56 protein-coding genes and 1 pseudogene (1 of these 57 cut by a window edge) are annotated in these 54958 nt (G+C 63.2%); 27 read left to right on the plus strand and 30 right to left on the minus strand.

Annotated elements, in window-relative coordinates; translation table 11 throughout:
• Both istA and istB read left to right on the plus strand, forming a co-directional pair.
• Window positions 1–1548, plus strand: a complete 1548-nt coding sequence (istA, locus tag F7R26_RS40345; protein ID WP_102776363.1) for an IS21-like element IS1600 family transposase — start codon at window positions 1–3, stop codon at window positions 1546–1548.
• Window positions 1538–2332: an IS21-like element IS1600 family helper ATPase IstB gene (gene istB / locus F7R26_RS40350; protein ID WP_011255145.1), complete on the plus strand. Its 795-nt coding sequence runs from the start codon at window positions 1538–1540 to the stop codon at window positions 2330–2332. The genes istA and istB overlap by 11 nt, the downstream gene beginning before the upstream one ends.
• 74 nt (window positions 2333–2406) lie before the next feature.
• Here the strand turns inward: istB and F7R26_RS40355 are convergent.
• The 9 genes and pseudogenes from F7R26_RS40355 to F7R26_RS40395 form a co-directional block, all read right to left on the minus strand.
• Window positions 2407–2799, minus strand: a pseudogene (locus tag F7R26_RS40355) (DUF4158 domain-containing protein); the annotation flags it as partial.
• A 390-nt stretch (window positions 2800–3189) separates the two neighbouring features.
• Complete coding sequence (locus tag F7R26_RS40360) at window positions 3190–7926, minus strand: zincin-like metallopeptidase domain-containing protein (protein WP_012478234.1); 4737 nt, start codon at window positions 7924–7926, stop codon at window positions 3190–3192.
• A 3-nt stretch (window positions 7927–7929) separates the two neighbouring features.
• Window positions 7930–8322, minus strand: coding sequence for a hypothetical protein (locus tag F7R26_RS40365; protein WP_012478235.1), 393 nt, complete (start codon window positions 8320–8322; stop codon window positions 7930–7932).
• Window positions 8323–8346: 24 nt separating this feature from the next.
• On the minus strand, window positions 8347–10407 hold the full coding sequence (locus F7R26_RS40370; protein WP_011255183.1) for a DNA topoisomerase III: 2061 nt from the start codon (window positions 10405–10407) through the stop codon (window positions 8347–8349).
• 14 nt (window positions 10408–10421) lie between these two features.
• Entirely contained in the window at window positions 10422–10958 is a 537-nt protein-coding gene (gene traF, locus F7R26_RS40375; RefSeq protein WP_012478236.1) for a conjugative transfer signal peptidase TraF, read from the minus strand.
• Window positions 10955–12859: a type IV secretory system conjugative DNA transfer family protein gene (locus tag F7R26_RS40380; protein WP_012478237.1), complete on the minus strand. Its 1905-nt coding sequence runs from the start codon at window positions 12857–12859 to the stop codon at window positions 10955–10957. Before F7R26_RS40380 ends, traF begins: the two co-directional genes overlap by 4 nt.
• Entirely contained in the window at window positions 12856–15114 is a 2259-nt protein-coding gene (traI, locus tag F7R26_RS40385; protein WP_012478238.1) for a TraI/MobA(P) family conjugative relaxase, read from the minus strand. Before traI ends, F7R26_RS40380 begins: the two co-directional genes overlap by 4 nt.
• Window positions 15115–15148: 34 nt before the next feature.
• Window positions 15149–15520, minus strand: coding sequence for a conjugal transfer transcriptional regulator TraJ (traJ, locus tag F7R26_RS40390; RefSeq protein WP_011255188.1), 372 nt, complete (start codon window positions 15518–15520; stop codon window positions 15149–15151).
• Window positions 15521–15524: 4 nt separating this feature from the next.
• Window positions 15525–15746 (minus strand): hypothetical protein, encoded by a 222-nt coding sequence (locus tag F7R26_RS40395; RefSeq protein ID WP_011798730.1) that lies wholly within the window; start codon window positions 15744–15746, stop codon window positions 15525–15527.
• A gap of 363 nt (window positions 15747–16109) precedes the next feature.
• Here F7R26_RS40395 and F7R26_RS40400 point away from each other — a divergent pair, with 363 nt between their 5' ends.
• Genes F7R26_RS40400 through F7R26_RS40410 form a run of 3 tightly spaced genes read left to right on the plus strand, consistent with a single transcriptional unit; the run spans window position 16110 to window position 17694 of the window.
• Window positions 16110–16529, plus strand: coding sequence for a TraK family protein (locus F7R26_RS40400; RefSeq protein WP_012478175.1), 420 nt, complete (start codon window positions 16110–16112; stop codon window positions 16527–16529).
• Window positions 16529–17254, plus strand: coding sequence for a nucleotide-binding protein (locus tag F7R26_RS40405; RefSeq protein ID WP_012478176.1), 726 nt, complete (start codon window positions 16529–16531; stop codon window positions 17252–17254). The genes F7R26_RS40400 and F7R26_RS40405 overlap by 1 nt, the downstream gene beginning before the upstream one ends.
• The gene (locus F7R26_RS40410; protein ID WP_012478177.1) at window positions 17254–17694 is read left to right on the plus strand and encodes a conjugal transfer protein TraM; all 441 of its coding nucleotides are present in this window, start codon (window positions 17254–17256) and stop codon (window positions 17692–17694) included. The genes F7R26_RS40405 and F7R26_RS40410 overlap by 1 nt, the downstream gene beginning before the upstream one ends.
• A 193-nt stretch (window positions 17695–17887) precedes the next feature.
• Here the strand turns inward: F7R26_RS40410 and F7R26_RS40415 are convergent, their stop codons facing one another.
• The 13 genes from F7R26_RS40415 to F7R26_RS40475 all read right to left on the minus strand — a co-directional run bounded on the left by F7R26_RS40415 (window position 17888) and on the right by F7R26_RS40475 (window position 26065).
• Window positions 17888–18523 (minus strand): IncP plasmid survival protein KfrC family protein, encoded by a 636-nt coding sequence (locus F7R26_RS40415; protein ID WP_012478178.1) that lies wholly within the window; start codon window positions 18521–18523, stop codon window positions 17888–17890.
• A 29-nt stretch (window positions 18524–18552) separates the two neighbouring features.
• Window positions 18553–18900: an IncP plasmid survival protein KfrB gene (gene kfrB / locus F7R26_RS40420; RefSeq protein WP_011255193.1), complete on the minus strand. Its 348-nt coding sequence runs from the start codon at window positions 18898–18900 to the stop codon at window positions 18553–18555.
• 173 nt (window positions 18901–19073) lie between these two features.
• Complete coding sequence (locus tag F7R26_RS40425; RefSeq protein WP_012478179.1) at window positions 19074–20096, minus strand: DNA-binding protein; 1023 nt, start codon at window positions 20094–20096, stop codon at window positions 19074–19076.
• A 196-nt stretch (window positions 20097–20292) separates the two neighbouring features.
• Window positions 20293–21351 carry a transcriptional repressor gene korB gene (locus F7R26_RS40430; RefSeq protein WP_012478180.1) on the minus strand — a complete coding sequence of 353 codons (1059 nt, stop codon included), beginning with the start codon at window positions 21349–21351 and terminating at the stop codon, window positions 20293–20295.
• Window positions 21348–22112, minus strand: a complete 765-nt coding sequence (locus F7R26_RS40435; RefSeq protein ID WP_013397098.1) for a ParA family protein — start codon at window positions 22110–22112, stop codon at window positions 21348–21350. The genes F7R26_RS40430 and F7R26_RS40435 overlap by 4 nt, the downstream gene beginning before the upstream one ends.
• Window positions 22109–22417: a transcriptional regulator KorA gene (locus F7R26_RS40440; RefSeq protein WP_011255197.1), complete on the minus strand. Its 309-nt coding sequence runs from the start codon at window positions 22415–22417 to the stop codon at window positions 22109–22111. The genes F7R26_RS40435 and F7R26_RS40440 overlap by 4 nt, the downstream gene beginning before the upstream one ends.
• Window positions 22418–22537: 120 nt before the next feature.
• The gene (locus tag F7R26_RS40445; protein ID WP_011255198.1) at window positions 22538–22948 is read right to left on the minus strand and encodes a DUF2761 domain-containing protein; all 411 of its coding nucleotides are present in this window, start codon (window positions 22946–22948) and stop codon (window positions 22538–22540) included.
• 1 nt (window position 22949) lies between these two features.
• Window positions 22950–23276 (minus strand): KleE stable inheritance protein, encoded by a 327-nt coding sequence (gene kleE / locus F7R26_RS40450; protein ID WP_012478184.1) that lies wholly within the window; start codon window positions 23274–23276, stop codon window positions 22950–22952.
• Window positions 23277–23485: 209 nt separating this feature from the next.
• A complete protein-coding gene (gene kleA, locus F7R26_RS40455; RefSeq protein ID WP_011255200.1) occupies window positions 23486–23722 on the minus strand; it encodes a stable inheritance protein KleA in 237 nt (78 codons plus the stop codon).
• Between the two features lie 157 nt (window positions 23723–23879).
• Window positions 23880–24137 carry a transcriptional repressor KorC gene (gene korC / locus F7R26_RS40460; protein WP_012478185.1) on the minus strand — a complete coding sequence of 86 codons (258 nt, stop codon included), beginning with the start codon at window positions 24135–24137 and terminating at the stop codon, window positions 23880–23882.
• Between the two features lie 16 nt (window positions 24138–24153).
• On the minus strand, window positions 24154–25362 hold the full coding sequence (locus tag F7R26_RS40465; protein WP_012478186.1) for a hypothetical protein: 1209 nt from the start codon (window positions 25360–25362) through the stop codon (window positions 24154–24156).
• Between the two features lie 11 nt (window positions 25363–25373).
• Window positions 25374–25592 (minus strand): hypothetical protein, encoded by a 219-nt coding sequence (locus F7R26_RS40470; protein ID WP_012478187.1) that lies wholly within the window; start codon window positions 25590–25592, stop codon window positions 25374–25376.
• A 44-nt stretch (window positions 25593–25636) separates the two neighbouring features.
• Window positions 25637–26065, minus strand: a complete 429-nt coding sequence (locus tag F7R26_RS40475) for an antirestriction protein (protein ID WP_011114069.1) — start codon at window positions 26063–26065, stop codon at window positions 25637–25639.
• A 172-nt stretch (window positions 26066–26237) separates the two neighbouring features.
• Between F7R26_RS40475 and F7R26_RS40480 the strand changes: the two genes are divergently transcribed.
• Window positions 26238–26501 carry a type II toxin-antitoxin system RelB/DinJ family antitoxin gene (locus tag F7R26_RS40480; RefSeq protein WP_011114070.1) on the plus strand — a complete coding sequence of 88 codons (264 nt, stop codon included), beginning with the start codon at window positions 26238–26240 and terminating at the stop codon, window positions 26499–26501.
• On the plus strand, window positions 26488–26769 hold the full coding sequence (locus F7R26_RS40485; RefSeq protein ID WP_011114071.1) for a type II toxin-antitoxin system YafQ family toxin: 282 nt from the start codon (window positions 26488–26490) through the stop codon (window positions 26767–26769). The genes F7R26_RS40480 and F7R26_RS40485 overlap by 14 nt, the downstream gene beginning before the upstream one ends.
• 1385 nt (window positions 26770–28154) lie before the next feature.
• Here F7R26_RS40485 and trfA read toward each other — a convergent pair.
• Both trfA and F7R26_RS40495 read right to left on the minus strand, forming a co-directional pair.
• Window positions 28155–29378 (minus strand): plasmid replication initiator TrfA, encoded by a 1224-nt coding sequence (trfA, locus tag F7R26_RS40490; protein WP_011013257.1) that lies wholly within the window; start codon window positions 29376–29378, stop codon window positions 28155–28157.
• Between the two features lie 48 nt (window positions 29379–29426).
• On the minus strand, window positions 29427–29765 hold the full coding sequence (locus F7R26_RS40495; RefSeq protein WP_011013259.1) for a single-stranded DNA-binding protein: 339 nt from the start codon (window positions 29763–29765) through the stop codon (window positions 29427–29429).
• A 109-nt stretch (window positions 29766–29874) separates the two neighbouring features.
• On the opposite strand from F7R26_RS40495, the gene F7R26_RS40500 reads away from it, so the two are divergent.
• The 19 genes from F7R26_RS40500 (at window position 29875) to F7R26_RS40590 (ending at window position 47512) form a co-directional block, all read left to right on the plus strand.
• Window positions 29875–30234: a transcriptional regulator gene (locus F7R26_RS40500; protein WP_011013260.1), complete on the plus strand. Its 360-nt coding sequence runs from the start codon at window positions 29875–29877 to the stop codon at window positions 30232–30234.
• A 314-nt stretch (window positions 30235–30548) separates the two neighbouring features.
• Complete coding sequence (gene trbB / locus F7R26_RS40505; RefSeq protein WP_011013261.1) at window positions 30549–31514, plus strand: P-type conjugative transfer ATPase TrbB; 966 nt, start codon at window positions 30549–30551, stop codon at window positions 31512–31514.
• A gap of 29 nt (window positions 31515–31543) precedes the next feature.
• Window positions 31544–32008, plus strand: coding sequence for a conjugal transfer system pilin TrbC (trbC, locus tag F7R26_RS40510; protein WP_011013262.1), 465 nt, complete (start codon window positions 31544–31546; stop codon window positions 32006–32008).
• Window positions 32009–32011: 3 nt separating this feature from the next.
• Window positions 32012–32323, plus strand: coding sequence for a conjugal transfer protein TrbD (locus tag F7R26_RS40515; protein ID WP_011013263.1), 312 nt, complete (start codon window positions 32012–32014; stop codon window positions 32321–32323).
• Entirely contained in the window at window positions 32320–34878 is a 2559-nt protein-coding gene (locus F7R26_RS40520) for a VirB4 family type IV secretion/conjugal transfer ATPase (RefSeq protein ID WP_011013264.1), read from the plus strand. Before F7R26_RS40515 ends, F7R26_RS40520 begins: the two co-directional genes overlap by 4 nt.
• Window positions 34875–35663 carry a conjugal transfer protein TrbF gene (locus F7R26_RS40525; RefSeq protein WP_011013265.1) on the plus strand — a complete coding sequence of 263 codons (789 nt, stop codon included), beginning with the start codon at window positions 34875–34877 and terminating at the stop codon, window positions 35661–35663. The genes F7R26_RS40520 and F7R26_RS40525 overlap by 4 nt, the downstream gene beginning before the upstream one ends.
• 17 nt (window positions 35664–35680) lie before the next feature.
• Window positions 35681–36574: a P-type conjugative transfer protein TrbG gene (gene trbG, locus F7R26_RS40530; RefSeq protein WP_014386236.1), complete on the plus strand. Its 894-nt coding sequence runs from the start codon at window positions 35681–35683 to the stop codon at window positions 36572–36574.
• Between the two features lie 2 nt (window positions 36575–36576).
• Window positions 36577–37038 (plus strand): lipoprotein, encoded by a 462-nt coding sequence (locus tag F7R26_RS40535; RefSeq protein ID WP_011013267.1) that lies wholly within the window; start codon window positions 36577–36579, stop codon window positions 37036–37038.
• A gap of 3 nt (window positions 37039–37041) precedes the next feature.
• A complete protein-coding gene (locus F7R26_RS40540; protein ID WP_012478192.1) occupies window positions 37042–38421 on the plus strand; it encodes a TrbI/VirB10 family protein in 1380 nt (459 codons plus the stop codon).
• Between the two features lie 16 nt (window positions 38422–38437).
• Window positions 38438–39211 (plus strand): P-type conjugative transfer protein TrbJ, encoded by a 774-nt coding sequence (trbJ, locus tag F7R26_RS40545; protein ID WP_011255135.1) that lies wholly within the window; start codon window positions 38438–38440, stop codon window positions 39209–39211.
• 9 nt (window positions 39212–39220) lie between these two features.
• Window positions 39221–39442: an entry exclusion lipoprotein TrbK gene (trbK, locus tag F7R26_RS40550; RefSeq protein WP_011255136.1), complete on the plus strand. Its 222-nt coding sequence runs from the start codon at window positions 39221–39223 to the stop codon at window positions 39440–39442.
• An 11-nt stretch (window positions 39443–39453) separates the two neighbouring features.
• Window positions 39454–41172: a P-type conjugative transfer protein TrbL gene (trbL, locus tag F7R26_RS40555; RefSeq protein ID WP_012478193.1), complete on the plus strand. Its 1719-nt coding sequence runs from the start codon at window positions 39454–39456 to the stop codon at window positions 41170–41172.
• Window positions 41173–41190: 18 nt separating this feature from the next.
• Window positions 41191–41769 (plus strand): TrbM/KikA/MpfK family conjugal transfer protein, encoded by a 579-nt coding sequence (locus F7R26_RS40560; RefSeq protein WP_011255138.1) that lies wholly within the window; start codon window positions 41191–41193, stop codon window positions 41767–41769.
• Between the two features lies 1 nt (window position 41770).
• Window positions 41771–42406: a transglycosylase SLT domain-containing protein gene (locus F7R26_RS40565; protein WP_011255139.1), complete on the plus strand. Its 636-nt coding sequence runs from the start codon at window positions 41771–41773 to the stop codon at window positions 42404–42406.
• 29 nt (window positions 42407–42435) lie between these two features.
• Entirely contained in the window at window positions 42436–42705 is a 270-nt protein-coding gene (locus F7R26_RS40570; RefSeq protein WP_011255140.1) for a hypothetical protein, read from the plus strand.
• Entirely contained in the window at window positions 42702–43400 is a 699-nt protein-coding gene (locus F7R26_RS40575; protein WP_012478194.1) for a TraX family protein, read from the plus strand. The genes F7R26_RS40570 and F7R26_RS40575 overlap by 4 nt, the downstream gene beginning before the upstream one ends.
• A gap of 15 nt (window positions 43401–43415) precedes the next feature.
• Window positions 43416–43859, plus strand: a complete 444-nt coding sequence (locus F7R26_RS40580) for an OmpA family protein (protein ID WP_011255142.1) — start codon at window positions 43416–43418, stop codon at window positions 43857–43859.
• A gap of 102 nt (window positions 43860–43961) precedes the next feature.
• Entirely contained in the window at window positions 43962–44378 is a 417-nt protein-coding gene (locus tag F7R26_RS40585; protein ID WP_012478195.1) for a hypothetical protein, read from the plus strand.
• 218 nt (window positions 44379–44596) lie between these two features.
• Window positions 44597–47512 carry a Tn3 family transposase gene (locus tag F7R26_RS40590; protein WP_193692295.1) on the plus strand — a complete coding sequence of 972 codons (2916 nt, stop codon included), beginning with the start codon at window positions 44597–44599 and terminating at the stop codon, window positions 47510–47512.
• A 96-nt stretch (window positions 47513–47608) separates the two neighbouring features.
• Here the strand turns inward: F7R26_RS40590 and F7R26_RS40595 are convergent, their stop codons facing one another.
• Entirely contained in the window at window positions 47609–48766 is a 1158-nt protein-coding gene (locus F7R26_RS40595; protein WP_193692296.1) for a pyridoxal phosphate-dependent aminotransferase, read from the minus strand.
• A 78-nt stretch (window positions 48767–48844) separates the two neighbouring features.
• On the opposite strand from F7R26_RS40595, the gene F7R26_RS40600 reads away from it, so the two are divergent.
• Complete coding sequence (locus tag F7R26_RS40600) at window positions 48845–49747, plus strand: LysR family transcriptional regulator (protein ID WP_338404738.1); 903 nt, start codon at window positions 48845–48847, stop codon at window positions 49745–49747.
• A gap of 46 nt (window positions 49748–49793) precedes the next feature.
• On the opposite strand, the gene F7R26_RS40605 is transcribed toward F7R26_RS40600, so the two are convergent.
• The 5 genes from F7R26_RS40605 to F7R26_RS40625 all read right to left on the minus strand — a co-directional run.
• A complete protein-coding gene (locus tag F7R26_RS40605; protein WP_193692297.1) occupies window positions 49794–50858 on the minus strand; it encodes a maleylacetate reductase in 1065 nt (354 codons plus the stop codon).
• A gap of 38 nt (window positions 50859–50896) precedes the next feature.
• Entirely contained in the window at window positions 50897–51658 is a 762-nt protein-coding gene (locus F7R26_RS40610) for an alpha/beta fold hydrolase (RefSeq protein ID WP_193692298.1), read from the minus strand.
• A gap of 32 nt (window positions 51659–51690) precedes the next feature.
• Window positions 51691–52653 (minus strand): VOC family protein, encoded by a 963-nt coding sequence (locus F7R26_RS40615; RefSeq protein ID WP_193692299.1) that lies wholly within the window; start codon window positions 52651–52653, stop codon window positions 51691–51693.
• A 34-nt stretch (window positions 52654–52687) separates the two neighbouring features.
• Window positions 52688–54364, minus strand: a complete 1677-nt coding sequence (locus tag F7R26_RS40620; protein WP_193692300.1) for an FAD-dependent monooxygenase — start codon at window positions 54362–54364, stop codon at window positions 52688–52690.
• A 475-nt stretch (window positions 54365–54839) separates the two neighbouring features.
• Window positions 54840–54958, minus strand: the end of a protein-coding gene (locus F7R26_RS40625; protein ID WP_193692301.1) for an IS481 family transposase. The gene runs 820 nt beyond the window's last position; 119 of the gene's 939 nt are visible here — the last part of the coding sequence; its start codon lies off the right edge, out of view — the gene reads right to left on this strand; its stop codon occupies window positions 54840–54842.

Genomic DNA, 54958 nt, shown 5'->3' on the forward strand with positions numbered 1-54958 from the left:
GTGGCAACATTAAGTGTCATCAGACGCTGGGCCCTGCGCGAGCAGTTGTCCATCCGAGAGATCGCCCGGCGCACCGGCCTGTCTCGCAACACCATCAAGAAGTACCTGCGCGCGGGTGTGGCGGAGCCGCACTACCCTCGGCGCATCAGTCCGAGCCAGCTCGATCCCTACGCCGAGAAGCTCTCAGGCTGGCTCAAGAGCGAAGCGGGCAAGTCGCGCAAGCAGCGGCGCACCGTGAAGCAACTCCACGCCGACCTGTCCGCCCTGGGCTACCCAGGCTCATACGGCCGGGTAGCCGCCTTCGCCCGAGTCTGGCAGCAGCAACGTCAGGAAGCGCAGCAGACCACCGGCCGAGGCACCTTCGTGCCGCTGGCCTTCGGTCCTGGCGAAGCGTTCCAATTCGACTGGAGCGAAGACTGGGCCGTCATCGGCGGCGAGCGCACCAAGCTGCAGGTAGCCCACTTCAAGCTCAGCCACAGTCGCGCCTTCACCGTGCGGGCTTATCCGCTGCAAACCCACGAGATGCTGTTCGATGCGCACAACCATGCCTTCGCGGTGTTGGGTGGCATTCCCCGGCGCGGTATCTACGACAACATGCGCACCGCCGTGGACAAGGTGCGCCGGGGCAAGGAGCGCGACGTCAACGCCCGTTTCAGCGCCATGGTCAGCCACTACCTGTTCGAGGCCGAGTTCTGCAATCCGGCCTCGGGCTGGGAGAAAGGGCAGGTGGAGAAGAACGTGCGTGATGCGCGTCACCGGCTGTGGCAACCCGTGCCGGCGTTTCCAACCCTGGCCGAACTCAACGAGTGGCTGGAGAACCGCTGCAAGACCTTGTGGCGCGAGATCGTCCACGGCAAGCTGCCAGGCACGGTGGCCGATGTCTGGGAGCAGGAGCGGCCCACCCTGATGCCGATGCCGCGCCCCTTCGACGGCTTCGTCGAACACACCAAGCGGGTCTCGCCCACCTGCCTGGTGCACTTCGAGCGCAACCGCTACAGCGTGCCGGCCTCCTACGCCAACCGGCCGGTGAGTCTGCGGGTCTACGCCGAGCGGCTGGTGGTCGCCGCCGAAGGTCAGATCTTGTGCGAGCACACGCGCCTCATCGACCGGCGCCACGACGTCGGTGGTCGGACCGTCTACGACTGGCGTCACTACCTGGCGGTGCTGCAGCGCAAGCCCGGTGCCTTGCGCAACGGTGCTCCGTTCGCCGAACTGCCGCCAGCCTTCAAACGGCTGCAGGCCATGTTGCTGCGCCAATCGGGTGGCGACCGGGAGATGGTGGAGATCCTGGCCCTGGTTCTGCACCACGATGAACAGGCCGTGCTGGCCGCCGTGGAGCTGGCCTTGGAAGCTGGCGTGCCGACCAAGACCCATGTGCTGAACGTGCTGCATCGTTTGCTGGAAGGGGAGCCGGCGCCTGCGGCGCCGGTGACGGCACCACAGGCCCTGCGCTTGGTCAACGAACCTCAAGCCAACGTGCTGCGCTACGACCAGTTGCGCCGCCCCGCGGCTGCCCGCACAGCCCAGGAGGTGCGTCATGCGTCATGACCCTGCCAGCGGCGCCATCGTGATCATGCTGCGAGAGCTCAAGATGTATGGCATGGCCCAGGCCGTGGCCGAGCTGACCGCACAAGGGGCACCGGCGTTCGAGGCGGCACAACCCATCCTGGCCCAACTGCTCAAGGCGGAAACCGCCGAGCGCGAGGTGCGCTCCGTGGCCTACCAATTGAAGGTGGCCCGTTTCCCTGTGTACCGGGACTTGGCCGGTTTCGACTTCGCCCACAGCGAAGTCAATGAGGCGCTGGCGCGGCAGTTGCACCGTTGCGAGTTTCTGGAGGAGGCCAACAATGTGGTGTTGGTCGGGGGCCCGGGCACTGGTAAGACCCACCTGGCCACGGCGCTCGGTGTGCAGGCCATCGAGCATCATCACCGGCGAGTCCGGTTCTTCTCCACGGTCGAACTGGTCAATGCGCTGGAGGTCGAGAAGGCGCAGGGCAAGTCGGGACAGATCGCCACCCGGCTCATGTACGCCGATCTGGTGATCCTCGACGAACTGGGTTATCTGCCATTCAGCGCGTCCGGTGGGGCCTTGCTGTTCCACCTGCTGTCCAAGCTTTACGAACGCACCAGCGTCGTGATCACGACCAACCTGAGCTTCAGCGAATGGGCGTCGGTGTTCGGTGATGCGAAGATGACGACGGCGCTGTTGGACCGGCTTACGCACCACTGCCATATCCTGGAAACTGGCAACGACAGCTTCCGATTCAAGAACAGCTCGGCGCTGCCGGCACAATCCAAGAAGGAGAAAACCAAGAACTTATCCACACCGTGAGCCTTCCAGGCTTGCAAAAAGGGTGGATCAAGATTCGATGGAAATGCCGGCTCAGGGTTGCATGGAAATTAACAGTCGCGCAGTTCACGTACCAGTGAGCGGCGCTGGTGCTCGCTCATCCACTGGAATCCAAGGACCGTGCAGGCTACTTGTTGGTGATCGAATAGCGTGCGCCCGCGTTCATACATGGCTCTCAGCGAGGCGACTTCTGGTGCTGCAATGCCAAGCTCGTTGCCAAGGTGGCGCCACAAGGCTACTGGAATTACCCGAAAGGCACCGAGCAAACGCCCACTCATGCGCAGGAAACCAATATGGAGCGCCAGACCAAGCTTGTGGGAATCACCTCGGCGTGCATTGATTGCGTCGCGCTCGGCACCATCGAAGGTGAAAAATGCCTTCATCTCGAAGTCGCTGATATCGCGGGGGAGCCCACGCATCCCCAAAAACGTTGTGTGCCAACCCTGCATCGTGAACCTCAAAAGTGGGAGGCCACCATACCCGTTTACAAAGCGAACAGGAAAGTCAATGAAATCAACGGTCTACCCAGACCACCCCCGCGCCAGTGCTAGCTTTGCGTACCGTCACTTATTGCACTGAAAACGAGGAGACCCCGAAATGGCGATGCGAGATCCAGGCGGGCAGGGCGGCCGCCATCGTCGGAACTGGCGATGGTCGACCGCGCCGGCGTGCATCGCCGGAAATGGCGATGCTGCAGCTCGACGTGCGCGGGCCTGGTGGCATCGTCGGATGCGGCGATGCTCGAGCAAAAAAAAGCCGCCTCGGGGTGCGAGGCGGCGATGACTGCCGGCGGCCAGGGAGGGAGGAAACCGCGCGTGTGGTTGCAGCCCTCCGGGACTTTAGCCGATGCGTGCCGCGCGGCGCGGGCGTTCCGGCTGCTGCTGTTGCTTCTCCGCACGCTCCTGGCGCTGCTCCTGCTGCTGTCGGCGGCCTTCCTCGATCAGCACCTGGCCCACGGCTGCGCCGACCTGGCGCTTGAGGCCGTCGCGGCCCAGCTCGCTCTTGTTCGCCAGGTCGTTGAAGTCGGTGAAGCCCTTGGGGTTCGCCTGCTGCTCGCCCGGCGCGAAGATCGGGAAGATGGCCTTGCCGCCTACGGCCTTCGCGGCTTCCTCGGCCTTGGCGCGGCCGGGGTTGTGGCCGCGCTCGATCTCCTGGGCCTTGTCGTCGTCGCCGGCGATCACGATGGGCTTGTCGGGGAACTTCTCGCGCAGGGCGCGGGCCACGTGCGGCAGGTTGCCCGAGTCGAACGCGGCCACGGTGGCATGCCCCAGCCCTTCGGCCAGGCTCGCGGCCGTGGCATAGCCCTCGGCGATCACCAGCGCCGGCGCTGCGGCCAGCGCATCCATGCCGCCGACCGGGTGGAAGCATCCTTCCTTCTTGCTGTCCTTGGCGAACCGCTTGGTGCCGTCCTCCTGGATGTACTGCATCGTCCACTGCTTGCCGTCCACGTCGAAGGCGGGGATGTAGGTTTTCTGGCCCTCGCGGTCGGTGAACACGCCGGCGTGGGCCTCGATGCCCTTGGCTTGCAGGTAGGGCGTCGGCTGCTCGACCGGCACCAGGTCGGGCATCTGGCGGCCGACGCGCTGCGCGGTGGCTTCCTGGAGCTTGTCTTGCTCGGCGGCACGCTGGGCCAGCTTCTCGGCCGCCTCGGCCTGGAGCTTGGCCTTCTCCTGGTCGCTCAAGGCGTAGCCCTTGCTCTTCCAGGTAATGTCCGTGCCGGTCTTGTTGTTGATGATCCGGCCGGCCGGGTGGCCGTCCAGGTGGCCGACATAGAAGCCATCGAGCGTGCCCTTCTTGCCGCCCTCGACCGGCACGCGATGCCGCTTGCCGTCCATGATCGGGTGATCGCCCTGGGCGTTGCTGCCGGTGAACAGGCCGGCGCTGCGCATGGCCTCGGCGAACTCTTCCCTTGGCGTCATCGCTGGCCCCTGCTGGGCCTGCACGTTCTCGGGCTTCCACTGTTCCAGCTTCGCCATGTCGGCGCGAGGGCCGGCATACCAGGACTTCGCGGCCTTGTCCCAAAGCGCGCCGGCGGCCTTGGCGGCGTTGCGCTGCTCGTAGGGCACGGCAAGGTACTGCCGGGCCTGCTGGACGGCCTGTGCGGCCTTCTGGCCGCCGTCCTGGGCCTCGGGTGCCTGCTGGGTCGGCTTGGCCTCTACGGCCGGCGTAGCGGCTCCCTGCGACCATTTGGCGAAGGGGGCCGCATCCACTCCCGCCGGCACGTACCAGGACTGTTCCTTGCGATCCCAGCGCGCTCCGAGCTGCTTGGCCTCGTCCTTCTCTTTGAACGGCACGCTGATGTACTGCCGTTCGGTTGCCTGGCTGGCCTGGGCCGGCTGCTGGTCGGCCGCAGCCACGCGCTGTTCCTGCGGTGCCTGGTGCTCCACGGAGTCGCCGCGCTCGTCATCGACCCGCTGGGAGTTCTTGGCTTCCTCGGCCGCGACGAACGCTTTGGCCTCCAGCGCCTTCCGGGCTTCTTTAGCCGCTGAAATGTCCTCGTCGGTGCTGTTCGGGTCGCGGCGGACGCGATCCTCTTGCACGCGGGCAAGCCGGGTCGCCTTCTCGTACTCGTCCGTCTGCGAATTGGCGTCGATCAGCGCCAGGCGGTCGGCCAGCTCGTCGGCCTCGCCCAGCGTGCGGGTGGCGGTGAGGTAGGCAAAGGCATCCTCGCCGAACTGCGCTTCGCCCTTCCGGGCGTACAGGTGGTACGCCTCCGGCGTCTCCGTGGCCAGGTCGGCGGCCCGCGTCTCGCCGTCACGCTCGACCACGCCGACAACCCGCACTTCACCCGTCCAGTCGTGGGGCAGGGGGAAGCCCAGCGCATCGTCGGCCGCCAGGTGGAAGGCTTGGCGGTCGCGCTCGCGTGAATTGGTGTTGCCGGTTGCCAGGTCAAGCCGCGTTGCAGCGACTACGGCATCCGGCCGGCGCTCTTCGACCAGGTGATCTATTGCGTCGTTGATCTTCGCTTCCAGCGGCTCCAGGTCGTAGGGCAGCTCGTGCCGCGTCCAGAACTCGTTTTGCGTGTTCATCGGCTGCATGCGATCCAGCACGTCCAGGGCGCGGTCGATCTGCTCCAGGGTCGCGCCTTCGAGCGCACGGCCCACCGTGCCCAGCTCGACGTGCTTCAACATCCAGGCTTCGGCCTGGTCGGTCTGCTGGGGTACTTGCATCGTGGCCTCCTGACTCGCAACGGTTTGACGGGCATCGCGCACGGCCTCACGCCAGGCGTTCGACGCGGCCACGAAGGCATCGCCGGCCTTCTGCACGGCCTCATCGTCGTGCTGGGTCTTGTAGCGGGCATCGCCGGCGTTGTTCTCGCCATAGGCGCGCACCAGCTCGCGCTGGAAAGCATCGTCGGCAGCCTTCATGGCCTCGTGCTGCTCGGCCGTGCGTTCGGCCACGGACAAGGGCTTTGCCTCTTGCTCCTGGGCCAGCGCCGGCAGGGCCAGCAGTTGATCGGGCGCGTAGCTCTCCAGCTCGGCCAGGCTTCTGACCTGGTGCGGTTGTTCGTCTTGTTCGTGGAAGGCAAAGATGCGCTCGCCATCCGCCCACCGCGATTGCGCGTCCAGGTGAGAAACGATCTCCTGGCCGTGCTCGCGCAGCTCATCATTGAGCTGCTGGGCCTCGGCCTGCTGCGAGGCGATGCTGTAGATCGGCTCCAGGCCGTTCTTGACGCGCCGCTCGTCGGCGTACTGCTCGGCCTTGGCGTTGATCTGGCGGGCGATCTCTTCCGGCTTCTGGTCGCGGCCATCGGCATCGCCGATCACCTGGTCGCCCAGCTTCAACGTGACGTAGCGCCGGCGCTCGGCGTCGTCGTGGTAGCCGGCCGACAAGCGCCGCTCGCCGTTCGGGGTGGTCATGGTGCCCAGCGGCCCGACACCTTCAAAGGTGCGATGGACGGAATCCACACGGCCAGGCTCTTGCAAGCCGCTGTAGGCAACCTCCCAGCCGTGTTTTTCGACCAGGGCCTGGAGCGTCAAATCGGAGTAGTGCTGCTCGGGCTGCTGCACCTGGGCCTGCTCTTGTTCCTGAACCTGCTTCTGCTCGAAGGCCAGCACGTAGTCGTGAATCTTCTCGGCGTCGGCAGCGGCGCGGAACACTTCCAGCGGCTCGTCTTGCAGGGCCTTGATCCAGGAACCGACATAGGCGGCGTGCTGGCCCGGATCGTGGCCGATGCCCAGCTCGTCGCCGACGATCATGGAAGCGATCTCGGCGCGCAGCTCTTCCTTGGCGTACCCCTCGGAACCGAAGGGATGGGCCAGGTCGCGGTCAAGGCGGGACGGGTGGCCCGTCCAGTGGCCCAGCTCATGCAGGGCGGTCGCGTAGTAGTTGTCGGCGGTGGGGAACTGGCCCCGGTCGGGAAGGTGGATGCTGTCGGTCGCGGGCCGGTAGAACGCGCGATCACCAGGCGCGTGCGTGATCGACGCACCGGACGCTTTCAGGATGTGCTCGGCGCGCTCGACGGCGCTCCAGGTCTGTTCCTTCTTCTGGATCGGCGGCAGGCCGTCGATCTGCTCGGCGTTGAACACCGTGGCGAAGAACACGCGCGGGCGTTCGAGCTGCACGGTTTCCTTGACCGGCTCGCCCTTCGCGTTGAGAACGGGCCGGCCGCTCTCATCGACCTTGTTCTGTTCCTCGCTGAACTTCCAGTATTGGACAGGCGTTCCCTTCTCGCCCTTGCGAACCTGCGCGCCCACGGCGGCGGCCTGCTTGTAGGTCATCCAACGGCCATCGCTGCGGCCCTGGGCCATCAAGTGAATGGCGTTGATGCCCTTGTACCGCTTGCCGGTGGTCGGGTTCATCGGCAGGTAGGCGTTCGGCTCGCCAGGCTCCCACGGCCGTTGCCACGGCGCGGTGCCTGCCTTGAGCTGCTCGATCAGTTTTTCGGCAACGACTTCATGAAATGGCTTCTTGGGTTCCATTGCTTCATCCCTTCGGAATAGTTCGTTGATCTGCGGAAAGGTCTGCTGCGTCCTGGAACGGTCGTGAAGGCCATCCGCGACCATGCACACGATGTTGTGCAGGTCGGCGACTTGCATGGGCCGCACGCGGGCGATGCAGGTTTCCATGAATGACTGCTGGCCGCGCTCCAGCACCTGGGCCTGGCCCGCGTGCTGGCCGGGCGCGATGCTTTCGCAATGCAGCGCCCAAACCTCTTCCGCGCGCACGTCCATCGAAGCGCCGGCATAGCGGCGGTTGATGTCCTCCCAGCGTGGTTTCAGGCTCGGTTCCTCGCGGGCGGCGATCAGGCCGTCCAGCAGGGCGCGTTTCTCGGCCGGCTTGAAGGTGTTGGCCCCGTAGTGGCCCAGCACTTCATGCCGCAGCGTCAGCACCAGGTCGGCGGCGTCGTCCATGTTCGCCAGGGGCACGTCCACGCGGCCACGGTAGGCCCGGCCGTTGTGGATCGTCTCCTTCGGGACATAGCCGCCCTTGAGGTCTGCCGGGACTTCTGCTGCCCGGTGGCCGTACAGCTCGCCGGTGTTGTCGCGGAACCGATAGGCCAGCTCCAGCGCGCCGGGATAGTCTCGGACGAACGCCAGGGTGACGGCTTGCGCCTCGGCCTGGTTGATCGGCATGGGTTAGCCCTCCTGCGCCTTCTTGCGCGCGATGGCCTCGTCCAGCGATTCGCCCGGCTTCCAGTCGTACAGCTCGCGGATGTTGGTCGTATTGACGAAGGGCGGAAGGTCGTCGCTCGGGCCGCCTTCGGTGATGAAGGCCGGGGCCTGGTCGTCGCCCTGCGAGGCCAGGGCCGCCAGGTCGTCGCCGCTCTCTGCGGCGTCCTGCTCGCTCAATGCGTCCTCCACGAACGCGCCGGCGCGCTCGGCTTCCTCGGGGTCGAACTCGGCCTGGTAGCCGGGCGTCGCCGCGTCGGCCAGCTTCTCGCGCAGCGCGCCGGCGGCGGCCGCGTTGTCGTCAATGGCGGGCAGCTCGGGCAGCACGTCATCGGCCTGGGTGGTGTTTTGCTGGTTCATGGTCATGCTCCTTCGTCTTGGTGGTTACTCGGCTGGGCCATTGCGGCCCTTGCTGTAGTCGGGCCGGCCTTTCAGGTCGGGATAGGTCTGCTTGCACGTGGGGAAGTTGCTGCATCCCCACCAGAATTGCCCCTTGCGCTTGGCCGGCCTGCGCGACAAGCCATTGCCGCAAGCCATGCACTTGTGCAGGGACGAAACCGGCGTGGCTTCCTTGCCGCCGGCGATGCTCACGGCTCCGCTGTTGGCCTTCGCCACCTGGTCGCGGATGAACGCCTCTTGCTTCGTAATGAAGGCGTCCAGGGCCGCCGTGCCCAGCTCGACGCCCTTCAACATGCGTTCGTAAAGGGCGGTCAGCACCGGGCTTCGCACCACCTCGGGCAGCGCGTCGATGACGCTGCGGCCCAGCGTCGTGCTGACGATCTGCTTGCCCTTGGTTTCCAGGAACTCGCGGCGTTTCAGCTCGGAAATGATGGATGCGCGCGTGGCGGACGTGCCGATGCCATCGCCTTCGCGCAGCATCTTCTTGTGCTCCGGGTCGCTCACGAACTTGTGGATGTTCTCCATCGCGCGAATCAGCGTGCCCTCGGTGAAGCGCGCCGGCGGCTTGGTTTTCGCATCGCGTCGGGTGGCCTCGGTGCAGGTCACACCGTCGCCTTGCTTCATCGGTGGCAGGGTCTGCGCGCCGTTCTCGTCGTCGCCTTCCTTGGCGTCCTCTTCGTCGGCCTGCTCGAACACGTCACGCCAGCCGTTGCGCGTGACCACCTTGCCGGACGCGGCGAAGTTCTCGCCGGCGATCTCCACGCCGACCGTGGTTTGCATGTACTCGTGCAGCGGGTAGAACTGCGCCAGGTAGGCGCGGACGATCAGCTCGTAGATGTTGCGCTCGCGCTCGCTCAAGCCGGCCTTGCTGCCTTTCTGCATGGTCGGCACGATGCCGTGGTGGGCGGTGATCTTCGAGTCGTCCCACGTCTTGGACTTGATGCGCGGGTCGGCAGCATCGACCAGGCCGGCCAGCTCGGGGTTCACGTGCTTGACGGCCTCCAGGACGCGCGGCGCGTCGGCGTGCTGCGACTCCGGCAGGTAGGCGCAGTCGGTGCGCGGGTAGCTGGTCAGCTTGTGCGTCTCGTAGAGCGCCTGGCAGGTGTTCAGCACGTCCTCGGCGCTGTACCCGTAGCGCGCGGACGCCAGCGCGGTAATGTCGGACAGCGCGAAGGCCAGCGGCTGGTTCTTCTTCTTGGCTTCCTGCTTGTAGGTGGCGATGGTGCCCGGCTGGCCCTTGACGGCGGCCACCAGGGCATCCGCGACGGCGGTATCAACAAGGCGGCCTTCGCTGTCCAGGCCGGCTTGATCTTCCTTCGCTTTCCAGGCGGCGGCGAAGCTGCCGCCGGCGTGCTCGACCACGGCCTTGATGGTGTGGTACGGCACCGGCTTGAACGCCTCGATCTCGCGGTCGCGGCCGACAACAAGCGCGAGCGTCGGGGTCTGCACGCGGCCCACGGTCAGCAGGGCGCGCGAACCGCCGCGCTGCGCCCGCAGGGTGTAGGCGCGACTTAGGTTCATGCCGATCAGCCAGTCGGCCCGCTGCCGCCCGCGTGCGGCATCGGCCCAGCCCTTGTACGTGGTGTTTTCCTTCAAGGCGGCCAGGCCGCGCTTGACGGAAACCGAATCCTGGGCAGACACCCAAAAGCGGCGCGCCGGCTTGCTGCTCTTGAAGTGCTCCAGCACTTCATCGACCAGCAACTGGCCTTCACGGTCGGGGTCGCCGGCGTTGACGATCTCCTTGGCTTCTTTCAGCAGCTTGCCGATCACGGCGAGCTGCTTCTTGGCATCGTCCTTCGGGTGAAGAACCCACGTCTGCGGGATGATGGGCAGCTCATCGACGCGCCATAGCTTCTTGCCTGATTTGCCGGTCGGCACGTCATCGGGCGTGTACTCGTCCGGGTCGGCCTGCTCCAGCATGTGCCCAAAGCACCAGGTCACTTTGTCGCCGCCGCACTCGATGAAGCCGTCGCCCTTGCCGGTGATGCCCAGCTCGCCGGCGATGGCTTTTGCGACGGATGGTTTTTCCGCGATGAACAGTCGCATGGTGGTTTCCTCCCCTACCAGGTGATGACCGGACGGATCACGGTCTGAACTTGAGAACGATTGATCGGGCCGAAGTAGCGGCCGTCGAAAGACGTGTCGCTCACGTCCGACATAAGCAGCAGCTCGGCATTGCCCAGCGTGTAGGTGCTGGCCTGGAAGCGCGGCAAGGGCCGACCGGACTTGTCGGCCTGGATGGGCTTGCTATGTGGCAGCAGCTCGCCATTGACGCGCACGCCGTCATCGGCCACCGATACGGCATCGTCTTTAGCGGCTAAAACGCGCTTCATCATGTAGCCGTAGTCGCCTGGGCAGAACCCGGCCCCGATGTAGCCCCTTTCCTTGGCGTCATCGAACACGCCGACCTTCGGCGGGCACCAAAGCACGTAAGCGCCCCGCTCCACCGGCGCGCTGCTCGTCCAGTACAGGCCGACCGGAATGCTCTTGGTGGTGTTGATGCGGGCACCGGCGGCATAGCTGCCGGCGGCCAGCACCAGGGCGGCCAGGCCGGCGACGGCTACGCCTTTCGTGATGCGTTTCAGGATGCGGCTCATATCGTGATGCCCTCCCCTGCCTCGACAACCTGGCGCAGCCGGTCGGTGGCCTTCGGCGCGGGGATCGAGGCCCGCGCCTGAAACACCGGGTCTTTGAAGTACAGCGGCTGCTTGCCGTAGATGGCGGGGTAGCCCGCGACGTAGATCACCATGTCGCCGGCTTCCTCGATCTCGCCCTTGTCGTTCTTCTTCGGCCCCGGCATCCGCAGGCATTCATCGGGCGTCAGCAAGGGGCGCTGCACTTCCTGGTAGGTGCGCGACACCTGGCCCAGCATCGCCGCCGTGCGGCGGCCGCTGGTCGTGATCTGCTCCTTCACCACGGTGGTCTGCCCGGTCAGTCGGGACAGGTGTTCGGCTGTCTCGACGCGGTTGGGCGGGTAGGCGTTCTGCACGTGGCAGTTCGACGTGATGCTTTCGTCGTGGCCGTAGCCCGTCTCGCGGCTTCGGAGCTGGTTAATGTCCTGGCAAATCAGGTAGCACTTGATGCCGTAGCCGGCGACGAAGGCCAGCGACTCTTGCATGATTTCGAGCTTCCCGAGGCTCGGGAACTCGTCCAGCATCATCAGCAGCCGGTGCTTGTAGTGGGCCACCGGCCGGCCGTTCTCGAAGTCCATCTTGTCGGCCAGCAGGCGCACGATCATGTTCACCATGACGCGCACCAGCGGCCGCAGGCGGGCCTTGTCGTTGGGCTGCGTGACGATGTACAGGCTCACCGGGTCGTCGGAGTGCATCAGGTCTTTGATGCGGAAGTCCGACCGGCTCACGCTGCGCGCCACCACTGGATCGCGGTACAGGGCCAAATAGGATTTGGCCGTGGACAGCACCGATCCGGCTTCTTCCTCTGGCCGATCCATCATGTCGCGGGCGGCCGATCCGATGGCGTGGTGGTTCTGACCGTCCACGTGCCCGTAGGTGGTCATTTCCATCCATAGCTCGCCAATGTCCCGGTTCGGGTCGGCCAGCATGGCATCGACCGATGGCAGCGTGGCCGTGCCGCCGTCGTTCCTGGCCTTGTAGAGCGCGTGCAGGATGACGCCGACCAGGAGCGCGAAGGCGGTCTTTTGCCAGTGGGAATCCAGGCCCTTGCCGTCCGGGTCAACTATCAAAGTTGCTAGGTTCTGCACGTCGCCGACTTCGGCCTCGGTGCCGACGCGGATTTCGTCCAGCGGGTTCCAGCACACGCCGCCCGAGCTGCTGGCCGGCTCGAAGCGCAGCACCTTGTTCTTCGCGTGCTTCTGCCGCCAGCCGGCGGTCAGCGCCCACAACTCGCCCTTCAAGTCGGTGATGACGCTGCTTGCGCCCCACGAAAGCAGCGTCGGCACCACCAGGCCGACGCCCTTGCCGCTTCGCGTCGGCGCGTAGGTCAGCACGTGCTCGGGGCCGCTGTGCCGCAGGTAGTAGAAATTGCCGTCCTTGTCCTGCCAGCCGCCGACATAGACGCCGGTGGCGGTGGGTGCGTCCTTGCCGGTCACGATCTCCAGGACGTTCCGCTCGCGCGGCAGCAGGCCGGCCGCCTGAATGTCCTTCTTTTCGGCCCAGCGGGCCGAACCGTGCAGGTATTCGTTCGCCTTCGAGCTGTTGGACGTGACGACTTTCGCCACGGCCACACCCAGCAGGCCCACGGTGGCAGTCACCATGCCGATGCTGCCGGCCCGCATGATCTCGTCGGGGTACTGGCTGTACCACTTCGCCGACCAGTTCAGGATCGACCAGGGCGCGTACACGTGCCCGAGGTTGGCCCCGAGGCTCGCGTGATACTGGAACGTGTAGGCGAAGAACTGTGTCGCGGCCTGGAGGCCGCCGACCAGGGACACCCCGCCGAGGATCGGCAGCAACTTGCTGGGCTTCGGCTTCGCGCTGCGAACCTGCGGCCCCACGGCGTTGTTCATCTTTATTTTCATCTACTCCTACCTTTCGACGTTTTGATGGAGCCTTTTGGCGTGATCGTCACGGCATCGCCGACCGCGATGCGCGACATGCGCCGGGCCGTGGCCTGGTCAATGGGCATCACCATGACCTCATCGCCTCGTTTCAACAGGGCCAGCGCCTGGCCCTCGATGTTGCGGACACCCTCGAAAGCAAGGCCACCTTCACCGGCAGTATATCGCGCGTGCTTCGGTATATCGAAACCTTTCGAGCGTTTCGACTCGCGTTCGGCGATGTATTTATCCGCCGCCGCGAGGCCCGGCGGGGCCGCTGCTACTCCTGATCCTGGCCGAGAAATATCCCGTCGCAGTTGGTGATCTGGTTGGGTTCCTTGCTGCTCCAGGTGACGAGGAACATCACGCGGCAATAGCACTTCACTTCCGCCGGCGATGCGAACCACACCGAGTTGGGACAGTGTTCGCAAACGGTGCTGGCTTTGGGGCGGCGGGACTCGTCCAATGCGTCCAATGTCGGGCTTCCGGTGGACGGCTCCGGCGTGAACGCCGGCGGTGCCGGCTCGCCCGCCACCTGGTCGCCCGAAGCCTGCTCGGGCGACGGCGATGGGTCGGGCAGCGTCGTCGTGGGTAGCGGCGCGCTGTCCAGGGCCGCCAGGGCCGCGTCCAGCTCGTCCTCGATGCTCTGCGGGTCGCTGGTCGGCTCGCTCGGTTCGGTCGGGTCGCTCATGGGTGTTCTCCTTCTTCAATAGCGCAAGCCGCCGGCTCTCCAGGGCCGGATCGGCGAACGTGATGGGTAGCTGGGAATCAACGGCCGCGCGAATGATCTGCGCCTGAAACTGCGTGGTGCCGTTGACGGTGATGCGGCTGCCGTAGCGTTCCATCGCCAGCCGTAGAGCTTCTTGCAAGCCCTCGCGCGTGGCCTCGCGCGAGACTTGCAGCTTGTCGCCATCGTCCCGAACGGCCGTCAGGCCGGCGCGGAAGATGATGGTGCCCTTCTTGGTGATGTTGTCCGTCACCGGGGCATGGCCGGGGCGCGGATCGCCCCGGCCCTGGATGGTGTTGCCTTTCAAGCCCTGCGCCGCCTCGCGGGCGCGCAGGGCGGTCAACGCCTCCGCGTTGCCGTGGGTCGCTTCCTTCTTGAGCCAGTCGGCCCACGTGCGGCGGCTGTGGCTGTCGTAGAGGGCCTGGCGGTCTTGCTGGTACTGCTTGTTGATCGCCTGGATTTCGTCGCGCAGGGCCTTGCTGGCCTGGGCATACAGCAGCTTCTTGTTCGGGCCGCTCTCGCCGATCACCTTGATCGTCGCGCGGCGCAGGCGGCCGGAACGCTTCGCGGCCTCGACCAGCCGATCCTTGCGCCGGCGGGCCTGCTCCAGCGCCTGCCCACGTGTCGCGGTCAAGGTCTGCTGCTCGGCCTTGTACCGGGCGTACAGCTCGACCGTGTTCACGCGCAAGCGGATCGGGTCTTTCTGGTACTGCCGCTTCGCTTTGGTTCGTGTCTGCCGTTCGGGCGAAGCCTCGAACGGGCCAAGCCGCGCCTCCAGCTTCGGCTTGGAAAGGTCGCGGGCTAGGGTGCTCGCCTTGACCATCGTTCCGTCGCCGGCCTCGATCACCAGGCCGTTCGCACGCTCGCGCAGTTCCAGGCCGTTGTCGCGCATGACCTGGTGCAGCTCCTGCCAGGACTGCGCGCCCTTGATCTCGTCCAGGCATTCCCGCTTGATCCAGCCGACCAGGCTTTCCACGCCCGCGTGCTGCTCCATGTCGGCCGCCCTGCCCTCGGCACCGCGCTGGCGTGGTTCGTGGTTGTCCCGCTCCAGCCCGTAGTCGCGCTCCAGGGCCGTGCAAAGCTCGGCCAGCGCCCGATGCGAGTAGTACGGCTCGTGCATCGTGTTCCGGGTCGGGTGAATCTTGTTGATGGCGATGTGGATGTGCAGGTTGTCGGTGTCGTTGTGAACGGCACTGACGCGCTGGTGTTCGCCGTAACCCAGCCCGGCGCAGATACGTTCCTCAATCGCCCGCAGGGTGTCGGCGCTGGGCTGCTCGCCGGCCCGGAAGCTGACGATCAGGTGATAGGTCTTGTCGCCCTTGGCCCGCGTGTTCGTGTGCTGGGTCGCCAGAACCTCGGTGATGGCGTCCTGCACGGACACGGCATCGCAGTTCGTGATCTGCACCTGGCCCAGCCGGTGATCCTTGCTCTGCGCGTCGGTGACGTAGTTCACCAGGCCGGCGAAGTCGGACTTGCCCAGCGAGCGCATGGGTACGTGCTTGGCGATCATCGGCCAGCCCCTGGCTTTTTAGCCGCTAAAAAGCTCAAGGCTCGGCCCTCGGCTGCACCACGGACTTCATGAGTCGGCTCATTTCGTCCTGGGTGGCTTCGATCCGGCCCAGCAGGGCAAGGATCGTGGCGTCTCCGAAGCGGGCCGTGCGCGGGTCGTCGGTGAGCCATAGCTTGAGCAAACCGCCCAGCCGGCCGAGGTCGCCATTCACCCGCACCAGCTCGCGCACGTACTCGTAATCCATGACGCCCCTGATCTGGTAGCCCTGGCCCACGTCGCGCAGGTAGCGCGCCACGCTGACCCCGGCCCTCTTGGCGTTCGCCTCGATCTGTTCCTTCTCGTCGGGGAACACCGGCACCCGTAGGTGCTGCCGCCGCTTCGCGGTCGGCTGTTCGTCGGCTTCCATGTCGCTACCCCTTGAGCGCGTGCGCCGTGTGTCGCGCGTAGGTCGCCACGGCTCGCCAGTAGGCGGCCATCGGCCCCTTGCGGCGTGCCCATGCCTTTTCCGCCTCGTCGTTGGCCTGCGTGCGCAGCTCGCGCAGCACGCGGGCAAGGCGCTGCCGGTCGGCAACCGGAAGCGCCTGGAGTTCGCGGCCTGCTGGAAGCTCCAGCAGCGGATTGATGTAGCCCATGTCGTTCGTCTCTCGCTTCTTGGCCGGCGGTAGCCGGCAGCCTCGCAGAGCAGGATGCCCGTTGAGTGCCGCAGGCGCGAATAAGGGACAGCGAAGATAGATAACCGGCCCGCCGGTTAGCTAACTTCGCACATCCTGCCCGCCTTACGGCGTTGATAACACCAAGGAAAGTCTATACCGAAACCTTCGCATCTGTCTGCATTTAGCGCGAAAAGATGGCGGATATATCGAATGAAGGCGTACAATGCCCGGAAAGCGCGCTAGATGCAGCGGTGTCAAGCTGCTATCCACGCGCTTTACATAGACTTTCCACGGGTCGATACATGAAAATGACGGCTATTTACAAACCACGGAAGCGAGGCGATGGCAGAAAGCAGCTACCCCCAAGAGCTGGCCGCGCGGATCGAGAAACGGGCCGCCAAGAAGCGCCGACAGGACGCGACGGCCGTTGCATTCCTGGCCGTGCGCGTGGACGTGAAAGCCGCGATGGATGCTGGCTATGCAGTGACGACGATCTACGAGGACATGCGCGAGATCGGCCGGGTCAAGTGCAGCTACGAGACGTTCCGCAAGCACGTCCAGCGGTACATCAAGGCCGCACCAGCAGCACCCGCGCCGGTGCCTCCCCCGGCGGCCAACCAGGCCAAAGGGGAGAAGCCGGCGCAACAGGAAGGGGGGTCGAAGGCGAGGAAGCCGAAGGCACCCGAGCCGAAGAAACCCGAGTCGGCAGGGATCGCCGGCTTCAACTACAACCCGAAACCGAATAAAGAGGATTTACTGTAATGGCGAAAATTCACATGGTCTTGCAGGGCAAGGGCGGCGTCGGCAAGTCGATGATCGCGGCCACCATTGCGCAGTACAAAGCGAGCAAGGGGCAGACGCCGCTTTGCATCGACACCGATCCGGTCAACAGCACGTTTGAGGGTTACAAGGCCCTGAACGTGCAGCGCCTGAACATCATGGACGGCGACGAGATCAACACCCGGAACTTCGATGCCCTGGTGGAGCAAATCGCCTCGACCAAGGGCGACGTCATCATCGACAACGGGGCCAGCTCGTTCGTGCCGCTGTCCAGCTACTTGATCGGCAACCAGGTTCCGGCGCTGCTCCAGGACATGGGGCACGAACTGGTGGTGCATACGGTCGTCACCGGCGGGCAAGCCTTCCTGGACACCCTGAACGGCTTTAGCACGCTGGCCCGGCAATTCCCGGCCGAATGCGTGTTCGTGGTGTGGCTGAACCCGTATTGGGGGCCAATCGAGCACGAAGGCAAGGGCTTCGAGAAGATGAAGGCGTACACCGACAACAAGGCGCGGGTGTCGGCCATCATCCAGATTCCGGCGCTCAAGGAAGAAACCTACGGCCGCGACTTCTCGGAAATGCTCCAGGAGCGCCGGACGTTCGATGAGGCCCTGGCCGACTCGGCGCTCACGATCATGACGCGGCAGCGGCTCAAGATCGTGAAGTCGCAACTCTTCCAGCAGCTCGACAACGCGGCGGTGCTCTGATGGCGAGCGATGACAAGATCGAAGAGCTGATACGGGAAATCGCGGTCAAGCACGGCATCGCCGTTGGCCGCGACGATCCGATCTTGATCCTCCAGACGATCAACACCCGACTGATGCAGGACAGCCAGGCCGCGCAGCAAGAAATCCTGGATCGCTTCAAGGAAGAGCTGGAAGCCATCGCACACCGTTGGGGGGATGACGCCAAGGGGAAGGCCGAAAGGACGCTCAACGCGGCCCTGGCGGCCTCCAAAGAGGCGATGGCGAAGGGGATGCAGGACGGCGGCAAGGCCGCCGCCGAGGCGGTGCGGCGCGAGCTGGAAGCGGCCGCCGCGCAGCTCGCCGCGCCGATCCGCGAAGCGCGGCGCGTGTCGTACATGAACATCGTGGCGGCCGGCATGGCGGTTTTCGCGGCCGCCCTCGCGTTGTGGGCATCGCTGTAGATGGCGATGCGGGATCTCATCGTCAGAAATGGCGATGGTCGACCGCGCCGGCGGCATCGCCGGAACTGGCGAGGCTGGCCAGCCCCTTGCATCGTCGGGAATGACGGTGCTGCAGGATGCCGCCAGCGGCGGGCCTGCATCGCCGGAAACGGCGAGGCTCGAGGAAAAAGCCCGGCAGTGCCGGGCTTTCGTTTTAGACGGGCCGCGTGAGGCCCAAGCTCTGCGACCGGCCTGGTCGCTCCAGGGCCTGCGCCTGCTTTCGCTCCTGCTCTTCGCGGCGTTGCAGCGCCTGGTGCCGGCGTGCCGCCTCGCGCATGGCATCCCAATCGGCCGCCAGCTCGGGTTTCTCGGCGCGCATCTTGCGGGTCGCCAGCTCTTCGACCTTCGGTGAGTGCAGGCCCATGCCTTCCTTGATCTCGCGGACGGCTTCCAGGCGCACGTGCAGGGACTGCAAGCGCGCCTGCTGCTGCATCTGCTGGTTCTGCCAAGCGCGTTTCGCGCCAGGCCGGGACAGTAGGCCCGGCTGGTTGGCCTGGGTCTGCTGCAAGCGCGCCTGCTGACGGTCGATCAGGTTTTCAAGCCGATCCTCGATGCGCTCCACCTGGTCGTGCTTGGCCTGAACGTACAGGGCAAGGGCTTCCTGGTAGGTCTGGTCGAGCGGGGCGGCCTCCAGGGCCGCTTGCTGCTCGGCCTCTGTGGCTTCGGCAGCGGCCAGCAGGCCGTCGCCGGCGGCGTCGGTTCTGCTGGTCGTGCTTGTTGCGAAGCCGGCGGATGCCGGCTGGATGCGGCGGGCGTCTGCCCGGCCGGCGGTGGGTGTGAGTCGTCTCAAGGCGTGGCCCTCCTTTTAGCCGCTAAAAGCTATCGGGACCGGCCTCGCGTGAGTTTCGGGGCCTCGGCGGCAACGGTTGCTTTGCCTTGCGCGCTGTAGCTGATGCTCTTTGCGCTCCCGATTTCAGGTACTTTATCGAAATCTGACCGGGCGTGCATGACAAAGTTCTTGCCTACCTGCTGGTACACCTGGTTGTTGTCGGCGTGAACGATCACGCCGTCATGGGTCTGCTTCTTGTCGGCCTGCTGGGCCATGTACAGGTTGTAGATGCCGGGCTTCAATGCGCCAGCCTTGTCAACCTTCTGGTTGGCCCATGCCCCTTCTTGCTCGGTCTGAACGATGCGTTGGCCGTTCATGACCAAGAGGCGCTGTTTCATCGGGCGCTCCTTATCGTCGGTGTGGTCATTTCAAAATGTGGAATAGATGGGCCTCCTTGCCAGTCCAGCAAGAAAAAAGCCGACCTCGGCATGCGCGAGGCCGGCTTTCCTCTCGTGGCCGGATGTGTAGTTCCAGGTTACACCCTCGATTTTATTGAAAACCGACCGAAATATCAGGTCTTTTTCGCGCCGCCCGTCTTGCCCTTCTCCTGGGCCATGACGGTTTCCAGGGCTTCGAGCCGGCCGCGCAGGGTCGCGGCGTCCTCGCGGGCCTGGCTGGCCTCCTTGCGCGCGGCATCGCGCTCGGCCTGGGTGGCCGTCAAGCGTTCGGCCTGGCGGTGCGCTTCGGCCGCTGCTGCCTTGCGCTGCTCCTGGTGCGCCTCGCGCTCGGCTTCGGCCTTGGCCTGCACCTTTGCCAGCTCGCCCCGCACCTGGTCAAGCTGCCCGGCCGCCGCCTCGGTGGCCTTCTGCTGCTCGGCCAGCGCCGCCCGCGCCTGGTCGGTGGCCTGGTTGGCTCGCTCCAGGTCGGCGCGCAGCTCGCCGGCCCGGCGCTCGATCTCCGTTGCCCGGCTGTTCGCGGCCGCCAGGTCGGCCCGCAGGGCCTCCGCCTGGTCGGCGCTCGCGGCGGCCTTCTCCTGGGCTTTGTCGCGCTCCGCTCGGGCTTGGCGGGCCTCCTGGTGGGCGTGATCCAGTTCCGTGCGCAGCTCGCCGGCTCTGGCCTCGGCCGTGGCCGCCCGCTCGCTGGCCGCTGCCAGCTTCTCGCGTAGCGCCCCAGCTTCCCCCTTGGCGTCGGTCTCTGCGGCCTCCAGGGCCTCGATACGGCCCTTGGCCTCGTCCAGCTCGCCGGTGAGCTGGTCGGCCAGCTCTGCGGCCTCCTGGCGCGCTGCCTCCATTTCCTGCCGGACGGCCTCCAGCGCCTCGCGCTCGGCGGCCAGCCGGTTGTTCGCCATTTCCAAGGCCACGGCCCACAAGTCGCCGCCCAGCTCGGCCAGCTTCTCGGTGATCGCCGCCGGTGCCGGCTCGCGGATCGGGGCCGCCTGGCTGGCCTTGCGTGCCCGCCATTCGTTCATCGCCTCGGAAATGGTCGTGAAGCTCCCGCCGCCGAGCTGCTTGCGCACGCTCGCCAGGGTCGGGTTCTGGCCGGCGGCGTCCAGCTCGTCGGCGACCGCAAATATCTGCTCTTTCGTGATTGCCATGATCGGGCCTCCTTTCGGCCGGTGTTGTATGTTGTAGCGTGTAGCATACTACAACATACAACATAGCGCAAGTGTTTAGCTGAACTTTTTTAGCGGCTAAAACGGGCCAGCCCGGCGCTGGGCGCGCAGGCAAAAAAAAGCCCCGCTCGATGGCGGGGCGCAGGGGTGCGGGGCGGCGGGGTCTGGTGCAGGGGGTCTAGCCCTCCAGCAGCGCGACAAGCTGCACTTTGCCAAGGTCGGCCTCGAACTCCTGGCCGTCATCCTCGTACTTGAGCCAGGCCCAGCCCTCGGCCGGCGGCCGGCGGTTGAGGATCAGGCGGGCCGGGCGGTCGTCGTGCGTGACCTGGATGATCGCTTTCTTGAGCTTGTCCGGGTCGGGTTCCTTCGGCTCCTTCTTCTTGGCGTCATCCTCCGGGCCTTGCCCGTCGCCCTCGGCCTCGCCATCCGTCTTGCCGCTGAACGCATCGACGGTGTTGGGGTCGCGGTCGCCTTCCTGGTGGCGCTTGTCCTCCAGGTACTCGCGCAGCAGCTTGACCGATCCGCGCGTCAGCTCCTGGCTGTCGTCGGCCAGCCACGCACCCACTTCCTCGGGGTTCTTCTTGAACGCCGTCACCAACTCGTTGATGACGGTCACATCCTTGGCGCGGCCAGTGTTGAACGCCTCGGCAATCGGTTCGGGCAAGTCCAGCAGCGTGACGTGCTGTGTGACGAACGCCGGCGACTTGCCGATCTCCTTGGCGATCTCCGACTTCTTCTTGCCCTTCGCCAGCTCGCGGCCGATGAAGTCCGCGATCTCGCGGGCCGTCAGTTCGTTGCGTTGCAGGTTCTCGATTACCTGGTCGGCCTCGTTGTAGTCGTTGTCGATGAAAGCCGGGATGGTGGTCTTGTCGGCCCATTTCGAGCCACGGTAGCGCCGCGCACCGTGGTTGATGAGGTAGCGGCCCGGCGCGTCCGGGTTCTCGCGCACGCTGATGGGCGACTTCACGCCGCGCAGCTTGATCGTCTCGCCGATCTCGGCGATGGACTCCGGCGAGAAGCCGGGGTTGTCCGCCGTGCGCGGCTGGTGCGGGTCTTCGTCGATGAGGTCAAGCGGCAGCTCCTGCGGGCCGCCAGGGGCCGCATTCGCGGCCTGTGGCTCGTCCAGCAAGCTCGACAGGTCGCCGAGGCCATCCAGGCCCAGCCCGCCGCCCTTGGGCTTCTCTGCGGCCGCTTGCGGGGCCTTCTTCTTGGCGTTGGTCTTTACGGCGCTGGTCATTGCGCGATCTCCATCTTCGTGAACACGTAATCCGCCAGGGCGCGCACTTCCTGGGTGGCCTTGCGCGCAGCGGTTTTCTTGATCTTCCACACTGGCATCTGCTCGCCCAGCGCCTCCGCGATACTGTCTCGCGCGCCGACACTGAACGGCAAGATCAGTTGCGGATATGCCTGCTGCAAGGTCGCCAGGTTGCTGACGTGGCGCGGCTTCCGCGCGTCCACCTTGTTCGGCACCATGCCGAGAAAGCGCAGCTTCGGGTTTTGCTTGCGCAGGTTGCCGATGACGGCAACCATCTTCTTCATGCCTTGCAAGCTGTACGCCTCCATTTCGACCGGCGAAAGCATGTAGTCGGCGGCCAGCACGGCCGCCGTCATGGCAACGCCAAGGGAAGGGGCGGTGTCGATCAGGCACACGTCGAAGAACTCGCCTAGCGCCGCGATGCTGGCCCGCAGCGCGCCGGCGGCCTGGGCCAAGTCCATCTTGTCCAGGTTGGCCAGGCTGGCATCGGCCGCGATCAGCGCCAGGCCGTCATCCTCCCGGCCAGCGAACCAGGCGCGCAGCTCGTCGCCGCCGGCGGTGAACATGCGACTGGCGGGATAGCCCGAGTCGTGGCCGGCCAGCGTCCAGCTTGCATTGCCCTGGGTGTCCAGGTCGATCACTGCAACCCGAAGGCCGCGCTCCTGGAAGTCGAACGCCAGGTGGCAGGTTGCGAAGGTCTTGCCCTGTCCGCCTTTCTGAATTGCCGTGACCAGTGTTTTCATGAGTTGGGTTCCTGTTTCCTCTTTCCCTTGGCGTCGGCTTCCCAACGCTTGACGATGAACGCTTGATGCTCCGGCAGTACCGCCGTCACCCGCGCGAAGCCCTGCGGGAGCACTTCCCCCGCCGCTGCCCACACGCGACTGACCGCTTGCGATACCGCCCCCTTGGTCAGCCCCAGCGAGGCCACAAACTCGGCCTGGGGCCTTCCATCGACCAGCACGCCGCGCGCTATGTCGATGGTCTGTTGCCCGATCTCCAGGCCCTTGATCGCCGCCTGGAATTGGGCTTCGGTTAGCCGTTTCTTCATGGAGAACACCCATATAAACTCCACACCCGGTTGTTGAACAAAAGGCGGTGCCAGCCGCCGACCATGTGCAGAAGTTTAGCTAAACTCGCCGGGCGCGTCAAGCCTTTTAGCGGCTAAAAATCACCCCTTCTTGGCGTCATCCGAATACAGCGCGGCTAGGCGCTTGAGGTCGTCGGGGCCTTGCTGAACCTCGACCACCCGCATTCCGTAGCGCCCCATCTGCGACGCGGCGCGCGAAACTGCGAGCTGCTGCGCGTGGTCGGCGCTCACGAAGAACGTCATCAACGGCCCCACGGTGCGCGTGCCGCCGCTCGCAAAGCACACGTCGAACGAACCGCCATGCACATGCGGATCGACGCCTTCAACGAGCCGCCAGGGGTCAAGGCCCCATTCCTCGGATTGCGCGCTGTACCAATAGGCCGGCGCATCGCCGTTCAAATCGCTGGCCGCGTACTCGCGCACCAGGACGGCCACGCGGCCCGTGGTTGGCTCCACGAATCCCGGCGGGTAGGGCAGGGTCTGTTTTTTCATGTCAAAGCCCCTTCGGCTTGTAGATCGAAACGAAGTAGGTGATCGCGGTCAGCACCGCGAAGTACACCAGGAACGACCAGCCGGCATACACGCCAGGCGTGTTCCAGTGGTAGAGCATCCGCACGAACTGAAAGAAGGTGGCAATCGACAGCACCCACTTGAGGATCGGCCAGACCAACACGGTCGCCACCCATACGAACTTGACCAGGCCGGCCAGCAGGCCAGCACCGGGGGCCTTGTTGGGGGCAGCAGGCGCGGCGGCAGGCTCCACCGGCGCGGGCGCGGCGGGCTGCTCGATCTCCTTGGGGAACTTGATGATGTTGGACATAGCTTGACCCTCCACGCGCTTACGTGTTGAATGCTGGGTGCTCCCACTCGGAAGCATGGTTACGGTGTGCCAGCACCAGGCCAAGCGCCCCGGATCACTCCGGGGCGTTCCTCCACCTGGGGCCGCCCTTGATCTTGCCTCGGCTCACGCAATACTCCCTTCTTGGCGTCCTCGATAGGCCCGGCCGTTGCCGACCGGGCCATGTGCTCTTACCAGCCGGCCCGGCGCTTGGCCTGCTCGACGGCTTCCATCGACCAATGGCCCTTGGCCTGCCCCTCCAGGGAGCATCCGGCGAAGTACGCCTTGCCGCGCAGTTCCTCGGCTTTGCGCACCAGCTCGGCCGCCTCGGCCATCATGGCCGCGATCTCGTCACGGCGGGCCGGGAAGTCGGTCGCTGCCGCGCCCTCCAGCTCGTCAATCCAGGGCATGATCTTGTTGTCGCTCATCGGACTTTCTCCGGTAGTTGACCTGGGCGATGTGCCCGGCCTTCAAGTGCTATATTAGGGCAAAATGCCCTAGCCTGTCAAGCACTTTAGCTAAACTTTTTTCGCTTTACCGGAATCCGAAGGCTAAACTTTAGCCGCTAAAACCTTTCCCTTGGCGTCAATCCTCTTTCCAGATCACGCCCAGCCCGGCCAGGTCGCACAGGATCGCCCATGCCGCATAGGGAATCGGGGTGTCCTCGCCGATCCAGCGGCGGATCGTGCGGTCGCCCTTCGCGCCCAGCCCCAGCGCCTTCGCGGCCTTGCTGCCGCTGAACCCGGCCAGGCGCAGCACCTCGCGGACTTCCTCGCCGGTCGGTTGTGCCCAGCGTTCGGCCGGCTTCAAGCACTCCAGCCGGATATTGGCGTCGTTCGTCATTCGTTCGTTCTCCTGGTCAAGTGATAAGCCGCAACTGGTCGAAGCCGTAGATCGACTGGATGCAGCTCGGGTCTGAATCGACCACGCGCCGGCCTGCGCGATTGGTCTTGTACGTTACCGGCCTGTCGTCGTGCGCCCACACCTGGCGGGTGTCGGGATGCACCTTCACGATGATGATGCGCTTGCCGATGTAGCGGTCGAAAACCGGGTGATGGACGCTCACGATCTCGCACCGCTGGCCGGGCTTGAACTCCACCCGGTCGGCCGGGCCTCCATCGCCATTCCTGGCGATGCTGCAGGTTGCCGCGCTCGCTCCCGGCATCGTCGTTTCCGGCGATACAGGCCCGCCCTCGACCGGCTCGGCATCGTCGGCTTTGACGATGCTGCAGGTCATCGTCGTTTCTGGCGATGCGGGATCTCGCTCCGGGCCTGCGCCGGTGATTTTTCCCTTGGCGTCCAACCCGGCGGCCCTGGCCGCCTTGATCCTGGTCGCGGCCTCGGCCGCCCAGCGCCTGGCGATGAAGGCCCGATGCGAGGGCAGCACCACATCGACCAGGACGAACCCCGGCGGCACCAGGACGGTCGCCGGTTCGCGCCGCGCCGGCGGCTCCAGGCCGGCCAGCCAAGCGGGCAGGGGAGCATCGGCCAGGCGGTCGCGGTAGCTGGCCTCGACCATCACCGGGCGCTTCTTCTCGGCTCGCTGCGCAGCCAGGATGCCGCGCGCAACCTCGTCCACCGTCATGCAGCCCTGCGCCGTGTCGAAGTGCGAGCGGTAGCCCGTTTCGGAGATAAACGGCCTGTCCAGGTCGATGACGTGGAACTGGAAGTGGGCACCCAGCGGCCCGCCGTAGCCGGCCTCGTACTCCACCAGGGCGCGCATGTCGCCATCCGCGACCAGGAACTGGCCGCGCTGGCCCCACAAGGGCACGTCGCCAGGCACCGCCGCGCAATGGCGCTCGATGACCTGGCCGGGCGCGTCGTGGTCGGCCATGCTGCCCACGTGCGTTCCGCCGTTCATCTTCCAGATGACGGCCTCGTATCGGTCGCTGGCCGCCTCGGCGGCCGCACCGTCGCCGCGCATGATCGCCGCGTCGATCTCCACCACGGCCGCCACGGCGGCGGCCAGCAGCTCGTCGCGTTCGGTGGGCAGCTCGGCCAGCAGCTCGGCCGCCGGCGCGTTCCAGTCCTGGCCCGGCTGGGCCGGCGTCTTGCGTTTCTTCGCCATCGGCCGGCCCCTCAAGTGTCAGCACGCCGCCACGCGATCACGTCGCGGGCTTCGTAGCCGTGGCGCTTGCAGTCGTCGCAGAATCCCGAGCTGAACCCCTTGTGGTTCGTGCCGATCCATGCGGCCGGCTTGCCGCATTCGTGGCCGTAGGTGCCCGGCTCGGCGTTGTGGCACTTGCCGTCCGTCGCGTAGCTGTTCGTCGGTGCCTGGGGAGCGTTGTTCCTGGTCATGGTCGCCTCCTGGAAGCCCCGGCCGAAGCCGGGGCCGCCCCTCATCAGTCAATAGCCCGGTAGATCGCGGCCGCCTCGGCGTGGCTGGCTGCGAAGCCGCGCAGGAAGTGATAGCGGTCGATCAGGGCATCGCCGGCGTCCGTGTCGGCGGCCTCGGCCGCGAGCTGGCCCAGCGCGAACAGGGTTGCGACAATGCCGGCGGCGTCGGCCGACAACTCGCCTCGGAAGCCGTTGCCGTCCACCTCGATCTCCAGGCGGTCGGCCAGGTCGGGGGCCATGTAAAAACCGCCGTCCGACAAGGTGTAGTAGTGCCAATACGCGCCGCTGTAGCGTTCGCAGAGCCGGCGAAGCCAGGCATACACCAGGGCCTCGCCGCGCATCATCAGACGCGGGCCGAAGTAGGCGGGCAGGAAGTCGAGGCGCTGGGCCTCGGCGACCAGGGAAGCGGTAACGGGTTGCTCTTGGGTGTTCATCGGACTTTCTCCGGTAGTTGACCTGGGCGAAATGCCCGGCCTTCAAGTGCTATATTAGGGCAAAATGTCCTAATCGTCAAGCACTTTAGCTAAACTTTTTGGCCGCTAAACCTTGCCCTTTCCCTTGGCGTGCATTACAATGTAATTCACGAACCCAACCGGAGAACCAATCATGGCTGCAAACCAGCTCGTACAAACGCGCATCGACGGCGCGATCAAGGAAGAAGCGGCGGCCGTCCTGGCCGCGATGGGCCTTACCGTGTCCGACGCGGTGCGGCTGCTGCTCACGAAGGTGGCCCAGGACAAGGCGCTGCCCTTCGAGCCGCTGATTCCGAACGCCACCACCATCGAGGCGATGAAGGAAGCCCGCAAGGGCAAGCTGCCGCGCTTCGCCACCGTCAACGATCTGATGGCCGATCTGCATGCGGCAGATTGAGCGCACCGGCCAGTTCAAGCGCGACTACAAGCGCGAGGCGAAAGGGCAGCACCGGGCCACGCTCGACGCCGACCTGGTGCCCGTCCTGGTCGCGCTCGCCGACGACCAGCCGCTGGAACCTCGGCACCGCGACCACGCGCTGACCGGGGACTGGAAGGATCACCGGGATTGCCACGTCAAGCCCGACCTGGTGCTGATCTACCAGAAGCCCGACGCCGACACGCTGCGCCTGGTGCGCCTCGGCTCTCACTCCGAACTCGGCTTGTGATCGGCGCGGGCCTGGCCCCGCGTCTCACGTTTCATTGACACTTGAGGGGCGCTTTCCGCGCCACCGGCCGAGCTGGCCGACCCCCTTCCTTGGCGTAAAACCTGCGGCGGTGGAGCTGCTGCGATGCTTGAGGATCGCGCGGCCGGTCGAACCGCGGCGACCTGGTTGGGGAGTGTGAGGGGGCTTTGCCCCCTCGCAAGCTCTCGAACTTACTGCCTTCCGCCAGGCGCTTGCGCCTGGCTCTCCTAAGCCGTAGCGCCGAAGGCGCTCCATTGTGGGGTGAGGCCGCAAGGCGGCCGAGGGGCGTAGCCCCTGGGGGGATGGGAGGCCGCTTGCGGCCGGGTGGGATCGAGAAGGGGGGTTTCCCCCCTTCGGCGGCCGGTCATGCTGCGCGGCAGCTTGGGCCGTGTTGCCGTTTTTTTCGCCAGCCTCTGGTTAAAACTACCTGGTTATATAAAAAGGTTATAAAGACGGTTAAAAACCTGGTTAGCATGACCGAAAAACGCGCGTAAACCGTTGTCACGCCAAGGAAAAGTGCGAAGAGGCCGCCCCTCAAGTGTCAATGGATAAGCCCCCCATGTGTCAATACGCTGCCCCTCAAGTGTCAAGAACCGCGCCCCTCAAGTGTCAGTAGGGCCGCCCCTCAAGTGTCAATACCGGGGCAGGGTTCCTAACAGGGTTATCCACAACTTCGGTGGATAACTCCATGCCGATCAGGCACTTAGGCCGCCTCGGCGGCCGCCTGGACGGCTCGACCAGGCCGAAATCGGCCGCTGCCCCCCAAGTGTCAACATCGCGCCGGCCCCGCTGCCCCTCAAGTGTCAACGTCAGGGCTGCGCCGGCCGGCCTCGGCCGACTTGTCCCGAAACTGTCCACAACGGCCGCGCCGGTGGGGCAGGGCAGGGAAGGCCCCGGAAACGGGCCAGGAAGGCCCGTCAGGGCCGCAAAGCCCAGCGGCGAGGGCCACCGGCCCGGTGAGCGTCGGGAAGGCGCTGGAAGCCCGCCAGGGGCGAGACGGGCGGCTCTGCCGCCTGGCTCGATGCGCAGCACGACATAGCCGGTTCTCGCGGCCGCCGGCCGGGAGAATCCCCCGCAGCTCGGCCCCTCAAGTGTCAAAGGGTGGATCTCATCGTCAGAAGCGGCGATGCGAGATCCAGCGCCGGCGTCGGCCGTCATCGTCGGAACTGGCGATGGGGCCCTCGGTTCATCGTCAAAGGTGGCGATGGTCGACCGTGGCCTGGACGTGGCCAGCCTCGCCGGAAATGACGATGCTGCAGCTCGACGTGCGCGCGACCAGGTGGCCGGAACTCCCTCGTCAGAAGCGGCGATGCTCGAGAAAAAAAGCCGCCTCGATCTCGGGCGGCTCTCCAGGGGCAGGGCGGCGGTCATCGCTTGCAATGCACCAGGTCGTCATTGATCCAGGCGCTGTCCACCAGGCCGTTTTCGCGCAGCTCGTCGCATGCCTCGCTGACCTGCTCGCGCCACTTCTTCACGCGGGTGGAATCCGAACCGCACATGAGCCGGAACGTCTCCAGCTTGAGCGGGTACGGCTCCTTGTGCGTGGCAAAGTAGTCGAACATCCGCCGCGCGGTGGGCGACAGCTTGCGGTACTTCTCCCACACGAATTTCGTGTAGTGGTCGCCGGCGAACAGCACCACCATTTCGGTGTCGATCTCGACCTGGCAGCGCGACGTGCGCTTGCCGCGATCCAGGATGCGGAAGCGCCGGATCAGCGACACGGATTCCAGGCGGCCCAGCCGCTGGGAAGAGAACTGCATCGCGGACGCTTGCAGCCGCGAAAGGCAGTCCTCGGCCTGCTTGTAGTAGCGGCCATTGATCGACCAGCCCAAGTCCTGGCAAATCTCGTAGAACGTGAACGTGACCGGCTCGCCCAGCGGCGTGCGCTTCGCGTATTCGAGCACCTGGGCAAACACCAGCTCGTCGCTGTCGGCGCGTAGCTCGATGCCGGTAAAGGTGATCTCCACGTCCTTGCTGATGTGGTAGATCGCCTCGCGCTGCAAGGCGGCGCGGGGCACCTTCTTGTTCCTGGTCGTGAAGATCGCCGACCGGCCGAAGTCGTTGGGCATGGCCCGCATGTGGTCGGGCCACGGCGCGAGGTCGAACAAGGAAAGCTGCATGTCCTTGATCTGCTGCTTCGTGTGCTTGAGCAAGGCGGCCTGCTTGGCCTGGCTGACCTGCTCGGCCAGCTCGCCGGTGGCACTGGCCGGCTTCTCGGTCGTTTTCTTGGTCGCCATCTGTTGCGTTCTCCGTTCGGCGGTCACGCCGCTGACTTTCTCGGCCAAGGTGTTGACCACGGTTCGCGGCTCGGGCGGAAGGCCCATAGTCCGCGCCAGCTCGGCCGACTCGGCCGCCATCCGCTCGGAGCGCGCCACGGCCGCGCTGGGCGGCGGTGGCGGTGGCTCCGGCGCTGCCGGCCCGTCCGGCAGCTCGAAGAGGGAACCGGCGGGGCGGAAAGCCCCGCCGGCGGTGCCGGCCTGCGCGTTGCGCTCGGCCGCGTAGCGGCGGGCAAGCGCCGTCGCGTCGGCCTCACTCAACCCGCCGTCGATGAGCTTGCGGCGGTAGCCCTGCTCGTCGAAACTGTCCGGCATATCTTCGTCCTCCTAGCATAACGCCCGGCCTGTGGCCGGGCGCGTTTCTCATTTGCCGCCTGGTTCCTTGGTATCCAGGTACTCGATCACGTCGGCGATGAAGTCAAAGCCGTACTCGGTCTGGCCGTCCTTCTCGAACTTCGTCGGCTCGATGCGGCCCTGGACGAACACCTTGGAGCCTTTGCCAAGGTACTTGCCCGCGTTCTCTGCCAGGCCGGCAAACGACTTGATGCGGAAGAAGTCGGTTTGCTCTTTCTTCTCGCCGGCGCGGTCGCGCCACACGCGGTTCACGGCCAGGTCGAATACGGCGCGGGCGCTGTTTTCGCTATGGCGAACATCAGTATCACGGGTAAGATTGCCGATAAACTGGAATTGGTTATGGCTCATGCGTAGCTCTCCAGGCTGTGATGAAGCCTAGAGTTTAGCTAAACCTAATTCCGAGGTCAAGAACTTTAGCGGCTAAAATTTCGAGCCGCCCATGCGCAAGGCGACGCCTTTGTATAACTACATCTTCTTCACGAACGTGCTGCGGCTGCTTGATGAGCGCCACATGACGAAAAAGGAGCTATCGGACAGGTCGGGGGTTTCGATCTCCTTCCTGTCCGATCTCACTACGGGCAAGGCCAATCCGTCCCTCAAGGTCATGCAGGACATTGCCAAGGCCCTTGATGCGCCGTTGCCCCTTCTGCTTGAATCAACCGACTTGGACAAGGACACGCTCGATGCCCTGGCCGGCGGCAAGGCTCCGCAGAGCCTTCCTGCCGGTTTCGAGCGAGTGGCGGCGGTGCTACCGTCGCATCAGGCATTCATCGTCAAGAAGTGGGGCGAGGCCGCCCGCAAGAAGCTCCGGGGGTAGGACGCCAAGAAAGAAAGCAGGGAAGGGACGCGGCAAGGAACTGAGCCAGCAGAAGCCAGCACTTTTTAGCCGCTAAAGCCCGCCGGGGTGGCTCAACCCCCGGAACACCCACAACGCAAGCCATAGGTTCGGTGCGAGGCGCACGGAGCATGCGCCGCGTTGTTTCTATTGCGATCAGCTCGGGACACGATTGAAAACACTCAATCCGTCATTCCGTTTGCTTGCTCGTCAAAAGACTTCGGTATATCGTATGAACCTGTGTAGAATGCGTGCGGTCAGGGCAGCACGCAAATCACATACATGGGATACACGGAATGACCGAACAGAAGCTGGAACACAACACGATCAAGGAACGGGCGAAGAAGAAGCTCGAACGCGACATGGGGCCGGAGCTGTTGGCAGCTCTGAACGATCCCAAGACCGTTGAAATCATGCTCAACGCGGACGGCAAAGTCTGGCAGGAGAAGCTGGGCGAGCCGATGAAGTGCATCGGCACCCTTCGCTTCGCGCAGGCCCAAGCCATGATCGAAACCATTGCCGGCTACCACGGCAAGGAAGTCACGCGGCAGCGGCCGATCCTGGAAGGCGAGTTCCCGCTAGACGGTAGCCGCTTTGCCGGCCAGCTCCCCCCGGTCGTGCCCGCACCGACCTTTGCGATCCGCAAGAAGGCGGTCGCCATCTTCACCCTGGCGCAGTACGTCGAGCGCGGAATCATGACCGCGCAGCAGCGCGATTCCTTGATTGCCGCCGTGCGTGCCCACCGGAACATCCTGGTGATCGGCGGCACCGGCTCGGGCAAGACCACGCTGGTGAACGCGATCATCAACGAGATGGTGCTTCAAGACCCGACCGAACGGGTTTTCATCATCGAGGACACCGGCGAAATCCAGTGCGCCGCCGAGAACTACGTCCAGTACCACACCAGCATCGACGTGACCATGACGGCGCTGCTCAAGACCACGCTGCGCATGCGGCCCGACCGCATCCTGGTCGGCGAAGTGCGCGGCCCCGAAGCACTTGATCTGTTGATGGCCTGGAACACCGGGCACGAAGGAGGAGCCGCAACCCTGCACGCAAACAACGCCAAAGCGGGCCTTGATCGGCTCGCCATGCTCATCAGCATGCACCCCGATTCACCCAAACCCATTGAACCGCTGATAGGCGAGGCGGTTCACGTGGTCGTTCATATCGCCCGCACCCCTGACGGCTCGCGGCGCATCCAGGAAATCCTTGAGGTTTCCGGCTACGCCAACGGCCAGTACGCAACCAAAACCCTGTAACCCTGTAACCCTGTAAGGAGCTTAGACCCATGCAATCGACCCTTCCCGCGTTCCGCTTCGACAGCCGCGCCGTGTTCTACCTGGGCATGTTCGCCCTCTTGGCGTTCTTCCTGCTGGCCCCCCAGCACGCTTTCGCCTCCGAAGGCACCGGCGGTTCCCTGCCGTATGAAGGCTGGTTGACCAACCTGCGCAACAGCGTCACCGGCCCGGTGGCCTTCGCGCTGTCGATCATCGGCATCGTTGTCGCCGGCGGCATCTTGATCTTCGGCGGCGAACTCAACGGCTTCTTCCGCACGTTGATCTTCATCGTCCTGGTCATGGCCCTGCTGGTCGGCGCGCAGAACATGATGAGCACCTTCTTCGGCCGTGGCGCGGAAATCGCCGCCCTGACCGATGGCGTGCTGCACCAGGCCAAGGTCGCGGCGCTGGACATGGCCGGCTTCCCTGGTGAAGCCATCGCACGCTGGGCCGAACGCGGCCACATCGCGGGGTAAGTCATGGCACTGCGCGCGATCCCCATCCGTAGGGCCGGCAACCGAGAAAACCTGTTCATGGGTGGCGACCGCGAGCTGGTGATGTTCTCGGGCCTGCTGGCCGGGGCGCTGATTTTCAGCGCCCAAGAAGTGAGGGCAACGGTGTTCGGCATCGCCTTGTGGTTCGGCGCGTTATTCGTGCTGCGCCTCATGGCGAAGTCCGACCCGAAGCTGCGACACGTGTACCTGCGGCACCGCCGGTACAAGCCGTACTACCCGGCTCGCAGCACGCCCTTCCGTGAAAACACGCCGAGTCAAGGGAAGCAATACAAATGATCGAAGCAATCGCAATTGGCATTGCTGTACTCGGTGCGGTTCTGTTGCTCATCCTCTTTGCCCGTATCCGTCAGGTCGATGCCGAGCTGAAGCTCAAGAAGCATCGGTCGAAGGACGCGGGCCTGGCCGACTTGCTCAACTATGCCGCCGTGGTCGATGACGGCGTGATCGTGGGCAAGAACGGCTCCTTTATGGCCGCCTGGCTGTACCAAGGGGATGACAACGCCAGCAGCACCGAAGAGCAGCGGGAAATGGTGTCCTTCCGCATCAACCAGGCCCTGGCGGGCCTGGGCAGCGGCTGGATGGTTCATGTCGATGCCGTGCGCCGGCCGGCACCCAACTACTCCGAGCGCGGCGTCTCCACCTTCACCGATCCGGTGTCGGCCGCCATTGATGAAGAGCGCCGGCGGCTCTTCGAGGGCCTGGGCACGATGTACGAAGGGCACTTCGTATTCGCCGTGACCTGGTTTCCGCCAGTGCTGGCCCAGCGCAAGTTCGTTGAGCTGATGTTTGACGATGACGCGGTGACGCCCGACCACACGGCCCGCACCGTGGGCCTCATCGAGCAGTTCAAGCGCGAAATCCGCAGCCTGGAATCGCGCATGTCCTCGGCCGTCAAGCTCACGCGCTTGAAGGGCCACAAGATCGCCACGGAAGAGGGCAGGGAAGTCACGCATGACGACTTCCTGAGCTGGTTGCAGTTCTGCGTGACCGGCAACTATCACCCGGTGCAGCTCCCCAGCAACCCGATGTACTTGGACGCCGTGATCGGCGGGCAAGAGCTGTGGGGCGGCGTCGTTCCGAAGATCGGCCGCAAGTTCATCCAGGTGGTGTCCCTCGAAGGCTTCCCCTTGGAGTCAACGCCTGGCCTGCTGTCGGCCCTGGCCGAGCTGCCGAGTGAATACCGCTGGTCGAGCCGCTTCATCTTCATGGATCAGCACGAGTCCTTGAAGCACCTGGACAAGTTCCGCAAGAAGTGGAAGCAGAAGATTCGCGGCTTCTTCGACCAGGTTTTCAACACCAACACCGGCAGCGTCAACCAGGACGCGGCAACGATGGTGGCCGATGCCGAGGCGGCCATCGCCGAGGTCAATAGCGGCCTGGTGGCCGCCGGCTACTTCACGTCCGTGGTCGTGTTGATGGATGAGGATCGGGAGCGCCTGGCGGCCGCCGCGCTGTCGGTCGAGAAGGCCATCAACCGGCTGGCCTTCGCGGCGCGCATCGAGACGATCAACACGATGGACGCCTACCTGGGCAGCTTGCCCGGCCACGGCGTCGAGAACGTGCGCCGGCCGCTCATCAACACGATGAACCTGGCCGACCTGCTGCCGACAAGCTCCATCTGGACGGGCAGCGCCACCGCGCCGTGCCCGATGTACCCGCCGCTGGCCCCGGCGCTCATGCACTGCGTCACGGTCGGCGCTACGCCCTTCCGGCTGAACCTGCACGTGCGCGACCTGGGCCACACCTTCATGTTCGGCCCGACCGGCGCGGGCAAATCGACGCACCTGGGCATCATCGCCGCGCAGCTCCGGCGCTATGCCGGCATGTCGATCTACGCCTTCGACAAGGGCATGTCGATGTACCCGCTCGCGGCCGCAATCAATGCCGGCTCGAAGGGCAAGACTGGCCTGCACTTCACGGTGGCCGCCGACGATGACCGCCTGGCCTTCTGCCCGCTCCAGTTCCTCGAAACGAAGGCGGATCGGGCTTGGGCGATGGAGTGGATCGACACGATCCTTGCGCTCAACGGCGTGGACACCACGCCAGGGCAGCGCAACGAGATCGGCCACGCGATCATGAGCATGCACGCCAGCGGCGCGCGCACGCTCTCCGAGTTCTCGGTGACGATCCAGGACGAAGCGATCCGCGAGGCCATCAAGCAATACACGGTGGACGGCTCGATGGGCCACCTGCTCGATGCCGAAGAGGATGGCCTGTCGCTCTCCGACTTCACGGTGTTCGAGATCGAAGAGCTGATGAACCTCGGCGAGAAGTTCGCGCTGCCGGTGCTGCTGTACCTGTTCCGCCGCATCGAGCGCGGCCTTAAAGGCCAGCCGGCCGTCATCATCCTGGACGAAGCCTGGTTGATGCTGGGCCACCCGGCGTTCCGCGCCAAGATTCGGGAATGGCTCAAGGTCTTGCGCAAGGCGAACTGCCTGGTGCTCATGGCTACGCAAAGCCTTTCCGACGCGGCCAACTCGGGCATCTTGGATGTGATCGTGGAATCGACCGCGACCAAGATTTTCCTGCCGAACGTCTATGCCCGCGACGAGGACACGGCGGCGCTCTATCGCCGCATGGGCCTCAACAAGCGGCAAATCGAAATCCTCGCCACGGCGGTTCCGAAGCGGCAGTACTACTACGTCTCCGAGAACGGCCGCCGCCTCTATGACCTCGCCCTGGGGCCGCTGGCCCTGGCCTTCGTCGGCGCGTCCGACAAGGAATCGGTCGCCGCCATCAAGAGCCTGCAAGCGAAGTTCGGCCATGAGTGGGTCGATCACTGGCTGGCCGGCCGCAATCTGAATCTCAATGACTACCTGGAGGCCGCATGAGCTTTGCCGACACCCTCAAGGGCTTGATCTTCAAGAAGCCCGCCACGGCCGCAGGACGCGACAAGCGCGACCCTCGGCAGACCGATGAACCGCTGGAAGGCGGCCGACGCCAGGGCGAGGCCGAGAACCCCTATCTGGCCGCTCGTCGCACCTGGAACGATCACGTGGGCGGCGTCGTGTCGTCTCGCCAGACCTGGCAAGTGATCGGCATCTTGTCGCTGTTGATCGCGCTCGCCGGCGTCGGCGGCGTGATCCACATCGGCAGCCAGTCGAAGTTCATCCCCTACGTGGTGGAAGTGGACAAGCTCGGCCAGACAGTGGCCGCCGGCCCGGTGCAAGCGGCCTCGAAGGCCGATGCCCGCGTCATCCATGCGACGGTCGCCGAGTTCATCACCGACGCCCGCACGGTCACGCCGGACGTGGCCTTGCAGCGCCGCTCTGTGTTCCGCGTGTACGCCAAGTTGTCGCCCAACGATCCGGCAACGCCAAAGATGAATGAGTGGTTGAACGGCACCCCGGATGCCAGCCCGTTCCGTCGCGCTGAAAAGGAAATGGTGAACGTCGAGATCAAGACGGCCATCCCGCAGACGCCGGACACCTGGCAAGTCGAGTGGGAAGAAACCGCCCGCGACCGTCAAGGCACACCGAAGGGCAAGCCCGCGATCTGGCGTGCGCTGGTCACTGTGTACGTCGCGGAAGTCACGCCGCAAACCACGGATGAGCAACTTCGGAACAACCCCCTAAGCGTGTACGTGCGGGACTACTCCTGGTCGCGCGTTCAATGAACCCAAGGACATTCACCATGAAGAAAATCTTTTCCGTTGTCGCCTTGGGCGCTGCGCTGCTGTCGCCCACCCTGGCCCTGGCCGCCGATGACCTGGCCGACAAGTATTTCACCGGCAAGAACCCGACGCTGACGCCTCAAGAGCGCGCGGCCATCGACATTGCGAAGCGATGGAACGCGGGCGCTGCCACCGGCATGAAGCCCGTCGCCGGCTCCAATGGCGCGATCAAGTTCCTGTTCGGCGCGCAGCAGCCCAGCATCGTGTGCGCGGTGCTCCAGGTGTGCGACGTGGCCTTGCAGCCAGGCGAGCAAGTCAACTCGATCAACCTGGGCGACACGGCCCGGTGGACGGTCGAGCCGGCCATCACCGGCAGCGGCCCCAACGAAGTGCAGCACCTCATCATCAAGCCGATGGATGTTGGCCTGGAAACCAGCCTCATCGTGACGACGAACCGCCGCGCCTATCACCTGCGCCTGCGCTCGCATCGCACCGAGTACATGCCGCAAGTCTCGTTCACCTACCCCGAGGACGCGCTTGCGAAGTGGGACGCGATCCAGCGCCGCGAAACGCAAGAACGCACCGACCGCACCATCCCGCAGACCGGCGAGTACCTGGGCGATCTCAAGTTCGACTATGACCTGTCCGGCTCGGCGAGCTGGAAGCCGGTGCGTGTGTTCAACGATGGCCGCAAGACCATCATCGAAATGCCCGGAACGATGGAGCAAACCGAAGCGCCGACGCTCCTGGTCGTGCGCCGCGAGGGCGGCATCTTCCGCGACGAGGAAACCGTGATGGTGAACTATCGCGTGCAGGGCAATCGCTACATCGTGGACACGGTGTTTGACCGCGCGATCCTGATTGCCGGTGTTGGTGGAAGCCAAGACCGCGTGACTATCTCCCGGAGGAAGTGACCATGCGCAAGATCATCTTTGCTGCGCTGTTCGTCCTCGCCCTGGGCGGCTGCGCGACCACCGGCCAATACGGCAACTTCGTCCCGCCGACCGCAACGGTCGATCAGCAGCAGCTCGCCCGCGAAGCGGTGCAGCAGCTCGCTGTGCTGTACCCGCCGGCCAAGACGCGCCTGGAGCTGCAACAGGCCACGCCTGATGCCTTCGGCCAGGCCCTGGTGCTGACGTTGCGCGAGCGCGGCTATGCCCTACTGGAGTTCAACCCGGCCAGCGCGAAGGCGCAGGCCACGGCGGCCAGTGAGCCGGCATCGCCGGCGGCCCTGCCGCTGCGGTACGTGCTCGACCAGGCCGGCGACTCGAACCTGTACCGCCTGACTCTGTTGGTCGGCCATCAATCCATCACCCGCCCGTACCTGGTGCAAGACGGCAGCTTTGCGCCGGCTGGGTATTGGGTGCGCAAGGAGTGACCTATGAGTGACCAAGCCGATCAAATGGCACCGGACGCCTCGCCGGGCGCGGTATCGAAGAAGTCCGGCGTGCGGCGTGTCAACAACATGCCGATGTACATCCTTGCGGCCGCGCTGGGTGCCTTCCTGCTGGTGATGATGCTGGTCGCGGCGGATCGCGCTGCGAAGCAGAACGCACCGGCGCAAGGCGCGGCCGAGAAGGCGGGTAACACGTCGATGTTCGCCAAGGAGATCGTCGGCGACAGGGATGGCGGCACGGTAGAAGCGGCCTCGCCGCTCAAGCCGCCGGAGCTGGCGACCGGGCCAGAGGCTGCGCCGGTGCTTGTCGCGCGCCCCGACCTGGACGCGCCGCCGCCACCGCCCAGCGGCAACCTGGGCCAGCCGGTGCATGACGATGAAGCCGACCGCATCCGCATGGCGAAGCTGCAAATGTTCCAGGAAGCGGTCAAGGCCAAGACGGGCGTTCGTGTCGATGCGCCGCGCAGCAGCGGGTCATCGGGCGCGCAGCCGGGCACGCCGCAGACGCGCGACGAAATGCTGTCCCGCCTGGCGGCTGTGCGGCAGCAAATCGGTGCGCAAGCATCGGGCGATCCGACCGCCGCCTATCAGGCCCGGCTCGCGCAGCTTCGCGCCTCGGGCGTCGGCGGCCAGCAGGCCGGCGGCGGCGTGGGTGGTGGTGCGCCGCAGCTCTTGCAAACCGCCGGTGGCGGCCAGGGCAAGAACTACGCGCAGTTCGCGGGAAGCGGCCAGGGCGACCGTTGGCGGCTGGACTCCCAGCCCGAAGCGCCGCGCTCGCCCTTCGAGCTGCGCGCCGGCTTCGTGGTGCCGGCCACGCTCATTTCGGGCATCAACTCCGACTTGCCGGGCCAGATCATGGCCCAGGTCGCGCAGAACGTGTACGACACGCCGACCGGCAAGCATCTGCTGATTCCGCAAGGCTCGCGCCTGGTCGGGTCGTATTCGAGCGATGTTGCCTACGGTCAGTCGCGCGTGCTTGTGGCTTGGCAGCGCATCGTGTTCCCCGATGGCAAGGCGATGGACATTGGCACGATGCCGGGCGCGGATAGCGCCGGGTACGCGGGCTTCAATGACCAGGTGAATAACCACTACCTGCGCGTGTTCGGCTCGGCCTTCCTCATGTCGGGCGTCATCGCCGCCGTGAGCATGAGCCAGGACAACAGCGGTTCCACCGGCAATCAGCAGCGCGCCAGCGATGCTTTGAGCGAAGCACTTGGGCAAGTGCTGGGCAACACCATCGCCCAACTCGTTTCCAAGAATCTGAACATTGCCCCGACCTTGGAAATCCGCCCCGGCTATCGGTTCAACGTCATCGTGACCAAGGACATGACGTTCTCGAAGCCGTACCAATCGTTTGACTACTAACGCCAGGAGAAAGCAAATGAAGCAGAAGTTTTTAGCCGCTAAAGTCGCTCTCGCCGTCACTCTGATGGCCGGGTCGATCACCACCATGTCGCCCGCGCAGGCCGGCATTCCCGTCATCGACGGCGGGAACCTGGTGCAGAACGTCATGACGGCCATCGAGTCGGTGGCGCAGACGCTCAAGCAAATTGAGCAGTACCAAACCCAGCTCCAGCAGTACGAAAACATGATCCAGAACACGGTCGCGCCGGCGGCCTATATCTGGGATCAGGCGCAGTCCACGATCAACGGGCTGATGAATGCGGTCGATACGCTGAACTACTACAAGACCCAGCTCGGCAGCATCGACTCGTACCTGGGCAAGTTCCAGGACGTGGCCTACTACCGCAGCTCGCCGTGCTTCAACGGCACCGGCGGCTGCACGCCCGCCGAACAGGCCGCAATGGCCGAGAACCGCCGCCTGGCGAGCGAGAGCCAGAAGAAGGCCAACGATGCCTTGTTCAAGGGCCTGGATCGCCAGCAGGACGCCTTGAAGTCCGACGCGCGCCAGCTCGAACGGCTCCAGTCGGCCGCGCAGGGCGCGAACGGGCAAATGCAGGCCATCGGCTTCGCCAACCAGCTCGCGGCCCAGCAGGCAAACCAGCTTCTGCAAATCCGGGGCCTCATGGTCGCGCAGCAGAACGCCATCGCCACGCGGATGCAGGTCGAAGCCGACCGTGAAGCGCAGCAGCAAGCCGCCGGCGAGGCGCTGCGCAAGGGCGAGTACAGGGCCAGTCCGGCCCGTAATTGGTAAGGGGGATACATGCGCCTATCCAAACCCTCGATCCTGGCAGCGGCCGCCCTTGTGGCGGCCCTGCTGGCCGGCTGCGAGAAAAAGCCCGAGCCGGTGACGCTGCCCGAAGTGAATGCCGAGAACTGCAAACCCGAGAACATCGCCAAGCTCGATAAGAGCGTGCAAGAGGCGTTTTCATCGCAGTGCCTGCGGGCCGGCTCGTTCAAACCTAGCGAACCTAAGTCCTGGTGAGGTACTGACGAATGAGAATGCCAGCCAGCTTGAAACTCGCCCTGCCGCTGCTCGTTTGGCTGGCGTTCTTTTCTACGGACGCTTCCGCCCAAATGAACAGCTCGGGCCTCTTCGATGACGTTCTGAACCGCTACAACGCCGCCGCCAGCGGCTGGGCCGGTGTCATCACCAACGCCGCATCCTGGTTGTTCTGGCTGCTGGTGACGATCTCGATGGTCTGGACGTTCGGCATGATGGCCTTGCGCAAGGCCGACATTGGGGAGTTCTTCGCGGAGCTTGTCCGCTTCACCATCTTCACCGGCTTCTTCTGGTGGTTGCTGACGAACGGCCCTAACTTCGCCTCGACCATCTATGCGTCGCTACGCCAAATTGCCGGCAACGCGACGGGCTTGGGTCAAGCCTTGTCGCCTTCCGGCATTGTCGATATTGGCTTTGCCATCTTCTACAAGGTGATGGATCAGTCCTCGGTGTGGTCGCCGGTGGACAGCATGGCCGGCATCCTCATGGCCGTTGCCATCTTGATCGTGCTCGCGCTCATCGGCGTGAACATGCTTCTTCTCCTGGCGTCTGGTTGGGTGCTCGCCTATGGCGGCGTGTTCTTCCTCGGCTTCGGTGGGTCGCGGTGGACTTCCGACATGGCGATCAACTACTACAAGACCGTGCTGGGTGTGGCCGCGCAGCTCATGGCAATGGTGCTGCTGGTCGGCATCGGCAAGACCTTTCTGGATGACTACTACGCGCGCATGAGCGAGGGGATCAACCTCAAGGAAATGGGCGTGATGCTCATCGTCTGCGTGATCCTGCTGGCACTCGTCAACAAGATTCCGGCGCTCATCGCCGGCGTCATCACCGGCGCGAGCGTGGGCGGTGCCGGCATCGGCAACTTCGGCGCAGGCGCGGCCCTCGGTGCCGCTGGCATGGCGGCCGCAGCAGCGGCAACCGGCGGCGCTGCTCTGGCGGCCGGCGCGGCCTCGGCCGCCGGCGGTGCTTCTGCGGTCATGGCCGCGTTCTCGAAGGCCAATGAAAACGTCTCGTCCGGGTCGGATGTCATGTCCATGCTGGGCGGTGGTGGTGGCGGCGACTCTGGCGGTGGTGGTGGCGGTGAAGCCGGCACCAGCACGCCCCTGGGCCAAGCCGCCGGCTTCGGTGGCGGCGGTGGCGACTCTGGCGGCGGCGGCAGCAGCGGCGGCGAGTCGAAGGGCGGCGACAAAGGCGGCGACAAGGCCGGCGGCGATAAGGCCGGCTCCAGCTCGAAGGGTGGCGAAGGCGGCGGCCAGAAGGCCAGCGGCGGCGGTGACGCCGGCGGCGCGAAGGCCGGCCAGGGTGGCGGCCAGGGCCAGGGAGCGGGGCAGGGCGGCCAGCAGGACGCACCTGGTAGTACCGGCCCCGGCATGCTGGCCTCGGCCGCTTCCGCGCTTGGCAAGGCCGGCCGCGTCACGGCCGACGCCGGCGCGAACTTGGCGAAGGGTGTAGGTGCGGTGGCGGCCGCGAAGGCCGCCAGCATGCGCGACTCGGCGATGGAACGCATCGCCGACACCACCGGCGGAAAGATCGCGGCCGCGATCAAGGCGCAGGGCGGCAGCTCGGCCGACACGAGCATCGACGTGCCCGATCAACAACCCTCGCCGACCTTCGGCGACAACAGCCTGGCCGGAGCTGACAGCTCTGCCGATCCCGAGTCCGAAGTAGCCGCGTTCCGTGACGGCGGCCGCAACGACAAATCTGCGTAACCCAAAGGAGTGTTCATCATGAAGAAGAAGTTGCTTTCCATCGTGGCCGCTGTGGCGGCCCTCTGCTCGGTCGGCACGGCCAGCGCGCAAGACGTGCTGACCGGCGACACCCGCCTGGCTTGCGAGGCGATCCTGTGCCTCGCAAGCGGCACCCGCCCGAGCGAATGCGCGCCGTCGCTTCGCAAGTATTTCAGCATCACGGCGCGGAAAATGTCCGACACGATCAAGAAGCGCAAGAACTTCCTCGATCTGTGCCCGGTGTCGAACCAGACGCCGGAAATGTCCGCGCTGGTGTCGGCCATGTCGCGCGGCGCTGGCCGTTGCGATGCGCAGGCCCTGAATCAAACGCTGGTGTTCTGGCAGGGCTACGAGGACGGGACGACGTACATCAGCAACCAGATGCCCGACTACTGCGCGGCCTACACCAACCACGCTTACACCGATTTCAGCAGCACCAAGCCGCGCTATGTCGGCACGCCAGAAAGGGGCGGGTATTGGGTCGAAGCGGCCGACTATGACCGGGCGCTGGCCGAGTACAACGAACGCATCCGGCGCGAGGACGAAGAGCGCCGCCGCGCTTCCTGGGGGGGTTACTGACATGCCCTTTGCTGCCGACCTTCCGCCGCAGCTCCAGGAGCGCGTCGTGTGCGCCGTTTCGGCGGCCGTGAAGTACGAAGTGCCGGCCAACATCGTGTTGGCCGTCGCGGAGAAGGAAGGCGGCAAGCCGGGCCAGTGGGTGCGCAACTCGAACGGCACTCATGACGTGGGGCCGATGCAGTTCAACACGGCTTACCTGCGCGACCTGGCCCGCTACGGCATCACGGCGGACGATGTAGCGGCCGCTGGCTGCTACTCGTTCGACCTCGCCGCCTGGCGCTTGCGGATGCACATTCGCAACGACAAGGGCGATCTCTGGACGAAGGCCGCGAATTACCACTCACGCACGCCGCAGTACAACGCGGTGTATCGCGCCGACCTGATGCGCAAGGCCGCCAAGTGGGCGGATTGGCTCGAAGCTCGGTTCGTCACGCTGGACGTGACGAAGGCGGGGGCCACGCCCTCGATGCCGACCGGGCCAGCGCCGGCGGTGCAAGCCGCCCAGCAGGCCACGGCAGCGGCCCCAGCGGCCGCGCCGGCGGCCAGGCCGGCAGCAGCTCCATCCATCAACGTCGCGGGCGGCTACGTGCCGCGCTCGATCTCCTTCAACAACAGAAGCGAAGGCTCGCCGGAGTAGGGCGGGCCTTCCGATTTAGCGGCTAAAACATGGACAAATTCCACGCCTTCATGATGCGCTACACGCTCGGTTTCGGCCGGGTGCTGACCGCCTATTGCAACTGGGCCGAATCGCAGGCCAAGGGGCAATTCGATCTGCTCTTGCTGGGCCTCGGCCCGATCTTCGCGCTGGGTCTGCTGCTGTGGGCGCTGCCGGCATGGATCGGCAAGCCCATTGCCTTCGTGCTGTCGCTTCCTGCGCTGTACATCATCTTCCTGGTGCTGCGCGCCTATGCCTCACGCGGGGGCAAGCGCGGATGAAGCCCTTGCACGTGCCGGATGGGACGGTCGAAGCGTTGAAGTGGCTCGCGCTGGCCCTGATGACCGGCGATCACGTCAACAAGTACCTGTTCAATGGCACGCTGCCGTTTCTCTTCGAGGCCGGCCGCCTGGCGCTGCCGATCTTCGTTTTCGTGCTGGCCTACAACCTGGCTCGACCTGGTGCATTCGAGCGCGGCGCGTACACGCGCACGATGAAGCGCCTCGCGGTGTTCGGCGCTGTGGCCTCGGTGCCCTTCGTCGCCCTGGGTGGCCTGTCCGCCGGGTGGTGGCCCCTCAATGTCTTGTTCACGCTCCTGGTCGTGACGGCGTGCGCCTACCTGGTGGAAAAGGGCGGCCCGCTGCACCTGGTCGGCGCCGGCCTGGTGTTCCTGGTCGGTGGCGGCCTGGTCGAATACTGGTGGCCGGCCGTGGCCTTCGGCCTGGCGGTGTGGTCGTACCGCAAGCGGCCCACCTGGGCCGCCGCGGCCGTCGCGCTGCTCGCCTGCGCGGCGCTGTGGTTCATCAATCGCAACCTGTGGGCGCTGGCCTCGCTGCCGCTGCTCCTGGTCGCTTCCCGCGTCGATCTGCCCATGCCGCGCCTGCGCTGGGCGTTCTACGCCTATTACCCGCTGCACCTGGCCGCTCTGTGGTTGATCCGCATCCCCATGAGCAAGGCCGGCTACCTGTTCTTCTGATTTGGAGTCCGCACCATGCGCAAAGCCCTTTTTCTGACCCTCTCCTTGGCGTCCCTTGCCTTCGCGCCTGGCGCGATGGCCGCCGGCGCTGCCGGCATGGCGGCCGTGAGCTATGGCGAGCCGGTCTTGACCGCTGTTTCGGTGTCCTTCTCCGACAGCAGCACCACGTTCCGGCCGGACGCTTCCACGGCCGAGCTGCTGGCCGAGGCGAAGGGGGCCACGATCATCTACGTCAGCGGTCGCACCAGCACGCTACGCCCCAGCGCGGCCGATGAGGCCCTGGCCTTGCGCCGGGCCTTGTCGGCCCGCCAGTACCTGATTGCGCGCGGCGTGTCGCCGCTCAAGATCATGGTGAACTTCGCTTCGGCATCCGACTTCGTGGCCGACAACTCGACGCCAGAAGGGCGGCACCAGAACCAGCGCGTGGACATTGAAGTCATCTACGTGCCTACGTACTAAAAGCCGCTCGCTTCGGTCTAGCGGCTGCGTCACCTGCCTAGTGGTGAGCAGTCGGGGGCATCCCGACACCCAATTTCCTAACCAACCCTCAAGGTCGTGTCTATGCAATCAACCAAGAAGTGTCTAGCCCTCGTTATTCCATTGCTCGCCCTCGCGGGCTGCGCTGCGTTGGATCAAGTCGCCAAGGATGTGCAGAAGGCCACCGCCCCGGTGATGCTCACGGAATCCCTGCCGCAAATCTGCCAGGCCGCGAAAGACAACCAGGTGCGAGCAAACGGCCTCTATGCCAACAAGGGCCTTGCGGTCAGCGGTGAAGTGCGCTCCGTCACCGAAGGCTTCCAGCCTCGCTATCGGGTGTTCCTGCGCTCCGGCCAGGTTTCGGTGCATGCCGGTACAGACAACAAGCTCAACGTCACCCAGCTTTCAACCGGGAAAACCGCTCGGGTGTCGGGTGTCGTGTCGGACGTGAGCTACGACTACAACGGGTGTTCGATCTCGCTGAAAGACGCGACGTTTTAACTGCGCTGCTGGCGTCCCCTAGCGGGCCTCCATCGCCGTTCCTGGCGATGCTGCAGGCCCGTTTTCCTTGACAGGGGTCGATTTGTTTTCGTTGTCAAAAGTGACGGTAGGAGATCGAGCACTGGCGTAGGGGTGGTCTGATAAGCCCTTGATTTCATTGGTTTTCCTGTTCACTTTTTCAGGCGTATTGTGTCTGCCCCAATCACCGGAGACACAAGATGCAAAGCTGGCACACAACCTACCTTGGCCTGCGAGAGCTGCCAAGGGAAATCAGCACCTTCGAGCTTCAGTCGTTTTTCACGTACAGCCGTACTGAGCGCGAGCTCATCAACGCCCGCCGAAGCAACGCCCACAAGCTGGGTCTGGCACTGCACATAGGTTTCTTGCGCTTGAGCGGGCGCCTGCTGAATTCGGTGCGCATCGTTCCGACAACCCTGTGGCGCCATCTGGGTGACGAAATCGGCATCACTGCTGTTGAACTGGCATCCCTGCGAGCCCTGTATGTTCGCGGTCGAACCCTCTTTGACCATCAACAACTGGCCTGTGATGTCCTGGGGTTTCATTGGATGACGGAGCACCAACGTCGCGCCCTGGTACGCACCCTGCGCGATGAGGTGGCCCGCTGCGCCGATCGGGATCAATTGCTCGTATTCGCTCGGCGCTGGTTGTATCAAAGCAAGATCCTGATCCTGCGCGACCGTGACATCCGTGTCCTGGTCACAGCGGCGCTGGGACAACTCGAAGAAGAAACAGCCAAAACGATTGCGGCATCTGTGCTGCCCGAACAACTGGTGCGCTGGCGGGATGCCATGGCCGCATTGCGCCCGGATGGGCAAACCCAGCAGAGCTGGTTGTGGTCGGCACCGGCCAAACACTCAACCAAACAAATTGGCGAGGTGTTCGAGCGAATCGAACTGCTGTACGCCCTGAATGTCCACAAACACCTGGACGACCTGTCCGGTCTCATTGTGCGGCGCTATGCACGCCGCCTGGCTTCAAGGCCTCCCTCGGTGGGGGCCAGGATCAAAGAACCCGCTCGCACAGTGGAGGTTGGCTGCTTTTTACGGCACTGCCTGTTTACCAGCACAGACCAAGCTATCTTGATGGTTCAGCGGCGCGTTGCCGATCTTTGGCGCACGGTCGCAGCAGGTGTCACGGAGACGGTCAATTGGGCTGACCTGTACAAGACATTGCTGGCAGAGCTGGCTGGTTTGGTCGCCCAGGGTGAACTTCAAGACGCGGAGTTGCGGGCTCGAATTGTTGCCCTGCTCAGTGCCAGCCAGCAAGGCAAACCACCCAGCCGGGCCTCGGTGGTGCGTGAGCGTTTGTTTGACGCCATACGTCCCGTGCGCTCTTTGCTGGCCGAAATCACCAAGCTGCCCTGGCAGGCCAATAGCGAGCACCCGGTGACCACAGCCTTGGCCCAATTGACGAAACTGTACGCGGGCAAACTTCGCGAACTACCTGCTGATGTCAGCGCCCCTCGCTTGGGTTCGGTCTGGAGCGGCGCGATTGCGGGTGCCGACCGGGAGCGCGCGTTTCGGGCCTTGGAGGTGGCCACCCTGTTTTCATTGCGACGTGCCGTGCGCAACGGTTCGGTGTGGATTGAGCACAGCCTGAGCTTTCGTGGCCGCGCACGCCTGTTCTTCACTGATGCGCGCTGGCAGGAAGAAGCCAAACGGCACTATGCCCGACTGTCACTGCCAGCCAATGCATCCACACTTTTGAAGCCGTTGCTGGCCAAGGTACGCGCCGGCGTGGAGGCAGTGGCCGTCGCCGCGCGCAGCGGTGTGCTGCGCGTGGACGAAGAACTCCACCTTTCAGTATTGCCGGCAGAGGATGAAGATCCAGAGGTGATTAAGTTGAGGGCCAAACTTGACCTGAGGATCGGTGAGGTGCAACTCCCAGAAGTGATCCTGGCCGTTGACGCTCAGGTACGTTTCAGCTGGATCATGCTTGGCCGCGAGCCACGTTCGACAGAAGAGCTGCTGATGGTCTACGCCGGCATCATGGCCCACGGCACCAGTCTGACGGCGGCCGAATGCGCCCGTATGATTCCGCAGTTGTCTGCCACCAGCATCCGTCAGGCCATGCGTTGGGCCGGGGACGAGCGTCGCTTGAGTCAAGCCTGCCACGCGGTGCTGGAGTTCATGCAACGGCACCCCATTGCAGCGACATGGGGTCGCACGGACCTGGCGTCGTCCGACATGATGAGCATGGAAACCACCCAACGGGTGTGGCAGGCCCGACAGGATCCAAGACGCAACACGTCCTCGATTGGCATCTACTCCCATGTGCGTGACCGATGGGGGATCTTCTACGCGCAGCCTTTTGTGCTCAATGAGCGCCAGGCAGGGGTCGCCATTGAGGGTGTCGTGCGCCAAGAATCCATCGAGACCAGCCAGTTGGCGGTGGACACCCACGGCTACACCGACTTTGCCATGGCGTTGGCCCGGCTACTGGGGTTCGATCTATGCCCACGACTGAAGGAATTGAAGCAGCGTCATCTGTACGTGCCGCGTGGCACGATCATTCCACCGGAGATCGCAGCAGTTTGCGAGGCTACCGTCGATACCGCTTTGATTGAGAAGCACTGGGACACCTTGGTCCATTTGGCAGCCTCGGTGATGAGCGGCAACGCCAGCGCAGTTGCAGCGCTGGCCAGATTTGGATCGGCGGCGCGGGGAGACCCCATCTACGAAGCGGGTGTTCAGTTGGGGCGCTTGCTGCGAACTGCGTTCCTGGCCGACTACTTTGTCAAAGACGCCTTCAGGAATGAGCTGCGTCGGGTACTCAACCGGGGTGAGGCGGTCAATGCCTTGAAGCGGGCGATTTATACCGGCCGGATCAGCCCGGCGCAGGCCAAACGTGTCGATGAAATGCAGGCTGTGGCCGATGCGTTGAGCCTGATGGCCAACATCGTGATGGCGTGGAATACCTCACAGATGCAGGCGGTCCTGGATCGCTGGTCGAACCGCCGCCAGGTCATTCCACCGGAACTGATCGGGAAGATTGCGCCCACCAGGCTGGAGAGCATCAACTTGCGGGGTGTGTTTCGCTTCCCGGTTGACCGCTATGCTGACCAAATCCTGCCTTCGCGGCCAAATGCATCGATAACTGGCACCAATGGATGAAACCGACCACGGTTTGACGCCACGAATCGCAGATTTGAAAGTGAACAGGAAAGTCAATGAAATCAACGATCTACCAACACCACCTCCGCGCCAGTGCTAGCTTTTCGTACCGTCACTTATTGCACTGAAAACGAGGAGACCCCCAAAGGCGCTTCCCGGCACCACAGCGACACCTTCGCTATTGAGTAATTCAGTTGCGAACGCCGCATCCGTATCGATGACCTTTCCTTGCTGCGTTTTCTTTCCAAGGATGTTTTGGCAGGAGGGAAATAGGTAAAACGCGCCGTCGGGCAACGTGCACGAGAGGCCGTCGGTCGCGTTCAAGATTGCGGCTGATATTTTTCGGCGCTCGTCGTAGGTTCGAACGAAATTTCTGACCTCAGTTCGAGGTCCGTTTAAAGCCGCTGCAGCGGCATATTGAGCGACCATGTTCGGCGCTGAACTCAACTGACCTTGAACCTTGCACATTGCCTTGATGAGTTCAGTTCGCCCAGCCGCATAGCCAATGCGCCATCCGGTCATGGCATAGGCTTTGGACACGCCATTGATGACCAAAGTGCGGTCTGCAAGTTCCGGCACAGCTTGTGCCAAGGTTGCGAACGTTGTGTCGCCGTAGACCAGATACTCGTAGATATCGTCGGTCATCACCAATACGTGCGGATGCCGCTGGAGCACCTTGCCAAGCTCTTTGAGTTCGGTGTCCGAGTATGTCGCGCCACTTGGGTTGCTTGGTGAGTTGAGCAAGAGCCATTTCGTGCGCGGGCTAATACGCTTTTCGAGCTCTTCGGGCGAAAGAATGAATCTTGGGCCATCAGTTTGAGCAACGACTGGCACGCCACCGAGCATGCTCACCAGCTCCGGATACGAAACCCAGTACGGAGCGGGAATGATGACCTCGTCACCAGGATTGAGCGTCGCGATGAAGGCGTTGGAGATGACTTGCTTCGCGCCGCTGCAAACCACAATATTCTGGACGTCAACATCAAGGGCGTTGTCGAGTTTTAGCTTCGCAGCAATGGCTGCGCGCAGCTCAGGCACACCATTCACTGGCGAGTACTTCGTCTTTCCATCCACCGCAGCTTTGTGTGCTGCTTCGATGATGTGGGCAGGTGTGGGGAAGTCCGGCTCACCAGTAGCTAGCGAAATCACATCGCGGCCCTGTGATTTGAGGTCTCGCGCAAGCTGGGCGGACTCTAATGTGGCCGACGGCTTCATTGCTTTGACCGAATGGGAGAGAAGGTTTGCATTTGGCATGATGCAATTCTCAATGCGTAATATGATAAATAAAAGCGATAAATTTTTATAAAATAAAATAACTTTTATTTATATATCATGATGACATTCAAGCAGCTTGAAGCCATTTACTGGGTTGCCCAACTGGGTGGCTTTTCTCAGGCCGCCTTAAAGCTTCACACAACGCAACCTGCGGTCTCCAAAAGGGTTCAGGAGCTTGAAGACGCCTTTGGGACGCCATTGTTTGATCGGTCGCTTCGTTCAGCACGACTTACGCAGAAGGGCGAGGAAATGTTTCGAATCGCCAAGGATTTGCTCGAACGAAGAGAGCTTGCAATCAACGGATTCGCAACTGCGGAGCCACCCGAGCGGCAACTGCGAATCGGAGTGACAGAACTCACGGCCATGACGTGGTTGCCTCGATTCGTGAATGAAGTGCAAAGCAGGTTCCCAAACACGTCCTTTGAGCCGGATATTGATGACAGTTTTGGACTGCGCAACAAGCTTCTTGAAGACCAACTGGATATCGCAATACTTCCCGATATGTTTGAAGACAGCCGGCTGGCCAAGACAAGGTTGGGTAAGGTTGTGAACGCTTGGATGGCGAAATCCGGCATCTTTGCGCCTCAAGCAGAGCTGACGGTCCACAACATTGCGAGCCAGCGAGTGCTTTCTCAGGGGGTGCGATCAGCGACGGGAGCGCTGTATGAAAAATGGTTCAAAGCGGCAGGCATTGCATCGGCAAATCGAATCGTGAGCAACAACCTCATGGCAACAATCGGAATGACCGTTTCAGGGCTGGGAGTGGCGCATCTGCCTCGCCACTGCCTCCAGCCCTTTGTTGATTTGGGAATGCTCGAAGTGCTGCGTGTCGTTCCTCCAGTTCCAGACGTTGCCTACGTGGCCGCTTGCAAAGCAGACCGGCACAGTGTTGTCCTCGACGAGCTGGTATCCATAGCGGTGAAGTTGTGTGACTTTGATAGAGCGTTTCAGGCGACATGAGCGAAGTGATTGGGCATGTGAGCACGACGAACTATTGAAATCGCATTCAAACAGGCGCCGCGCCAAGCCATGCGCGCTCAAGGAGTTCCCGAATAGCGGCTCGCTCCAGCGCTCGTGGATTTGGATAAGGCTTCTTCATCGCCGCATCAGCCACTTTGTCGAGATCCTCCGATTTCACACCCAATCCTCGAAGAGAGGTGGGCGCGCCCAATTGGGTGGCGAGATCGTAGATTCCCAGTGCCGGATTTTTGCTGTTCAGCGCTCTTGCAATGCGCGCCATAGCCTCGGGCGCCGATCCCGCGTTGTAGGCTAATGCGTGCGGAAGAACCACGGTATGGGTTTCTGCGTGCGGAAGATTGAGCATTCCACCCAGCGTATGGCACAGCTTGTGATGCAAGGCGACGGAAGTCGCTCCCAATGCCATACCGGACAACCAAGCGCCGTAGAGGCACTGTGACCGAGCAGATTGATCGGCGGAATTTTCAACCACCTTGGGCAGTCCCTGCGCGAGGGAGCGAATACCTTCCTCGGCGATGAGAGAGGTGATGGGATTTCGATCCTCGGCATACAGGGCCTCAACGCAATGCGCGATCGCATTGATGCCACTGGTGACACTCATCGGCGTTGGAAGCGAAAGTGTCAGCGCCGGATCGTAGAGCACGGTGCGCGGAAGAACCTTTGGGTCGCGTCCAGTGCGCTTTTCATTGCCATCGGTAATGCCGTAAATCGGCGTCATTTCCGATCCTGCGTAAGTCGTGGGAATGGCGATGATTGGAATGTTCGATTCCAGCGCTATCGCTTTTCCCAAACCGATCGTTGAGCCGCCGCCGGCCGCAACAATACAGTCGACACCTAAAGTGCTTGCAAGGGATCTCGCCTCGCGCGCAATGTCTAGAGGGACGTGCATTGCTGCTTTGGGGAAAAGTCCCGCAAAACGGGACCCCAAAGCGTCCCCCACAATTTTCCCCAGAGCCGTTTGTTCGGGGGTGCACAGAACAAGGGCGCGTGTGCCGCCAAGCGTTGCAAATTCTTCGGAAAGCCTGTCAAGGCTGCCCTCACCAAATACAACGCGCGCGCCCAAGGGCGAATAGGTAAAGGAAATATTTTGCATTGGTAGTAGAGAGCAGCGCTGCTGATCTCCTTTCAAGATCAACGGGCGGATGTGGAGAGGAACTTCTCTATCAACGTCAAGGTTGCGATCGGGGCTTCGCAGTGCGGATAGTGCCCCGCACCCGCAATGACCTCGACAGAGGCGGTCCGATAGATCTCCGACGTCGTGGCCCGCGCAGCTTGCTCACTGCAGGCCGGATCGTGCTCCCCCACAAGAGCCAGAATGGGCATAGGCAAATTCTTGGCCTCTTCACTCACGTCAGTTTGGCTTGCATCCTTGGCGTACGAGGCAAACGCGAGGGGATCGATGCTATCGAATGTCGCTGCGACCTCGGTGCGTGCGAACCCGGGCGTGTATCGGCCAGCCGTGCCACCGGCAACCATTTGCTCGCGATGCTCGGCACTGTTTGCAGCAGCATTCAACAGCGCCATGCGATCGGGATCGCGGCTTCCACCTTTGGCACTCATACCCGCGATTGAGACGATTGAGCCGACCCGTTGCGGCATGGCAATTGCCACCATTTGTGCCGCTAAAGCGCCAATGGAATGCCCGCCAATCGCGAAGTCCTTCCAACCCAAAAACTCGACGAGCTTATAGGCATCAATAACAACCTCCCGCAAGTTAAATAATCCGGGTAGATTTTTCGACCCGCCATAACCGCGATACTCCGCGATGGCATATTGAAAATTCTCCAAATCAGCATATTTCAGCATTTGATTGAAGGCATCCTGCGTGCCAAGCAATCCAGGAAACAGCAATACCTTTTTTGGGCCAAACCCAATCAACTTATAAGATTTCATTTGTTGAACTCGTTGTGATGTGGGATAGGGCGTTAAATATGAATCGGGTCTTCGCGCTCCATAAGCGCCAAGACGTCAGGCCTTGAATAGGCTTTTGCCAATTCGGGCGCGATCATCAGTTCAGTGCCAAGCAGGGCTTCTTCCTCATCCATTTTGAAACCAAGGGATTTGGTAGCTTCAAACATTACTCCGCCTGGCGTGCGAACATAAACCGATTCGAAATAGCCTCTGTTTTTACGGTCGGAGAAATCTGTAAATCCCATGCCTTCGGCATCGAATTTGACGCGCGCTTGAGTGTCGTAGTCTGGTACATCAAAAGCGCCGTGGTGAATAATGCCTTGTCCAAGAGTCCAGGTGCCTTGGCGCATATCGGGTTCGTGCAGAATATCGATTCGCTTGCCGGCGCCGCCGCTACCAGATTCATAGCGCTTGAATTTACCGTCAGAACTCGTGAGACGGAAGTTCCAAGCCGTTTTGAGAAAAACCTCCATATCTTCAAGCTCGCGTACCACCGCAGTCCAATTGTGAAAACCGCGCACGGCGTACTGTTCGGGCACATACTCAGAACGCCAGGGAGCGCGCAAATCGGTTGGGTCTTCGACTACCTCAAAATCAATTCCCGCATGTACAAATCGAAGGTATTTTTCACCAAAACGCTCAGATTCTGCGGTGATTGGGATATTGTTTTTGCCTAAATGTTCACGCCAAAAATCGATTGATCCTGCGGGAATAGAGTAGGCCACAGCAGTGAACTGGCCCGACCCTTTGCGCCCAACCAAACCAGTGCGGCGCAGCGGGAAGGTTGTCATCACGGTGCCGGGCGTTCCCATTTCATCTGCAAAATAAAGATGGTAAATCGGGATGCGACCATCGTAGAAAAGCGTCCGCTTGATGAATCGTTGCCCAATCACTTTGACAAAAAAATCAACATCCGATTGTGCAGATTCTGTGCACAGCGTGATGTGATGCAGTCCTCGAATAGAATCCGTGCTCATATTAATTCCTTAGGAAAATATTGAAAAAATCGCTTTATAGCGCACTGGAAATTTGTGAATCCAGCGGGAGAATCCATTTGTTCAAGTAGTCGAAAAGTGATTCGGATGCTTCATGAGATCCGCGAAATCCAACGTACAGGTCTGGCCTTACTAAAATCATCTGATTTTTATCGCCGCCATATGCCAATTGGATTTTCTGTGATCGGTCGACAATAATCTCATCTGGATTAATACCTTCGGCATGAGCCGATGTAATATGCACGCTCTTAACAAGGCGGCCATACTTTTTCTGAAGAGTCTGTGTCAAAGCGACATATTTTTCTTTCGCCTCGGCTACCGGCTCGCATAGCCAGAGCAGCGTAAATCCAGGGTGTCTTGTCGAGTCGTACAGACGCATTCGCGGCGGCTCGTCAGAGAGGATGCAATCCGGTGCCCGGTCACCTGGAAGCGGAACACCTTCGGCTAGATCGAGGTCGGCTACAACACCATCAACACCTCTGTAATTGTGCGAGAGCGCAGAAATGCGCATGATCGCTTCGTCATGCCAATTGGGATCTTGTGTGAGCTTGAAACGATCCGCTACGGGAATCGAGGCATTAAACAAAATCTGGTGCATTCGATCTGCGCCAGCCGTGACCTGTTCCGCGATGGGACGACGCTCGGTTGCATAGGACTCTAATACGTTGTGCGGCGAGCGCTTTTGAATCATTAGCGCGAGCTTCCATCCAAGATTGAAAGCATCTTGCATACATGCATTCATACCCTGGCCACCAGCTGGCGAATGCACGTGTGTCGCATCTCCGCACAACAAAATGCGCCCGAGCATATAAGTCTCGCCGACGATCTTTCGAATCTCCCAAGTCGAAGACCAATCCATCGCAGTGATGTTCGCCCCAGTATCGAAGGAATCTAATGCCCGTTGGAAGGCTTCTTGCGGTGTGCCTTCTTTTAGAAAGTTTTCAAGATCGCCTGCCAGGTAAATGCGATATTTACCGCCCGGTAAACCCGTAAGCAGCAAAAATCCTTTCGCGCTGACGTAATAATTCACCCAGCTTCGGTCGCCATTAAAGCCATCGACATAAGCATCAACCATCGACATCGTCATGGAATTGCCTTCGCGCTGTTCAAAAGCAAGTCCCAGTGTGGACCGTACCGTGCTTCGCGATCCATCAGCGCCCACTACCCACGGCACTACTATTTCTTCGACTTCTCCCTCTTTACCACCACGCTGCACTTTGACGCGTACTAAATCTGCCTCTTGTTCACTTTCAATATATTCAACACCATATTCAGGATGGAAATCGTAATTGGCAGCTAAAGATTCACGTAATGCGCGGTCAAGATCATTTTGATTGACCTTGCCATAGTAGTTATATCGGGTCCCAGGAAGTCTTCCAAAATCGAGAACGGGCGATTGATTTGAACCGAGGGAGAGTTCTGGAAAGTGAAACCGATTACCAGGGCAAACTTCGCGTAATTCATCGATACGCGATGCAAGTCCCATATGATCGAACATTTCCATTGTGCGAGCATGTAATGTAAAGGCTCGAGTTGATCCTGAAGGGTGTGATTTCTTCTCGATCAAACGGCATTTAATACCTCGACGAAGCAGTTCGTGGCAAAGAATAAGCCCAGACGGACCTGCGCCGACAACGAGAACCTGCGGGTTTTGAAAAACTCCAGGGTTATCTTGGATAGTCTTAGATTTCAAAATTGTCTCCTTCTGCTTTTATATTTAATTGACTGCATACCGTTCTCTGTGGAACAAATGGCAAGTCAATCGCGATTAGTCTTTAGCGCTTATTCGGCTAACTGACCGTTCGATGGATCTTCTCAAGAGATAGGCAAGTGCAGCAACGTTGATTAGCGAACTTCGGCTGTTCGGAAATCGATGTGCTTTTTAAGGGAATACCAGAGGATTGCGAATAAATCCGCTACGTGTGTTTTGGCGGATTTTCGGCCGCGAGAATGCTGCTCGCAGGCATGGAATGTGGCCTGCGCGCGGTCGTAAACCAACTCCGCAAACAGACTCAACTCGATTGCAACGTGCGCCTCAGAGCGTCACCTGCAAACAAGGGCCGAAGACCAGCGAGCTCGCCCGAGTGTTTGCCGCAAGAGCGGTTCGGCGGCTTTGCCGATAGGATGAACTAATGACTTCACTTCAACGCCGCGACAATCGTAGTCGCCTAAGTGTTGATTTGCAATAGGTTGTTCCCGCCAAGTCGGGATGCTGGAGGCTTATATCCCAAGGCCGAGTGCGGCCTTCGGGCGTTGTAATAAGCCAAGAATGCGGGCAACCATGCGG

It is taken from the genome of Cupriavidus basilensis (genome assembly GCF_008801925.2).
GTDB lineage: Bacteria > Pseudomonadota > Gammaproteobacteria > Burkholderiales > Burkholderiaceae > Cupriavidus > Cupriavidus basilensis.

What these genes read in the sequence shown, in the direction of transcription:
- F7R26_RS40440 (WP_011255197.1), bottom strand. Translation starts at nt 22,417, where the DNA reads ATGAAGAAACGGCTAACCGAAGCCCAATTCCAGGCGGCGATCAAGGGC.
- F7R26_RS40445 (WP_011255198.1), bottom strand. Translation starts at nt 22,948, where the DNA reads ATGAAAAAACAGACCCTGCCCTACCCGCCGGGATTCGTGGAGCCAACC.
- F7R26_RS40360 (WP_012478234.1), bottom strand. Translation starts at nt 7,926, where the DNA reads ATGCCGATCAACCAGGCCGAGGCGCAAGCCGTCACCCTGGCGTTCGTC.
- trbL (WP_012478193.1), top strand. Translation starts at nt 39,454, where the DNA reads ATGAGAATGCCAGCCAGCTTGAAACTCGCCCTGCCGCTGCTCGTTTGG.
- F7R26_RS40475 (WP_011114069.1), bottom strand. Translation starts at nt 26,065, where the DNA reads ATGAACACCCAAGAGCAACCCGTTACCGCTTCCCTGGTCGCCGAGGCC.
- F7R26_RS40605 (WP_193692297.1), bottom strand. Translation starts at nt 50,858, where the DNA reads ATGCAAAATATTTCCTTTACCTATTCGCCCTTGGGCGCGCGCGTTGTA.
- trbG (WP_014386236.1), top strand. Translation starts at nt 35,681, where the DNA reads ATGAAGAAAATCTTTTCCGTTGTCGCCTTGGGCGCTGCGCTGCTGTCG.
- F7R26_RS40535 (WP_011013267.1), top strand. Translation starts at nt 36,577, where the DNA reads ATGCGCAAGATCATCTTTGCTGCGCTGTTCGTCCTCGCCCTGGGCGGC.
- F7R26_RS40380 (WP_012478237.1), bottom strand. Translation starts at nt 12,859, where the DNA reads ATGAAAATAAAGATGAACAACGCCGTGGGGCCGCAGGTTCGCAGCGCG.
- trbB (WP_011013261.1), top strand. Translation starts at nt 30,549, where the DNA reads ATGACCGAACAGAAGCTGGAACACAACACGATCAAGGAACGGGCGAAG.
- kleE (WP_012478184.1), bottom strand. Translation starts at nt 23,276, where the DNA reads ATGTCCAACATCATCAAGTTCCCCAAGGAGATCGAGCAGCCCGCCGCG.
- korC (WP_012478185.1), bottom strand. Translation starts at nt 24,137, where the DNA reads ATGACGAACGACGCCAATATCCGGCTGGAGTGCTTGAAGCCGGCCGAA.
- trbJ (WP_011255135.1), top strand. Translation starts at nt 38,438, where the DNA reads ATGAAGCAGAAGTTTTTAGCCGCTAAAGTCGCTCTCGCCGTCACTCTG.
- traJ (WP_011255188.1), bottom strand. Translation starts at nt 15,520, where the DNA reads ATGGAAGCCGACGAACAGCCGACCGCGAAGCGGCGGCAGCACCTACGG.
- F7R26_RS40560 (WP_011255138.1), top strand. Translation starts at nt 41,191, where the DNA reads ATGAAGAAGAAGTTGCTTTCCATCGTGGCCGCTGTGGCGGCCCTCTGC.
- istB (WP_011255145.1), top strand. Translation starts at nt 1,538, where the DNA reads ATGCGTCATGACCCTGCCAGCGGCGCCATCGTGATCATGCTGCGAGAG.
- traI (WP_012478238.1), bottom strand. Translation starts at nt 15,114, where the DNA reads ATGATCGCCAAGCACGTACCCATGCGCTCGCTGGGCAAGTCCGACTTC.
- F7R26_RS40540 (WP_012478192.1), top strand. Translation starts at nt 37,042, where the DNA reads ATGAGTGACCAAGCCGATCAAATGGCACCGGACGCCTCGCCGGGCGCG.
- F7R26_RS40425 (WP_012478179.1), bottom strand. Translation starts at nt 20,096, where the DNA reads ATGGCAATCACGAAAGAGCAGATATTTGCGGTCGCCGACGAGCTGGAC.
- F7R26_RS40515 (WP_011013263.1), top strand. Translation starts at nt 32,012, where the DNA reads ATGGCACTGCGCGCGATCCCCATCCGTAGGGCCGGCAACCGAGAAAAC.
- F7R26_RS40405 (WP_012478176.1), top strand. Translation starts at nt 16,529, where the DNA reads ATGGCGAAAATTCACATGGTCTTGCAGGGCAAGGGCGGCGTCGGCAAG.
- F7R26_RS40580 (WP_011255142.1), top strand. Translation starts at nt 43,416, where the DNA reads ATGCGCAAAGCCCTTTTTCTGACCCTCTCCTTGGCGTCCCTTGCCTTC.
- F7R26_RS40410 (WP_012478177.1), top strand. Translation starts at nt 17,254, where the DNA reads ATGGCGAGCGATGACAAGATCGAAGAGCTGATACGGGAAATCGCGGTC.
- F7R26_RS40435 (WP_013397098.1), bottom strand. Translation starts at nt 22,112, where the DNA reads ATGAAAACACTGGTCACGGCAATTCAGAAAGGCGGACAGGGCAAGACC.
- F7R26_RS40465 (WP_012478186.1), bottom strand. Translation starts at nt 25,362, where the DNA reads ATGGCGAAGAAACGCAAGACGCCGGCCCAGCCGGGCCAGGACTGGAAC.
- F7R26_RS40590 (WP_193692295.1), top strand. Translation starts at nt 44,597, where the DNA reads ATGCAAAGCTGGCACACAACCTACCTTGGCCTGCGAGAGCTGCCAAGG.
- F7R26_RS40615 (WP_193692299.1), bottom strand. Translation starts at nt 52,653, where the DNA reads ATGAGCACGGATTCTATTCGAGGACTGCATCACATCACGCTGTGCACA.
- F7R26_RS40600 (WP_338404738.1), top strand. Translation starts at nt 48,845, where the DNA reads ATGATGACATTCAAGCAGCTTGAAGCCATTTACTGGGTTGCCCAACTG.
- kfrB (WP_011255193.1), bottom strand. Translation starts at nt 18,900, where the DNA reads ATGAAACAGCGCCTCTTGGTCATGAACGGCCAACGCATCGTTCAGACC.
- F7R26_RS40565 (WP_011255139.1), top strand. Translation starts at nt 41,771, where the DNA reads ATGCCCTTTGCTGCCGACCTTCCGCCGCAGCTCCAGGAGCGCGTCGTG.
- F7R26_RS40480 (WP_011114070.1), top strand. Translation starts at nt 26,238, where the DNA reads ATGGCTGCAAACCAGCTCGTACAAACGCGCATCGACGGCGCGATCAAG.
- F7R26_RS40520 (WP_011013264.1), top strand. Translation starts at nt 32,320, where the DNA reads ATGATCGAAGCAATCGCAATTGGCATTGCTGTACTCGGTGCGGTTCTG.
- F7R26_RS40595 (WP_193692296.1), bottom strand. Translation starts at nt 48,766, where the DNA reads ATGCCAAATGCAAACCTTCTCTCCCATTCGGTCAAAGCAATGAAGCCG.
- F7R26_RS40395 (WP_011798730.1), bottom strand. Translation starts at nt 15,746, where the DNA reads ATGGGCTACATCAATCCGCTGCTGGAGCTTCCAGCAGGCCGCGAACTC.
- F7R26_RS40365 (WP_012478235.1), bottom strand. Translation starts at nt 8,322, where the DNA reads ATGAACCAGCAAAACACCACCCAGGCCGATGACGTGCTGCCCGAGCTG.
- F7R26_RS40430 (WP_012478180.1), bottom strand. Translation starts at nt 21,351, where the DNA reads ATGACCAGCGCCGTAAAGACCAACGCCAAGAAGAAGGCCCCGCAAGCG.
- F7R26_RS40470 (WP_012478187.1), bottom strand. Translation starts at nt 25,592, where the DNA reads ATGACCAGGAACAACGCTCCCCAGGCACCGACGAACAGCTACGCGACG.
- trbK (WP_011255136.1), top strand. Translation starts at nt 39,221, where the DNA reads ATGCGCCTATCCAAACCCTCGATCCTGGCAGCGGCCGCCCTTGTGGCG.
- kleA (WP_011255200.1), bottom strand. Translation starts at nt 23,722, where the DNA reads ATGAGCGACAACAAGATCATGCCCTGGATTGACGAGCTGGAGGGCGCG.
- F7R26_RS40585 (WP_012478195.1), top strand. Translation starts at nt 43,962, where the DNA reads ATGCAATCAACCAAGAAGTGTCTAGCCCTCGTTATTCCATTGCTCGCC.
- F7R26_RS40370 (WP_011255183.1), bottom strand. Translation starts at nt 10,407, where the DNA reads ATGCGACTGTTCATCGCGGAAAAACCATCCGTCGCAAAAGCCATCGCC.
- F7R26_RS40400 (WP_012478175.1), top strand. Translation starts at nt 16,110, where the DNA reads ATGGCAGAAAGCAGCTACCCCCAAGAGCTGGCCGCGCGGATCGAGAAA.
- F7R26_RS40610 (WP_193692298.1), bottom strand. Translation starts at nt 51,658, where the DNA reads ATGAAATCTTATAAGTTGATTGGGTTTGGCCCAAAAAAGGTATTGCTG.
- traF (WP_012478236.1), bottom strand. Translation starts at nt 10,958, where the DNA reads ATGAGCCGCATCCTGAAACGCATCACGAAAGGCGTAGCCGTCGCCGGC.
- trbC (WP_011013262.1), top strand. Translation starts at nt 31,544, where the DNA reads ATGCAATCGACCCTTCCCGCGTTCCGCTTCGACAGCCGCGCCGTGTTC.
- F7R26_RS40525 (WP_011013265.1), top strand. Translation starts at nt 34,875, where the DNA reads ATGAGCTTTGCCGACACCCTCAAGGGCTTGATCTTCAAGAAGCCCGCC.
- trfA (WP_011013257.1), bottom strand. Translation starts at nt 29,378, where the DNA reads ATGCCGGACAGTTTCGACGAGCAGGGCTACCGCCGCAAGCTCATCGAC.
- F7R26_RS40495 (WP_011013259.1), bottom strand. Translation starts at nt 29,765, where the DNA reads ATGAGCCATAACCAATTCCAGTTTATCGGCAATCTTACCCGTGATACT.
- F7R26_RS40570 (WP_011255140.1), top strand. Translation starts at nt 42,436, where the DNA reads ATGGACAAATTCCACGCCTTCATGATGCGCTACACGCTCGGTTTCGGC.
- F7R26_RS40575 (WP_012478194.1), top strand. Translation starts at nt 42,702, where the DNA reads ATGAAGCCCTTGCACGTGCCGGATGGGACGGTCGAAGCGTTGAAGTGG.
- F7R26_RS40485 (WP_011114071.1), top strand. Translation starts at nt 26,488, where the DNA reads ATGCGGCAGATTGAGCGCACCGGCCAGTTCAAGCGCGACTACAAGCGC.